46 protein-coding genes, 1 tRNA gene and 2 pseudogenes (1 of these 49 running past the window's edge) are annotated in these 57,671 nt (G+C 61.6%); 23 read left to right on the forward strand and 26 right to left on the reverse strand.

Features of this window, described 5'->3' with window-relative positions; genetic code table 11:
* Both HWY37_RS30845 and HWY37_RS30850 read right to left on the reverse strand, forming a co-directional pair.
* Positions 1-1,053 (reverse strand): peptidylprolyl isomerase (locus tag HWY37_RS30845; RefSeq protein WP_176090553.1); only part of this gene is annotated, 1,053 nt, incomplete at its 3' end.
* Positions 1,050-3,446 carry an LPS-assembly protein LptD gene (locus HWY37_RS30850; protein ID WP_176090554.1) on the reverse strand — a complete coding sequence of 799 codons (2,397 nt, stop codon included), beginning with the start codon at positions 3,444-3,446 and terminating at the stop codon, positions 1,050-1,052. The genes HWY37_RS30845 and HWY37_RS30850, both read right to left, overlap by 4 nt.
* 169 nt (positions 3,447-3,615) lie before the next feature.
* Here HWY37_RS30850 and HWY37_RS30855 point away from each other — a divergent pair, with 169 nt between their 5' ends.
* The 6 genes from HWY37_RS30855 (at position 3,616) to HWY37_RS30880 (ending at position 8,604) form a co-directional block, all read left to right on the forward strand.
* Positions 3,616-4,656, forward strand: coding sequence for an aminoglycoside phosphotransferase family protein (locus HWY37_RS30855; protein ID WP_176090555.1), 1,041 nt, complete (start codon positions 3,616-3,618; stop codon positions 4,654-4,656).
* Entirely contained in the window at positions 4,656-5,342 is a 687-nt protein-coding gene (murU, locus tag HWY37_RS30860) for an N-acetylmuramate alpha-1-phosphate uridylyltransferase MurU (RefSeq protein ID WP_176090556.1), read from the forward strand. The genes HWY37_RS30855 and murU overlap by 1 nt, the downstream gene beginning before the upstream one ends.
* A gap of 138 nt (positions 5,343-5,480) precedes the next feature.
* Positions 5,481-6,179: a DUF6776 family protein gene (locus HWY37_RS30865; protein ID WP_176090557.1), complete on the forward strand. Its 699-nt coding sequence runs from the start codon at positions 5,481-5,483 to the stop codon at positions 6,177-6,179.
* A 123-nt stretch (positions 6,180-6,302) separates the two neighbouring features.
* Positions 6,303-7,928 (forward strand): FAD-dependent monooxygenase, encoded by a 1,626-nt coding sequence (locus HWY37_RS30870; protein WP_176090558.1) that lies wholly within the window; start codon positions 6,303-6,305, stop codon positions 7,926-7,928.
* On the forward strand, positions 7,925-8,152 hold the full coding sequence (locus HWY37_RS30875; protein ID WP_176090559.1) for a hypothetical protein: 228 nt from the start codon (positions 7,925-7,927) through the stop codon (positions 8,150-8,152). The genes HWY37_RS30870 and HWY37_RS30875 overlap by 4 nt, the downstream gene beginning before the upstream one ends.
* Positions 8,149-8,604, forward strand: coding sequence for a MarR family winged helix-turn-helix transcriptional regulator (locus tag HWY37_RS30880; protein ID WP_176090560.1), 456 nt, complete (start codon positions 8,149-8,151; stop codon positions 8,602-8,604). Before HWY37_RS30875 ends, HWY37_RS30880 begins: the two co-directional genes overlap by 4 nt.
* A gap of 51 nt (positions 8,605-8,655) precedes the next feature.
* Here HWY37_RS30880 and HWY37_RS30885 read toward each other — a convergent pair whose 3' ends face one another.
* The 6 genes from HWY37_RS30885 to HWY37_RS30910 all read right to left on the reverse strand — a co-directional run bounded on the left by HWY37_RS30885 (position 8,656) and on the right by HWY37_RS30910 (position 14,524).
* On the reverse strand, positions 8,656-8,976 hold the full coding sequence (locus HWY37_RS30885; RefSeq protein ID WP_176090561.1) for a 4a-hydroxytetrahydrobiopterin dehydratase: 321 nt from the start codon (positions 8,974-8,976) through the stop codon (positions 8,656-8,658).
* Positions 8,977-9,045: 69 nt separating this feature from the next.
* Positions 9,046-9,696, reverse strand: coding sequence for a YiaD family glycine zipper/OmpA-like lipoprotein (locus tag HWY37_RS30890; protein ID WP_176090562.1), 651 nt, complete (start codon positions 9,694-9,696; stop codon positions 9,046-9,048).
* Positions 9,697-9,905: 209 nt separating this feature from the next.
* The gene (locus tag HWY37_RS30895; protein WP_246302457.1) at positions 9,906-11,219 is read right to left on the reverse strand and encodes an MFS transporter; all 1,314 of its coding nucleotides are present in this window, start codon (positions 11,217-11,219) and stop codon (positions 9,906-9,908) included.
* A gap of 49 nt (positions 11,220-11,268) precedes the next feature.
* Positions 11,269-12,447 (reverse strand): acetylornithine deacetylase, encoded by a 1,179-nt coding sequence (argE, locus tag HWY37_RS30900; RefSeq protein ID WP_175209666.1) that lies wholly within the window; start codon positions 12,445-12,447, stop codon positions 11,269-11,271.
* A gap of 36 nt (positions 12,448-12,483) precedes the next feature.
* Complete coding sequence (locus HWY37_RS30905; RefSeq protein WP_175209667.1) at positions 12,484-13,686, reverse strand: pyridoxal phosphate-dependent aminotransferase; 1,203 nt, start codon at positions 13,684-13,686, stop codon at positions 12,484-12,486.
* 43 nt (positions 13,687-13,729) lie between these two features.
* Positions 13,730-14,524: an HpcH/HpaI aldolase family protein gene (locus tag HWY37_RS30910; RefSeq protein ID WP_175209668.1), complete on the reverse strand. Its 795-nt coding sequence runs from the start codon at positions 14,522-14,524 to the stop codon at positions 13,730-13,732.
* Positions 14,525-14,690: 166 nt separating this feature from the next.
* Between HWY37_RS30910 and HWY37_RS30915 the strand changes: the two genes are divergently transcribed.
* The gene (locus HWY37_RS30915; RefSeq protein WP_118932644.1) at positions 14,691-15,170 is read left to right on the forward strand and encodes an Lrp/AsnC family transcriptional regulator; all 480 of its coding nucleotides are present in this window, start codon (positions 14,691-14,693) and stop codon (positions 15,168-15,170) included.
* A 36-nt stretch (positions 15,171-15,206) separates the two neighbouring features.
* Here the strand turns inward: HWY37_RS30915 and HWY37_RS30920 are convergent, their stop codons facing one another.
* Positions 15,207-15,863: an HAD family hydrolase gene (locus HWY37_RS30920; protein WP_175209669.1), complete on the reverse strand. Its 657-nt coding sequence runs from the start codon at positions 15,861-15,863 to the stop codon at positions 15,207-15,209.
* Between the two features lie 518 nt (positions 15,864-16,381).
* On the opposite strand from HWY37_RS30920, the gene HWY37_RS30925 reads away from it, so the two are divergent.
* The 4 genes from HWY37_RS30925 (at position 16,382) to HWY37_RS30940 (ending at position 22,306) form a co-directional block, all read left to right on the forward strand.
* Positions 16,382-16,672: a helix-turn-helix transcriptional regulator gene (locus HWY37_RS30925; RefSeq protein WP_176090607.1), complete on the forward strand. Its 291-nt coding sequence runs from the start codon at positions 16,382-16,384 to the stop codon at positions 16,670-16,672.
* A 550-nt stretch (positions 16,673-17,222) separates the two neighbouring features.
* Entirely contained in the window at positions 17,223-18,143 is a 921-nt protein-coding gene (locus HWY37_RS30930) for a DUF4007 family protein (RefSeq protein ID WP_176090563.1), read from the forward strand.
* Positions 18,136-21,471 (forward strand): ATP-binding protein, encoded by a 3,336-nt coding sequence (locus tag HWY37_RS30935; RefSeq protein ID WP_176090564.1) that lies wholly within the window; start codon positions 18,136-18,138, stop codon positions 21,469-21,471. The genes HWY37_RS30930 and HWY37_RS30935 overlap by 8 nt, the downstream gene beginning before the upstream one ends.
* Positions 21,464-22,306: a phosphoadenosine phosphosulfate reductase family protein gene (locus HWY37_RS30940; RefSeq protein ID WP_176090565.1), complete on the forward strand. Its 843-nt coding sequence runs from the start codon at positions 21,464-21,466 to the stop codon at positions 22,304-22,306. The genes HWY37_RS30935 and HWY37_RS30940 overlap by 8 nt, the downstream gene beginning before the upstream one ends.
* Positions 22,307-22,400: 94 nt before the next feature.
* On the opposite strand, the gene HWY37_RS30945 is transcribed toward HWY37_RS30940, so the two are convergent.
* From HWY37_RS30945 to HWY37_RS30965, 5 genes are read right to left on the reverse strand one after another with little or no spacing between them, the layout of a single operon-like run.
* Positions 22,401-22,793, reverse strand: coding sequence for a nucleoside 2-deoxyribosyltransferase domain-containing protein (locus tag HWY37_RS30945; protein WP_176090566.1), 393 nt, complete (start codon positions 22,791-22,793; stop codon positions 22,401-22,403).
* Positions 22,771-23,472, reverse strand: coding sequence for a hypothetical protein (locus tag HWY37_RS30950; protein WP_176090567.1), 702 nt, complete (start codon positions 23,470-23,472; stop codon positions 22,771-22,773). Before HWY37_RS30950 ends, HWY37_RS30945 begins: the two co-directional genes overlap by 23 nt.
* Positions 23,450-28,876: an FtsK/SpoIIIE domain-containing protein gene (locus HWY37_RS30955; RefSeq protein ID WP_176090568.1), complete on the reverse strand. Its 5,427-nt coding sequence runs from the start codon at positions 28,874-28,876 to the stop codon at positions 23,450-23,452. Before HWY37_RS30955 ends, HWY37_RS30950 begins: the two co-directional genes overlap by 23 nt.
* Positions 28,876-30,420 (reverse strand): hypothetical protein, encoded by a 1,545-nt coding sequence (locus HWY37_RS30960; RefSeq protein WP_176090569.1) that lies wholly within the window; start codon positions 30,418-30,420, stop codon positions 28,876-28,878. The genes HWY37_RS30955 and HWY37_RS30960 overlap by 1 nt, the downstream gene beginning before the upstream one ends.
* Positions 30,417-32,324: a hypothetical protein gene (locus HWY37_RS30965; RefSeq protein ID WP_217706415.1), complete on the reverse strand. Its 1,908-nt coding sequence runs from the start codon at positions 32,322-32,324 to the stop codon at positions 30,417-30,419. Before HWY37_RS30965 ends, HWY37_RS30960 begins: the two co-directional genes overlap by 4 nt.
* An 898-nt stretch (positions 32,325-33,222) precedes the next feature.
* On the opposite strand from HWY37_RS30965, the gene HWY37_RS30970 reads away from it, so the two are divergent.
* The 3 genes and pseudogenes from HWY37_RS30970 to HWY37_RS30975 form a co-directional block, all read left to right on the forward strand.
* Entirely contained in the window at positions 33,223-35,253 is a 2,031-nt protein-coding gene (locus tag HWY37_RS30970) for a hypothetical protein (RefSeq protein WP_176090570.1), read from the forward strand.
* A gap of 98 nt (positions 35,254-35,351) precedes the next feature.
* A pseudogene (locus tag HWY37_RS34815) lies at positions 35,352-35,552 on the forward strand (ATP-binding protein); the annotation flags it as partial.
* A 334-nt stretch (positions 35,553-35,886) separates the two neighbouring features.
* Positions 35,887-36,311: pseudogene (locus HWY37_RS30975) on the forward strand (transposase); the annotation flags it as partial.
* Between the two features lie 380 nt (positions 36,312-36,691).
* Here HWY37_RS30975 and HWY37_RS30980 read toward each other — a convergent pair.
* The gene (locus HWY37_RS30980; protein WP_281372310.1) at positions 36,692-37,165 is read right to left on the reverse strand and encodes a helix-turn-helix domain-containing protein; all 474 of its coding nucleotides are present in this window, start codon (positions 37,163-37,165) and stop codon (positions 36,692-36,694) included.
* Positions 37,166-38,027: 862 nt separating this feature from the next.
* On the opposite strand from HWY37_RS30980, the gene HWY37_RS34930 reads away from it, so the two are divergent.
* Positions 38,028-38,225 (forward strand): AbrB/MazE/SpoVT family DNA-binding domain-containing protein, encoded by a 198-nt coding sequence (locus HWY37_RS34930; protein ID WP_176090573.1) that lies wholly within the window; start codon positions 38,028-38,030, stop codon positions 38,223-38,225.
* A 679-nt stretch (positions 38,226-38,904) separates the two neighbouring features.
* Here the strand turns inward: HWY37_RS34930 and HWY37_RS30990 are convergent.
* The gene (locus tag HWY37_RS30990) at positions 38,905-39,906 is read right to left on the reverse strand and encodes a PDDEXK family nuclease (protein WP_176090574.1); all 1,002 of its coding nucleotides are present in this window, start codon (positions 39,904-39,906) and stop codon (positions 38,905-38,907) included.
* Between the two features lie 1,119 nt (positions 39,907-41,025).
* Between HWY37_RS30990 and trfA the strand changes: the two genes are divergently transcribed.
* Positions 41,026-41,877 carry a plasmid replication initiator TrfA gene (gene trfA / locus HWY37_RS30995; protein ID WP_176090575.1) on the forward strand — a complete coding sequence of 284 codons (852 nt, stop codon included), beginning with the start codon at positions 41,026-41,028 and terminating at the stop codon, positions 41,875-41,877.
* Between the two features lie 144 nt (positions 41,878-42,021).
* Here the strand turns inward: trfA and HWY37_RS31000 are convergent, their stop codons facing one another.
* The 3 genes from HWY37_RS31000 to HWY37_RS31010 form a co-directional block, all read right to left on the reverse strand.
* Positions 42,022-43,224 carry a tyrosine-type recombinase/integrase gene (locus HWY37_RS31000; protein ID WP_176090576.1) on the reverse strand — a complete coding sequence of 401 codons (1,203 nt, stop codon included), beginning with the start codon at positions 43,222-43,224 and terminating at the stop codon, positions 42,022-42,024.
* A gap of 249 nt (positions 43,225-43,473) precedes the next feature.
* A tRNA-Lys gene (locus tag HWY37_RS31005) sits at positions 43,474-43,549 on the reverse strand.
* Between the two features lie 153 nt (positions 43,550-43,702).
* Complete coding sequence (locus tag HWY37_RS31010; protein WP_175209670.1) at positions 43,703-44,449, reverse strand: SDR family NAD(P)-dependent oxidoreductase; 747 nt, start codon at positions 44,447-44,449, stop codon at positions 43,703-43,705.
* 115 nt (positions 44,450-44,564) lie between these two features.
* Here HWY37_RS31010 and HWY37_RS31015 point away from each other — a divergent pair, with 115 nt between their 5' ends.
* Both HWY37_RS31015 and HWY37_RS31020 read left to right on the forward strand, forming a co-directional pair.
* Positions 44,565-45,209 carry a TetR/AcrR family transcriptional regulator gene (locus HWY37_RS31015; protein ID WP_176090577.1) on the forward strand — a complete coding sequence of 215 codons (645 nt, stop codon included), beginning with the start codon at positions 44,565-44,567 and terminating at the stop codon, positions 45,207-45,209.
* A gap of 11 nt (positions 45,210-45,220) precedes the next feature.
* Positions 45,221-46,810: a GGDEF domain-containing protein gene (locus HWY37_RS31020; protein WP_176090578.1), complete on the forward strand. Its 1,590-nt coding sequence runs from the start codon at positions 45,221-45,223 to the stop codon at positions 46,808-46,810.
* Between the two features lie 3 nt (positions 46,811-46,813).
* Here the strand turns inward: HWY37_RS31020 and HWY37_RS31025 are convergent, their stop codons facing one another.
* Positions 46,814-48,916 (reverse strand): AsmA family protein, encoded by a 2,103-nt coding sequence (locus HWY37_RS31025; protein WP_176090579.1) that lies wholly within the window; start codon positions 48,914-48,916, stop codon positions 46,814-46,816.
* A gap of 347 nt (positions 48,917-49,263) precedes the next feature.
* On the opposite strand from HWY37_RS31025, the gene HWY37_RS31030 reads away from it, so the two are divergent.
* On the forward strand, positions 49,264-51,186 hold the full coding sequence (locus HWY37_RS31030) for an LTA synthase family protein (RefSeq protein ID WP_175209677.1): 1,923 nt from the start codon (positions 49,264-49,266) through the stop codon (positions 51,184-51,186).
* Between the two features lie 17 nt (positions 51,187-51,203).
* On the opposite strand, the gene HWY37_RS31035 is transcribed toward HWY37_RS31030, so the two are convergent.
* The gene (locus HWY37_RS31035) at positions 51,204-51,809 is read right to left on the reverse strand and encodes a DNA-3-methyladenine glycosylase I (protein ID WP_175209679.1); all 606 of its coding nucleotides are present in this window, start codon (positions 51,807-51,809) and stop codon (positions 51,204-51,206) included.
* Positions 51,810-52,047: 238 nt separating this feature from the next.
* On the opposite strand from HWY37_RS31035, the gene HWY37_RS31040 reads away from it, so the two are divergent.
* A complete protein-coding gene (locus HWY37_RS31040) occupies positions 52,048-52,509 on the forward strand; it encodes a YkgJ family cysteine cluster protein (RefSeq protein ID WP_175209681.1) in 462 nt (153 codons plus the stop codon).
* A 13-nt stretch (positions 52,510-52,522) separates the two neighbouring features.
* Here the strand turns inward: HWY37_RS31040 and HWY37_RS31045 are convergent, their stop codons facing one another.
* Together HWY37_RS31045 and HWY37_RS31050 are read right to left on the reverse strand one after the other, a co-directional pair.
* Positions 52,523-53,392, reverse strand: coding sequence for an alpha/beta hydrolase (locus HWY37_RS31045; protein WP_176090580.1), 870 nt, complete (start codon positions 53,390-53,392; stop codon positions 52,523-52,525).
* A gap of 186 nt (positions 53,393-53,578) precedes the next feature.
* Positions 53,579-54,361: a helix-turn-helix domain-containing protein gene (locus tag HWY37_RS31050; protein WP_175209685.1), complete on the reverse strand. Its 783-nt coding sequence runs from the start codon at positions 54,359-54,361 to the stop codon at positions 53,579-53,581.
* Between the two features lie 106 nt (positions 54,362-54,467).
* Here HWY37_RS31050 and HWY37_RS31055 point away from each other — a divergent pair, with 106 nt between their 5' ends.
* The 3 genes from HWY37_RS31055 to HWY37_RS31065 all read left to right on the forward strand — a co-directional run bounded on the left by HWY37_RS31055 (position 54,468) and on the right by HWY37_RS31065 (position 55,733).
* On the forward strand, positions 54,468-54,908 hold the full coding sequence (locus tag HWY37_RS31055) for a Fur family transcriptional regulator (RefSeq protein WP_175209687.1): 441 nt from the start codon (positions 54,468-54,470) through the stop codon (positions 54,906-54,908).
* Positions 54,905-55,324 (forward strand): hypothetical protein, encoded by a 420-nt coding sequence (locus HWY37_RS31060; protein ID WP_176090581.1) that lies wholly within the window; start codon positions 54,905-54,907, stop codon positions 55,322-55,324. The genes HWY37_RS31055 and HWY37_RS31060 overlap by 4 nt, the downstream gene beginning before the upstream one ends.
* Before the next feature lie 121 nt (positions 55,325-55,445).
* Positions 55,446-55,733 carry an MSHA biogenesis protein MshH gene (locus HWY37_RS31065; protein WP_175209691.1) on the forward strand — a complete coding sequence of 96 codons (288 nt, stop codon included), beginning with the start codon at positions 55,446-55,448 and terminating at the stop codon, positions 55,731-55,733.
* Between the two features lie 8 nt (positions 55,734-55,741).
* On the opposite strand, the gene HWY37_RS31070 is transcribed toward HWY37_RS31065, so the two are convergent.
* The 3 genes in view from HWY37_RS31070 to HWY37_RS31080 are tightly spaced (at most 8 nt apart) and all read right to left on the reverse strand, a layout consistent with a single transcriptional unit that may run on beyond the window.
* Positions 55,742-56,770 (reverse strand): fumarylacetoacetate hydrolase family protein, encoded by a 1,029-nt coding sequence (locus tag HWY37_RS31070; RefSeq protein WP_176090582.1) that lies wholly within the window; start codon positions 56,768-56,770, stop codon positions 55,742-55,744.
* The gene (locus HWY37_RS31075; RefSeq protein ID WP_176090583.1) at positions 56,767-57,306 is read right to left on the reverse strand and encodes a VOC family protein; all 540 of its coding nucleotides are present in this window, start codon (positions 57,304-57,306) and stop codon (positions 56,767-56,769) included. Before HWY37_RS31075 ends, HWY37_RS31070 begins: the two co-directional genes overlap by 4 nt.
* A gap of 8 nt (positions 57,307-57,314) precedes the next feature.
* Positions 57,315-57,671 carry the 3' end of a Bug family tripartite tricarboxylate transporter substrate binding protein gene (locus tag HWY37_RS31080; protein ID WP_176090584.1) on the reverse strand. 621 nt of this gene lie beyond the right edge of the window, so 357 of the gene's 978 nt are visible here — the last part of the coding sequence; its start codon lies off the right edge, out of view; its stop codon occupies positions 57,315-57,317.

Consider the following 57,671-nt stretch of genomic DNA (forward strand, 5'->3'; position numbering starts at 1 on the left):
AGGCGCCGGCGCGCGGGCCGTGCGGGCGGGCGCGGGCTGGGCCGTGCCGCGATCCATCACCTTGATGATGTGGAAGCCGTTGCCGCTCTGGATCAGGCCGCTGACCTGGCCCTTCTGCAGATTGCTGACGGCCTGCACGAACAGGTCGGGCCAGCCGTCCAGCGGACGCACACCCATGACGCCGCCCTGCAGCGCTTCCGGGCCATCGGACGCCGCGGCGGCCAGGCTGGCGAAATCGTCGCCGCGCTTGGCTTGCGCCAGCAGGCCTTCGGCCTTCTTGCGCAGCGCGGCCAACTGGTCGGGCGACGCGCCTTCCGGCACGCGCACCAGGATCTGGGCCAGGGCGTAAAGCATGGGGCCGGAGGGCGCGGCGGCCTGCTCCGGCGCGGGTTCCGGCTGGGCCTGCGGCTGCGGGGCCGCTTGCGGCGCGGCGCCGAACGCCGGGTTGCGGCGCTGGTCCTTCAGGAAGGCGTCGACTTCCGCGTCCGAGATGACGATGGTCGAGTCCACCGCGCGCTGGCGCAGGCGATCCGTGCGGATCTCTTCGCGCAGCGACTTGCGGTAGGCGTCCCAGTGCGTGCCGGATTTTTCGATTTCCTGGCGCAACTGCGCCACGGTGATCTTGTTGCGGCTGGCGATGGTCTGGATGGCCTGGTCGACTTGCGCGTCGTCCACGCGGATGCCCATCCGGTCGGCTTCGTGGCGCTGCACGCGCTCCATGATCAGGCGTTGCAGCACCTGATGCTGCAGAGTCTGGTCGTCCGGCACCTGGATGCCGCGCGACTTCAGTTCGCCCGTAATGCGCTGGGTCGCCTCGCGCAGCTCGCGCAGCGTGATCACGTCCTTGTCCACGATCGCGGCGATGCCGTCGACGAACTGTTCGCGCTGCGGCGCGGGCGCGGCGCTCTTCTGCGCGGGGGTGTTGGCCTTGGCGCCCGTATTCGCGCCCTTGCCGCCCTGCTCGGCCGCGTGGGCGACGGGCAAGCCGGCGCAAACGGCCAACAGCAGCGCATTGCCGGAGAGGCGGCGCAAAGAGTGCAACCTACGCATCATTCATACCTTTCAAATGTGGTCCCGGTCGGTACAGGCGGCGTGATGCGCGAGTAGCCGGGGATACTTCTGTTCAGCAGGTTCATCGGATCCGTGCCCAGGGCGCCCAGACCGGTCAGCTCAAGCTGGAAGAACAGTGCCGAGTTGGCGTCCGTGGCCGAAACCGCGTAGCGCTGGTAGACCATGCGGCCCACCCAGCAACAATCGCCCTTGTATTCCAGGCCGGCGATGGCCTGGGTCACGCGCGGACCATCCATCGTGTTGGCAATCGTGCTGGAGGGACCGGAACGCAAAGAGTAGTCCACCCGCCCGACGCCGTACCAGCGCTTGCTGAACGGCCATTGGACGGCCAAGCTGACCTGGTTCTGGCCTTGCGGCTGGTAGTAGACGCCAGGCTGAGGGTCGCGCTGATAGCGATAGGACAGGGCCACCGTGGTCAAACGTTGCGGAGACCAGCGCGCGCTGACCAGGCCGCGCGACCAGTTGTTGTCATAGGGGTTGTACTGTGCGGCGACCTCGGTGCTGAGCGTGTCGGTCAGGGCCGCACTGGCGCCCACCAGGAAATCAGAACGCACGTTCTCTCGCGGCGTTTCGCCGGGCAGCGTGACCTTCTGGTCCTCGAAATACAGCCGCTGTGCCACAGCCAGCGACAAGCGCTCGAAGCCGGTATTGGCGTCCAGCCAACGCGTCGTCAACGCCGCAGTCAGCTGGTTGGCGTTCGCGATTCGATCCCAGCCGCCGCTATAGATGTTTTCCTCGAACGCCTGCGAAAAGCTGAAATCGGCCAGGGATGTGTCGTAGACCGGCAGCTTGGACTGATTGCGGTACGGCACGTACAGGTAATACAGGCGCGGCTCCAGGGTCTGCGTGGAAGCCTTGCCGAACAACGTCGTGTCACGTTCGAAGATCAGGCCGGAATCCAGCGACATGATCGGCACCGTACGCGATTGCGACTGCGGATAACCGTAGGAAGTGCCCGCATTCGGGGTGCCCGCGTTGAGGCCCAGCCAGTCGGCGCCATACCAGTTGGTCTGGTACTGGGTGTAGTTCACCCCAGCCTTCGGAACGATGAACCAGCCGGGACGGACGATCGGATAGGAAACCGTCGGGTACGTCTGCAGGCGATCGCCTTGCGGGCCGGTGCGCACGCCCTCCATCAAGGGTTTTTTGAAGCGCACCGCGGTCGATGTCCAATCGACGTCGAATCCGCCCCAGTCGTAGCGCGCGCCACGCAGGAACAGTTCAGGTTCCTTGTCGTATGGCGGCGACAACGGCGCGTCTGGATCCTGCAGCGTCTGGTACTTATAGACCTGGGCGTAAGCGCTCCAGTAGTTGGAAGCCCAGCCCACTCGCGCGCGTTGCGGCAAATAGGTCGTGGAAGCCTGATTCAACCCCAGCTGGGAAATATCGCGGAAATAGTTATCGTCCGAAACCTTGGCGAAATCCCAATCCGCGTAGAACCCATGGGAAAACGTCTGCTGGTGGCGCCACCAGTACAACCAGCGATCAGTGCCGGTAATGTTGTCGTTGGGCAGGTAGGTGCCATTCATGTCACCCGCGTAGCCATTGCCGAGATAACGGAACTCGCCACCCAGCTGCAGACCGCGCTTGGAAAAATAGCGCGGCTGTATGGTCATGTCGTAGTTCGGCGCCAGGTTCAGGTAATACGGAATCGAAAAATCGAAACCGCCCTGACTGGTCGTGCCGTAAGTCGGCATCAGGAAGCCCGACTTGCGTTCCTTCTTGACCGGGAAGGTCATGTAGGGCGACGCCAGGATGGGCACGTCCTTGAAGTACAGCACGCCGCTGCGCGCCACGCCTTCGTTCTCGTCGAAGTCGATGTCGACGGTCTTGGCCTTGATGTACCAGGACGGCGTCTCGCACGAGCAGCCGCTATATGTCACCGTTTGCAGCCGCATCTGCGACCGGCTGAAGATGTCCGCGTGCTCGGCGACCGCGAAGCCGCCATTGGCGCCCATCCAGAAATTGGGTTTTTCGATCTCGCCCGAAGACTTGTCGACGTTGAACTTGGCGCTAGGCCCAACCACCAGGGTGCCGTCGCGCATCATGCGCGCGCTGCCCTGGACGTCGACTGCGCCCGTGTCCTTGCGGTAGTTGATGCGATCGCCCTTGATTACGCTGTCAATGCGGCGCACCTGCGCGTTGCCCGTCAGGGTCAGGTCGGAATCGGGATCGCCGTCTATGGTGTCCGCCTCCATGAAGGCGGGAATGCTGTCGTCCGGCAGGCGGTGGATCCGCAGGCCCGGCGACGTGCGCAACACGGGAGTCGCCGAGGTCGACGACGCGGCGGGGACGCTGCCCTGGCTACCTTGGGCCTGCACGGCTCCGGCGGCGACACTGACAGCAGAGAGGATCAACCATCGAACCTTGCGCACGAGTGAAAACAGCCCTTTATGACGATGGTGGGAACGCGACACCGGCACCCACGAAGGGCCAATGCTAACGGAAACGAGCCGGTATTATAGAGAAGCCGCGCCATAGGCCCAGACTTATGTGCTCGGAATACAAATTTCAGCAATTTTGCCTTTCTGACACGGATCTTCCTTGAAAAACGATCACGACCCCCGCCTGGAGCAGATCCGCAACTGGTTGGGCGGCCTGCCCGCCGCCCTGAATCTGGCCGTTGACACGCTGCGCCCGGCGTCCGCCGATGCCAGTTTCCGCCGCTACTTCAGGCTGGATGCCGGCGAGCGTACCCTGATAGTCATGGACGCCCCGCCCGCCCACGAAGACTGCCGCCCGTTTCTCCATGTGGACCGCCTGCTGGCGGATGTCGGCCTGAACGTGCCGGCCGTGCTGGCGCAGGATCTGGAGCAAGGCCTGCTGCTGCTGTCCGACCTGGGCGAACAGACCTATTACCAGCGCATCCAGGCCGGCTTGTCCGACGGCGAACTGCAGACGCTGTACCGCGAGGCGCTGGCCGCGCTGGTCCGCCTGCAAACGGCGTCCACCGCCGGCCTGGGCACCTACGACACGGCCCGCCTGGCCGACGAGCTCAAGCTGTTCCCCGAATGGTTCGTGCGCAAGCACCACGGCGTCGAGCTGGACGGCAAGACCGCGAACGCCCTGGACAAGATCTTCGCGCTGCTGTCGGCAAGCAACGGCGGCCAGGCCCAGGTGCTGGTGCACCGTGATTACCACTCGCCCAACCTGATGGTCTGCGACCGGCCGCAGTACGGCCCCAATCCCGGCATCATCGACTTCCAGGACGCGCTGGCCGGCCCCATCACCTACGACCTGGCCTCGCTGGTGACCGACGCCCGCACCACCTGGGAAGAGCCGCAGCAGCTGGACTGGGCCATCCGCTACTGGGAAATGGCGCGCGCCGCCGGCCTGCCGGTGGACGCGGATTTCGCCGAGTTCCACCGCGCCTATGAATGGATGGGGCTGCAGCGCAACCTGCGCATCCTGGGCGTGTTCGCCCGCCTCCACCACCGCGACGGCAAGGCCCACTATCAGGCCCACATGCCGCGCGTCAGCGGCTACGTCCGCCAGGTGGCCCAGCGCTACGGCGTTTTCGCGCCCCTGCTGCGCCTGCTGGACAAGCTCGAGAACCGCCAGGTCAGCGTCGGGTACACGTTCTGATGCGGGCCATGATCCTCGCGGCGGGCCGCGGCGAACGCATGCGCCCCCTGACCGACCGCCTGCCCAAGCCCCTGCTGTCCGTGGGCGGCCAGCCGCTGATCGTCTGGCATCTGCGGCGGCTGGCGGCCGCCGGCATCCGCGACATCGTCATCAACCATGCCTGGCTGGGCCACGAGATCGTGCGCGCGCTGGGCGACGGCGGCGCGTTCGGCGTGCGGATCCGTTATTCGGCGGAAGAAACCGCGCTGGAGACCGCCGGCGGCATCGCCCAGGCGCTGCCCCTGCTGGGCGACGAACCCTTCCTGGTCGTCAATGGCGACGTCTGGTGCGACTGGGACCCAGCCGCGGCCCCCGATCTGGCTCGCGGCCTGGCCGGCGGCGGCGCCTGGCTGCTGCTGGTCGACAATCCGCCCCAGCATCCGGCCGGCGATTTCCGCCTGGAGGCCGACGGCGGCATCCACGCCCAGGGCGAACCGCGTTTGACCTTTGCGGGCATCGGCGTCTACCATCCCTCGTTGTTCGCCGACGTCCCCCGGGGCGCGGCGGCGCCCCTGGCGCCCTTGCTGCGGCAGGCCATGGCCCGCGGCCTGGTGCGCGGCGCGCGCCACATGGGCAAATGGACGGATGTCGGCACGCCGCAGCGGCTGGCGGACCTGGACGCCGAACTCAACGGCATGGCCCGCTGAAGTCCACATATTTCACAATATCAAGGTGCGCAACCAGGATTTTCCGCGCACCCAACGGCCCCGGCTAACGGGGTATTCTCTAGCGCTTTGGCCCGCGCGCGGGCAGGCAAACATACAGGAAGTTTTCTAGGAATGGGGATGTTCGGAAGATCGCAACGGGCTGTGTTCAAGCCCTCCGTGTACCAGCCCGGCCAACGCACGCGCCGCATGCCGCGCTGGCTGGTCCTGCTGCTGGTGGGCATCGCCCTGGGCGCCGGCGGCGTGCTCTTCCTGCAGACCAACTACGGCCCGCAGCGCCTGACGGTGGAGCAGTCCGAGCAACTGCACAGCGAGCTCAGCACGGCCAACCTGGAACGCCAGCGCCTGCAAAGCCAGCTGGAAGAAGCCACCCAGCAGCGCGACGCCAACAAGTCCGGCCATGAAAAGCTGACCACCGACCTGGCCGATGCCCGCAGCAAGATCGACACGCTGAACAAGGAACTGGTGCTGTTCCAGGACGCCATGCCCGCCGACCCGCGCGGCGGCAACCTGGGCATCCGCTCCGCCACCTTCAAGCGCGCGCCCGGCCTGCTGGACTATCAGGTGCTGGTCATGCGCGAGGACCGCCAGGGCGCGCCGTTCAAGGGCACGCTGACCTTCTCCATCGACGGTACCTACCCGAATGGCCGCGCCGCCACCGTCACGCCCGAAGGCCCAGCCCTGAACGTGGACCGCTACGACTACGCGCTGGGCCAGCTGAAACTGCCCGACGGCTTCACCGCCAAGGTCGTGGTCCTGCGCGTGCTGGACGGCGCGCAAAAGCAGCAAGCCATGCGCATCTACTACGTGCGCAACTGACAGGCACGCAGCCGAGAAAACCCGCCCCGATCCGGCGGGTTTTTTTTCGCCCTGCGAATATGGTTGCGCACACAACCTTCCGGGAATATAGTTGCGTACACAACCAATATACAAGGAGACAGCATGCCTCTCCCCGCGCACGTTCCCGTCCTCATAGCCGGCGGCGGCCCCGTCGGCCTGACGCTGGCCGCCCTGCTGGCCGAATACGGCATCGCCTCCCTGACGCTGGAAGCCGACGACGACTATTGCAGCGGCAGCCGCGCCATCTGCATTTCGCGGCGCTCGCAGGAAATCATGGGCTGGGTCGGCGCCGACCGCCCGCTGACCGCCACCGGCCTGGCCTGGAGCGGCGGCCGCAGCTACTTCCGGGACCGCGAAGTCCTGCACTTCGAGATGCCGCAAGACCCGCTGCAACGCTATGCGCCCATGGTCAACATCCAGCAGTACGCGGTCGAGGAATACGCCCATCAGGCCATGCAGCGGCATCCGGACCTGGCTGCGTTGCGCTGGTCGGCGCGGCTTGCCGGCCTGCGCGCGGACGCCGGCGGCGTCACGGTCGAGGTGGATGCCGACGGCGGCCGCCAGACCGTGCGCGCCGACTGGCTGATCGCCTGCGACGGCGGCCGCAGCGCCGTGCGCGAAGCCATGGGCCTGAAGCTGGAAGGCATGCAATACGAAGGGCGCTACGTCATCGTCGACATCGAACAGGAATCCAGCCGCCCGGTGGAACGCCTGGCCTGGTTCGATCCGCCATCCAACCCCGGCTCCACCCTGCTCATGCACCGGCAGCCCGGCAATGTATGGCGGGTGGACTACCAGATCCGCGACGACGAAGACCCCGAAGAGGCCGTCAAGCCGGAGAACGTGCTGCCGCGCGTGCAAAGCCATCTGGACATGATCGGCGAGACCGCGCCCTGGAAGGCGCTGTGGATCTCCATCTACAACGCCAAATGCCTGACGCTGGACAGCTACCGCCACGGCCGCGTGCTGTTCGCCGGCGACGCCGCCCACCTGGTGCCGATCTTCGGCGTGCGCGGCCTGAACTCGGGCCTGGACGACGCCGGCAACCTGGCCTGGAAACTGGCCTGGGTGCTGAAGGGCCAGGCTCCCGACAGCCTGCTGGACAGCTACAGCTTCGAGCGCGTCCACGCCACCCGGCAGAACCTCGCCTATGGCGCCAAGAGCACCGAATTCATGGCCCCGCCGGACTTCGGTTTCCGCCTGATGCGCGAAGCCGCGCTGCGCCTGGCCCTGTCCGACGAGCGAGTGCGCCCGCTGATCAACCCGCGGCAGTCCGCGCCCATTTCGTACGACGCCTCCGCGCTGAACCTGGAGGACGGCGCGCCGCGGGCCGGCGCCGCCGCCGCGCCCGGCCAGCCCGCGCCCGAAGCGCTGCTGCAGGATGGCGATGCGCCGCTGCACCTCAGCGCCTGCTTCGGCGCCGGCTTCGTGGCGCTGGCGCTCGAACCCGGCGCCCGACTGGCCGCGGAACTGGAGGCGCTGGCCGCCGCCACCCATGATTCGCCCCATCCGCTGCGCCTGCTGCGAACCGGCGCCGGTGCGCTGGAGGACACACACGGACAACTGCGCCAGCGCTACGGAGCCGAACCCGGCACCGTCTACCTGCTGCGGCCGGACGGCTACGTGCTGGGCCGCTGGAGCACGCCCGCTGCCACCACCCTGATCGCCGCCCTCACGCCCTATTACCCCTTGATATCCCGGAGCGTCCGGAAGGAAGGCCAAGCATGAACAACGATGAACTGGACCAGGCCTATGCCGCCATGGCGCAGGCCCTGACGCGCGTCGGCGAACAACAGGCGCCGCTGTTCCTGTCGATCCTGAGCCTGTCGCTATTGGCCCGGCTGACGGACGCGCGCGATGCGGCCGCGCTGCTGGCGCAGGCGGAAACCGCCTGTCGCGCAGGAGGCCCTCTGGCACACTATCCCGCCCCCGCTCCCGCCCAGCCGACGTGAACCCGCCCGCCCTCGAACGATTCCTGACCTACCGCCTGCACGTGCTCAACAAGATCACGGACAGGGACACGAATCGCGCCTATCTGGCGGACTGCGGCATTCCGTTGGGCGAAGCGCGCTGCCTGGCGGCCATCGGCCGCTACGCGCCCTTGTCCGTCAACGACCTGGCGCGCGCCGCCAATCTGAACAAGGGCCAGGCCAGCCGCTCGGCGCAGGCGCTGGTGGAACGCGGCCTGGTCGCGAAAACCCTGTCCGCGTCTGATGGCCGCGGCGTGGTGCTGGCCCCCACCCCGGCGGGCCTGGAGCAATACCAGCGCGTCATCGACCTGATCGCCCGCCGCAACGAGGAAATCTTCGGCTGCCTGGACGCCGATGAGCAGCGCCTGCTGGGCGACATGCTGGACCGCGTCATCGGCCATCTGCAGCCGGACGCGGACGGCGCGGAAGACTAGCGCCGGGTCGGGCTGCAAAACGCGCAGCCCTAACCCTGGCGCTGGCCCGCCTCAGGCTTTGGGCGCGGTGGCGCCCAGCTGCGCCGCGGCCTCGTCCATGAACTGCGCCATGCGCACGTCCAGCTCGGTCACGCCGCCGGCGTCATGGGTGGTCAGCGTCACGTCCACGCGGTTGTAGACGTTGGTCCATTCGGGATGATGGTTCAGCTTTTCCGCGAACATGGCCACGCGCGCCATGAAGCCGAACGCCGCATTGAAATTGGGAAAGCGGAAGCGCTTCTCGATGGCGTCGCGCATCGCCACCGCCTGCCAGCCTGACAAGGCGGCCACGGCGGTATCGGTGCCGACGCGGGCGGGAGGAAACATGCTCATGACGGACTCCAAAAAAAAGAAGCGGCGGCGCGTCGCGCCAGCCGCTTCGGATACTGGGCTGGCCCAGGCTTACTGCTGCTGCACCGCGTACAGGTAGATCTCCACCCGGCGGTTCAGCGCGCGGCCTTCGGGGGTCGCATTGTCGCCGATGGGATCGTTCGGCCCGCGGCCCTCGACCGTCAGCCGGTTGGCGGCGACGCCCTGCTTGCCGAGGTAGTCGGTCACGCTCTTGGCCCGGTTGACCGATAGCGTCTGGTTGTGCGCCAGCGCGCCCGTGCTGTCCGTGTGGCCAACGACCTTGGCCCGCAGCTCGGGATGCTGGTTGAGCGAACGCGCCACGCTGTCCAACACCGGCAGCAAAGCGGGCTTGAGCTGCGTCTTGTCGGTGTCGAAGGAAACGCCGCTGGGAATGTTGACCTTCAGGCTGCCGTCCGGCATTTCGACCACGTCGATGCCGAGCGACGACGCGCCCGATTTCTGCACGTCTTCCTTGACGACCTTCCAGTTGTAGCCGACCAGGCCGCCCGCCACCGCGCCGATACCCGCGCCTATGGCGGCGCCCTTGCCGTTGCCGATCAAGGCGCCCAGGCCTGCGCCGATCGCGGCGCCGGCGCCCGTGCCCACGGCGGTATTGGTCTGCTGCTGCGTGGCGCAACCCGCCAGCAAAGCTCCCGATGCCGCGACCACGGCGATCCGGTTGAGTATTGTTCTTGAGTTCATGGAAACCTCCACTAATCCCGTCGGTGCGCCGGATGATTCCGGCCAAACCATGCTAGCAAGCGCGGGACGGGAGGCTGGCAACATTTTGTACTATCGGCAAAACCGCGGGGATAGCGCCATATTTGCGCCGGACCGGCAGTCCGGCCGCGGCGCAACAATGGGCAATATTCCAGCCGCCGGCCCCCGTCACGGAGGCCGGCGCCCTGAGGCTAGCGCTGCTGGAACGTGCGCCGCGCGACGTTCAGCGACACCAGGGCCATGAGCGCGATGGCCAGCAGGTAGTAGCTGGGCGACAGCTTGGAATCGGTGGTCGCGATCAGCCAGGTCAGGATGAACGGCGCGAAGCCGCCGAAGATCGTCACCGCGATGTTGTAGCCCAGTGACAGGCCGGTGGTGCGCACCTGCACCGGGAAGATGGCGGACATCAGCGCCGGCATGGGCGCGAAATAGGCGGTCGCCAACACGCCCAGGATGACCTGCACGATCATCAGGACGCCCACGCTCGGATACGACACCAGCAGGTAGAACAGCGGATAGCACAGCACCGCGGTCAACAGCGCCGCCGCCGTCATGATGCGTGCCGGACCGATGCGGTCCGCCAGCGAACCGATGAAGGGCGAGCCCACCGTCATGATGACGCCCGTGACCAGCGTCGCCAGAAAGCCGATGGTCGGCGGCAGGCCCAGCTGGCGGATCGAATACGTGGGCATGTACAGGGCCAGGTAGTTGCCCACCGAACCCAGCGCCACGAAGCCCACGGTCACCAGCAGGCGCAGCTTCTGGCCCGCGAACATGTCGCTCAGCGGCGAGGCCGACGCTTCCGCCGCGCTGAACTCGGGTGTTTCATCCATGTGATGGCGGATGTAGTAGCCCACCGGCGCGATCAGCAGGCCGAAGACGAAGGGAATGCGCCAGCCCCAGCTCTCCAGCTGCGCCTCGGTCAGCGAGGCATTGAGCACCGCACCGAACAGCGCCGCGAGCAGGATCGCCGCGCCCTGGCTGGCGACCTGCCAGCTCGCGTAATAGGCGCGGCGGTCCGGCGCATACTCGATCAGGAACGCCGTCGCGCTGCCGAACTCGCCGCCGGCCGAAAAGCCCTGGATCAGCCGCGCCAGCAGGATGATGACCGACGCCGCGACGCCGATCTGCGCGTGCGTGGGCACCAGCACGATGATCAGCGTGCCCAGCATCATCAGGAAGATGGACACCGTCAACGCCGCCTTGCGTCCGGCGCGGTCGGCATAGCTGCCCAGCACGATCGCGCCCAGCGGCCGCATCAGGAAGGACACGCCGAACGTAGCCAGCGCCAGCAGCAGCGAGGAGCTCTCGCTGGCGGACGGAAAGTAGAGTTTGGCGATGATCAGCGCGAACGTGCCGTACGCGATCATGTCGAACCATTCAAGCGCATTGCCAATGGAAGCCGCGATCACCGCGCGCCGCGCCTGGGCGCGCCGGTCGCCGGCTGGCGACGCCTTGTTGCGGGCGGCGGCCGCCCCATTCCATGTCTTCTCCGAATAAGCCATTTTTCCCTCTGTTTTTTTAAAAATTAACTATCGATCAACGCATCGTCAGTCAGGCCATCGCAAGATGGCCCGACAGCTTTTCCATGAACTGTTCGCACAGGCTGATCTGCGACAGCGCGACGTACTCGTCCGGCCGGTGCGCCTGCTGCAGGTTGCCCGGGCCGCAGATGACGGCGGTCATGCCGGCGCGCTGGAACAGGCCAGCCTCGGTGCAGTAGGCCACCTTCTCGGTGCCGCGCGCGCCGGTCAGCGCCTGCGCCAGCCGCGCGATCTCGGCGGTCGCCGCGGTATCGAAACCCGGCACCTCGGCCAGCGCTTCTAGTTCGATATCGGCTTGTGGATTCTCTGCCTTGATGCGGTCGCGCAGTTCGCCGGTGATGTAGCGGCGCAGGCCGCCGATCACGTCTGGCGCCAGCACGCCCGGGATGGTGCGGAATTCGAACTCGAACTGGCAGCGGTCCGGAATCGTGTTGACGGACAGGCCGCCCGAGATCGTGCCGGTGTTCGCGGTGGTGTACGGCACCTCGAAATCGTGATCGAAGGGCCCGTCCTGGCGATGGCCGTCCGCCATGTCGCGGATATGGCAGATCGCCCGCGCCGCATACTCGATCGCGTTGACGCCGCGCGGCGTCAACGATGAATGCGCGGCATGGCCGTGCACGGTGCAACGGTACAGATTGCTGCTCTTGTGCGCGGAGATGACGCGCATCTCGGTGGGTTCGCCCACGATGCAGCTGTCGGGCCGGATGTCCAGCTTCGCCAGCTCGCGCAGCATGGCATCCGCGCCCAGGCAGCCGACCTCCTCGTCATAGCTCAGCGCCAGATGCAGCGGCACGCGCAGCCGCCGCGACGTGAACGACGGCAGCATCGCCAGCGCCACGCCGATGAAGCCCTTCATGTCACAGGTGCCGCGGCCGTACAGGCGGCCGTCGCGCACTTCGGGCGCGAACGGATCGCTGCTCCAGGCCTGGCCATCCACCGGCACGACGTCGGTATGGCCGGACAGCACCACCCCGCCCTGCGTGCCGCCGTCATAGGCAGGCACGGTCACGAAGAGATTGGCCTTCTTGCCGTCGGCGTTGTAGATGAGCCTGGGCGCCAGCCCGGCCGCGGCCAGGTGGTCGCGCACCGTTTCGATCAGGCCCAGGTTGGACAGGCGGCTGGTGGTGTCAAAGCGCACCAGCCGTTCTATCCATTCCAGGGAGCGGGGAAGCTCGGATGTGTTCATGGGTCGTACCCCAGTGGTCAGGTTTGGCGCGGCCGTTCAGGCGGTCTTGCCCCGGCTCGCCGCCAGAAAACGCGCCAGTCTATCCACTCCCTCATCCAGACGGTCGTGCGCGCTGGCGTAGCACCAGCGCAGATAGCCCTCGCCCTCGGGCCCGAAAGCCGTTCCCGGCGCCAGGCCCAGCCCGCCGCGCACGACCAGGTCCTTGCAGAAGGCCAGGCTGTCGGACACGCCGTCGATGCGGAAAAAGGTGTACATCGCCCCCGGCGCCGCGCCGGCCAGTTCGACGCCCGGCACCTGCTCCAGCCGCGACGCCAGGTGGTCTCGCGCCAGCCGCAGCCGCGCCACGGTGCGCGCGATGACCGGCTCGCCCTGCTCCAGCGCGCACAGCGCGGCGGATTGCACGAAGCCTGGCGTGCAGGTGTTGCTGTACTCGATCAGCTTGCCGATTTCCGGCAGCAGGCCGCGCGGCACCACCACCCAGCCGACGCGCCAGCCCGTCATCAGCCAGGCCTTGGAAAACGAATTGCAGCTGACCACGCGGTCGTCCGGAGCGGCGATGTCCAGGAAGGTGGGGGCCACGGCGCCTTCGTAGTAATAGCGTTCGTAGACATCGTCGGCGATGATCCAGATGCCGTGCTTGCGGCAGTGCTCCAGCACGATGCGCTGCTGTTCCGCGCTCATCACCCAGCCCGTCGGATTGTTCGGCGAGTTCACCAGCAGCGCCCGCACGTCCGGCGTCAGCGCCGCCAGCAAGGCATCCAGGTCCAGGCGCCAGCCGCTCTCCGAGAACGACAGCGGCACGGTCGTCACGCTCGCCCCCAGCACCTTGGGCATTTCCACCAGGTTGGGCCACAGGGGTGTCACAGCCACCACGTGATCGCCCGCGCCCACGATGGCCTGCACCGCGGTCATCAGCGCCGACGTGCCCGAACTGGTCACCGCGATGTTGTCCACCTCGCGCCGGTCATGCAGGCCGCTGACGTAGGCCGCCAGGCGCTCGCGCAGCGCGGGCACGCCCAGGGTCTGCACATAGAACGTCTGCCCCGAGGCGATGTGGGCGATGGCCGCGTCGCGGAACGCGGGCGGGGTCTGCTCGTCGGGCTCGCCGAACCAGAACGGCAGCACATCGGCGCGGCCCATGCCTGCATTGGCGACCTCGCGGATCTGCGACGAACGCAAAGTCTGCACGCTGGCGCGCGCCGTCGAGCTGAAGCCGCCGGAAGATACTGCTGTATTCATGCCTGTTCCTGTCGTACCAGATGAAAGTGATCGCGCCGCCGGCTCAGCGGCATGCCGCGTCGAACTGCGCGCGCGCCTGGCGCGCGCCCCGGGCCAGCCAGGCCACATCGGAATGCAGGGCAATGAATTGCACGCCCAGCTTGCGGTAGCGCGCCGCTTCCTCGGGATCGTTGGCGAAGATGCCGACCGCCTTGCCCGCCGCCTTGCCGGCCGCGATCACGCGGTCGACGGCCTCGCGGACTTCGACGTGAGTCATGTCGCCCAAACGGCCGAGACTGGCCGCCAAGTCGGCCGTGCCCACGAACAGGCAGTCCGCTCCCGGCAGCGCGGCGATGGCTTCGACGTTGCGCACCGCCTGCGCCGACTCGATCTGCAGGATCGCGCAGGCCTGTTCATTGGCCAGCTTGACGTAGGTGGGGTCCTGTCCGTACATGCCCGCCCGCACCAGGCCGGCCACGCCGCGCACGCCGCCGTTACCTTCCGACGGGAAACGCATCGAGGCGATGGCGCGGCGAGCGTCCTCGGCCGTGTCGATGTTCGGGAAGATGACCGTCCGGGCGCCGCAATCCATGGCGCGCTTGACCAGCGCCGCATCGTTCACCGTCACCCGCACGACCGGATACGCGGTGGCGCCATGCGCGCGCGCCGAGTCGATCGCTTGCAGTTGCGCCGTCAGGCTCGCCACATCATTGGGCGCATGCTCCATGTCCACGACCAGCCAGTCGAAGCCGCAATGCGCAATCGCCTCGGCCACTGCCGGGCTCGCCAGGGTCAGCCAGCACCCCTCGGTAGGCTCCAGGGCCAGCAGCGCCTTGCGTACCGGATTCGAATCTCTCATGTCTGCTCCATATGTGATCAAACGGGGAGCATTCCTGGTGCCGACGCCCCCTCTAACAGCCAAACAAAGATACCGGAGCGGATCGGCGAAGATTTCCGATTTTTCGACGCGAATGTGTAATATTTTGGATTGAAATTAGCGAAACTCTCTACTCATTGGAAGAATCGTGCAAAGCAAGAATTTCGACCCCACCGACCTGCAAATCCTGGCCGCCCTGCAGGCCGACGGACGCCTGTCCAGCGCCGACCTGGCCGAGCGCGTATCGCTCACGCCCTCCCCCTGCTGGCGGCGCGTCAAGCGCCTGGAAGACGAAGGCGTAATCCGGGGTTACCGGGCCGAGGTCGACGTCAAGAAGCTCGGCTTCGGCGTGACGGCGTTCGTCTGGATTTCCCTGGACATGAAGGGCGCTGAACACGTCAAGGCGTTCGAGGACGCCGTCAGGCAGGTACCGGAAGTGCTCTCCTGCCACTGCGTCTCGGGCCGCTACGACCACCAGTTGACGGTCATCGCCCGCGACCTCGACGCCTTCGGCGATCTGGCGCGCTACGTGCTGGGCGCGCTGCCGGGCGTGAAGGAGGTCTACACCTCGTTCGTGCTGAAGGAGGTCAAGGGGCTGGGGGATGCGATTTCCTTGCCAGCCGCTTGAGGCGGGGACTGGCGGGTTGCGCGGCGGGGCTTGCCGTCAGGCGGCGTTGAATCGCTCCAGCCACGGCAACGCCGCTTCCAGCCGCGGGGACTCCAGCTCCGGCCGCGCCGCGCCTTCCGGCAGAACCAGTCCCACCCGGTTGTGCCAATACGTGCGCAGGCCCACCTTGCTGGTGCCGAACATGTCGTAGCCCGAGCCTGCGATGAACGCGGCCTGCGAAGGCAGCACCTGCAACTGCGCCAATGCCAGCTCATAGGGCCGCGGGTCGGGTTTGTAGAAACCCGCCTCCTCCGACGTCACCACCACATCCCAATCCACGCCCAGCAGATTGGCGGCACGCCGCCCCAGGCGGGCAGAACAGTTGGTGACCACGGCCAGACGGCAATGCGGCCGCAGGGCCTGCAGCAATTCGCGAGCGCCATCCCACGCGGGCAGCTCGTCCCAGCCCGCCTCCAGCGCGTCCGGCGCCGACGCGGGCAAACCGACCGCGGACGCGGCCTCCTGCACCAGGCGCTCATACGGTTGATAGGCGCCGCAACCATAGGTGCGCCGCAAGTATTCCGCGCGCCACGCCCGCCCGGCGGCCTCGGAACCGGCGGCGCGATTCCATACCGTCCAGGAATCGAGCAAGGCGGTAAGCAGGTCGAACAGCACGGCCTGGGGATAGGCGGGTATGGCAGCGGGACTGGACATGCGTGGCTCTCTCGGTTGGAAACGAGTCCACTATAGAGACCATCGAGGCCGCTGTGATTCAGCGGACGTTTACCCAGTGTTAAGGCGCGGCTTAAGCAAACTGGCGAGGTTGTCGGCGTTACGGGTTCATGTCCCGGACGGGTCCATGTTTTCTGCGAAATGTGTTCCCGCCGACCGGAAAAACAAAAGGCCGTTGACGATCATCGTCAACGGCCTTTGAAATTCTGGTGGGCTGTGAGTGGCTCGAACACTCGACCTACGGATTAAGAGTCCGTTTTAAGGGTGTTTTGCCAGGGGCAGACCAACATGAATATCTAGAAAAATCATGAGCTTAGCTTACCAGAGCTTACCGCGACCTAACGCACTTTACTGCGGTCAGTGCGTTAAAAGTGCGGTCAACCTCGATGGCGCCGACGCGGATTGTACGACTTAGCGGAGGGTACTGATAGGCGGCCATGACTACCCTTCCCTGTCTATACTTTTTGCTGGCATGTGCCAGTGCCTTCGCGAAAGTAAAGATGGAAAAGCTTTTAACCTCCGATCAGCTGGCCGCCGTCCTGGGCTTGTCTGTGCAGACCTTGTACAACCGGCGTACTCGCGGAGAACCGCTACCGCCCTGCGTTAAAGTGGGCAGACTTCTGCGCTATGAACAAGCGGAGGTGCATGCTTGGCTGGCATCTCAGCGCGAAGCGCAGCATGTCCGAAAAGTGGTACTCGCCACACCTGAGCAAACAGCCCCGCCACAGGTTGCACGCCGACGTGGACGGCCGACCAAGGCTGAACAAATTCGACGACGGCAGCTGGCATAGCACGACTAGACGTCTCGCTGCCAAGTAGTTACAGCTCTGTCCTCGTTCTCCGAACTAGTCAGTCATTGGGCTACGCGTGTTTACCCATTGAAAGGCCCCCTCTCCCTGCGGCCGACCGAGTTGGGGACGCCGCCTTACTAGTTTTGATCTGGGGCCGTCCGCACCTGATCGAGGGGTGTCCCGGCTATGCGACGCCGCCAATCTGCCCCTTTTTACCAGCCGCAACCAAGCTGGCTTCGCGAAAAGATCGCTAATAGTTCTTCCACCCGCCAATTTGCACCTCGTAATGTCGATGCCGCTCCTAATCTCGCCGTGGCGACCAACGACAACTCCATCCCTGACGAGTTCGGCTCCCCTGCCTGCTAAATATCTGCGCTCTTTTGGTGGGTTACCGGCAGCAGGGCAGCACTCAGTGGCTTGCCAGGAATCCCCACTCAGGCAGTGCACAAGGTCGAAGATTGCCACCGACAACCTACTGTGGTTATATACAGTCTAGCTATCATGGACGAACTGGTGGAAACCACCAGTTCAAGGTAGACTTGTAAGAACCATGACAAATTCCACGTCTCTTCCCCCGCGCGGGACATCCGTTCATTTCTCAGGCCACGAAACGTTTCCTTTGCGGCAAATGTGGCTGAAAAAACTATTCGAGCAGGCCGACGGGGGTCGAATTAAGAAATCTGCATTAACAGACGCTAAGGCGATCGCAGAATTCGGGGTTGGAAAAAACATGGTGGCATCGATCCGCCATTGGGCCTTGGCTTGCGGCGTTATGGTCGAGGACGGGGACAGCTTTCGGATTCGAAATATAGCAAAGGAAATATTGATGGATGGGGGACTAGACCCCTATGCAGAAAGCCCGTCGACATCGTGGCTCGCTCACTGGCAATTGGCCGGTTATGGAGCTCGGTCCACAACTTGGTATTGGCTGTTTAACCGCGTAACAGCACCGACTTTCACCCGCATCGAGCTTGAAGAGCCGTTAGCTCTCTATGCGCGCCAACGCGACCCGAAGCATAGGCTGTCAAGCTCCACTATCTCACGCGATTTGGAGACTTGTCTTCGAAGCTACGCGCCGCGCGTCGCCGGAGGGTCCCCTGAAGATTTCGCCGAGCCCCTCTTAGGCGAGTTGGGGCTGCTGCAAGAGGTTCACAAGGGGCAATACGCTTTCCGTCGTGGCCCCAAAACCTCTTTGCACGACGGAGTTTTTGCCTATGCGCTTGTTGACTATTGGAATCGCACCGCAGCAGGGCAAAGCTCATTAGCCTTCGAAACGATTGCCTATGGAGAAGGGGCGCCTGGGCGCGTTTTTAAACTTGACGAGGAATCGATCGCTCAACGTTTGATTTCTCTCTCGGACTTTACAAAACGAAAGCTCGAATGGACGGACTCAGCTGGCCTACGCCAAGTCCATCGCAAGGAACTTTCGAAGAACGATATTAAAGATTTGATTAGGCGGGCCTATGACTAACGAAAAACAACAGGCTCTTTCAGACATCGTCCAGATTTCCCGTCAATATCAGCGATCGATTCGCGTCGATGCTGACATCGGCCGCGCGGACGCATTCTCCGGATATATCTGCCATGCAACCGCAGCAGCGGTACTGGATGGCATGTCCAAGCAAATCACCAATACCAATCAGCGCTGCTTCACTTGGACGGGACCTTTTGGAGGCGGCAAAAGCTCTCTAGCAGTCACGCTGGCAAGCGCCCTACACCCCGACAAGAGCCTCCGCGACAAAGCCCGTCGGGCGCTTCAACTCGGTTCGCACCCCTCTTTCGATCAAGCGTTCCCCGTCCGGAAAGGGTGGTTAATCGTTCCGGCCGTTGGTCGCCGTGGAAGCATCATCACGGAGCTTCATGCGTCCCTTCGCCGCGCACAAGGCAAGAACGTCGATAGTCGCAGCAAGCCTAACGCTCAAACGCTGATCACTGATCTCCTTGAGGAAGCCAAGAGCCGTCCGCATGATGGCACTCTGGTAATTATTGACGAGATGGGTAAGTTCTTGGAAGCATCTGCTCTGGGCTCCGGAGACGATGTGTACTTCTTCCAAGAACTCGCTGAAGCAGCCGCGCGATCCGAAGGAAGACTCGTAGTGATTGGGGTACTCCACCAATCCTTTGCCCAATATGCGACTCGCTTGGGGATCGATACCCGTGACGACTGGGCCAAAGTTCAAGGTCGATACGTCGACTTGCCATTCGTAGCCGCAAGCGACGAAGTTGTCGAGCTAATCGGTCGTGCAATCGAATCAGAAAATCGCCCGCCTTGGATGCGAGAAGCATCAGAGAAAATAGCCGAAGCCATTCGCTCACGTCGCCCTGCCGTCGGGAAAAACTTTGCTGCCAGCCTAGAACTCTGCTGGCCGCTGCACCCTGCCATGGCCGCCCTGTTAGGTCCGATCTCCAAGCGACAGTTCGGTCAGAACGAGCGCAGTACCTTTGGTTTCCTCTCGTCGGTAGAGCCGCATGGCTTCCGATCCTATCTGAACTCGACGCTCAAAAGTGAAGCAACCTGGTATCGCCCGAGCGATTACTGGGACTACCTCCGCTCCAACCTGGAGCCGGCGATTCTTGCCTCGCCCGATGGGCACCGATGGTCGCAAGCCGTCGAGGCAGTAGAACGTGCCGAAGCAAAAACTGGCGACGCCTTGCTTGTTGCGATGCTCAAGAGCATCGCGGTAATAGATCTATTCCGTAATGGGTCCGGTTTAGCGGCCGAGGAAGCTGTAATCCAGTCGCTCTTCTACCCCCGACCGCTTTCCGAGATCCAAGCGGCGCTGAAAAAGCTCAGTACGCTCAAGGTGGCGCTCTTCAAGAGCTATACTGGCGCCTGGTCGGTGTTCGAAGGCAGCGACTTCGACATTGATGCCGCCATAGCCCAAGCACTGGCGGCATCGCCTGGCATAGATTACTCACGACTGTCCCAACTCATGGGGCTTCATCCCGTCGTGGCCAAACGTCATTATCACGAAACGGGCTCGATGCGCTGGATGGAGCTATCACTGTGCAGCATCGAACACGCCGAGAAGATAGCCGCAAGCTTTCAGCCAAAGAAAGGTGAGTTTGGAACCTTCATCCTGGCACTTCCTGACAAGGGCATGAGCCTTAGGGCTGCCAGCCTTCGAGCGGCGGCATGCTCGACGGTCCGACCGTGGCCGGTGATTGTAGGCATCCCCACCAATAATGTTCGCATTGCTGATCTTTCAGCGGAGCTAGTGGCTCTCGAGCAGGTTAAGGATCGCGACGAGCTTTCTGGAGATCCTGTCGCTCGCCGAGAGGTCCACGCACGTCTCGCCGCAACTCGGGCTGATCTAGAGGATCAACTACAGGCTGCGGTGTCTCGTGCAAAGTGGCATAAAGGTGAGCATCAGATTGTTGAACCTGGAGAAAAGCTCTCTCCAGAAGCCTCCATGCTGGCCGATGAATTGTTCTGCCGTTCTGCCCCGGTTTGGAGCGAGCTGGTCAACCGCGACAGCATTTCCAGCAACAGCGTGAAGGCTCGGCGGGATCTGCTACACGCGATGATTAGCGCGGAGGGTCAGGAAGCATTGGGGTTTGAAGGTTTTCCTGCTGAGCGTGGCCTCTACGAGACGTTACTCCGGCACACAGAGCTACATCGCCTAGACAGTTCTGGCGCGTGGAGATGTCTGCCGCCCGGCGATGGATTTGCCACAAAGTTCGAACCACTATGGGACGCCACACGCGCTCTTTTCTCTAACGCTGATATGCGTGTCGGCGCTCACGAGATCTATACGTTGTGGAGTGGGCCTCCATTCGGCATGAAGCGGGGCATCCAGCCCGTAATACTCACAGCATTTCTGCTGGCACACAAAGCCAACATCGCCGTCTACAAAGACGGAATGTTTGTACCGAGGCTTACCGACTTCGAAATCGACGAATGCCTGCAAGATCCTGACCGTTTTTCGCTGCGCTGGGTGGCCATCGACGAAGACAAGAACCGAATCCTCAATGGCATCTCGACCCTTTTGGCTGAGATTGGTGAAACAGCTGGCGCCGCCGACCCGCTTGAAGCTGCTCGGGGCCTTGTTGCTATGGTCTTCAATCTGCCTGAATGGGCTCGACGGACCTCCAGGTTGGGGCAAACCGCTAAAGACCTGCGCGACATGCTCTTGAAGGCTAGCGATCCCCACAAGGTCTTGTTCGTTGATCTTGCATCATTATTGGGTGCTACTGATGGCGACACCTACGTAGCCGCCCTACGCGCGCCCTTGCAAGAGCTCTCACATGCGTACGGCAAGATGTTGGCAGAAGTCGCGACAAAGATGTTCGATGCTCTCGACGCCAGCCGAGATGACCTGAAAGCACTGAGAGAACGAGCACAATCTGTTGCGGGCATCTCAGGCGATCTGCAATTGGACGGATTTGCGACCCGCCTGGCCAACTTCGACGGATCGAGAGCTTCGTTGGAAGGAATCCTTAGCCTCGCAGCCGAACGGCCCCCTCGTGACTGGGTAGATCGGCACATTGACGCAGCAATTCTGGAACTGACTAAGCTTGCTCGCCGCTTCCGAGAAGCAGAGGCATTCGTGGCTGTCCAGGGACGCAAGGCACACAGCGAAGCCATTGCTGTCGTCATCGGAACTGGCGCTAGCACTCGGGCGGTGTCTCGTTCATTCGCGATCTCGGACCGGTATCGTGAAACCGTGGAGAGAAAGGCCGGCGAGATTACTTCAATGCTCGAAGGCGAAGGCCTAGAAGCCGACGTTTTGCTAGCCATTCTTGCAAAAGTCGGTATGAAACTGGCTTCGGTGAATAGCGGGGACGCCAATGGCTGAAAAACACGTTTTAGGAATTTCTGGTGGAAAGGATAGCGCAGCACTGGCGATCTATATGCGCGAGCACCACCCGGAACTCGACATCGACTACTTCTTCACCGATACCGGCGAAGAGCTACCAGAAGTCTACGAGTTTCTTGGAAAACTTGAAGGCCGACTTGGCAAGCCGATCCTTCGCCTGAATCCAGGCCGAGACTTTCGTTTCTGGCTACGCCAATACAACCATTTCCTTCCAAATCCAAACACTCGGTGGTGCACCCGGAAACTAAAGCTCGCTCCATTTGAGAACTGGGTAAGGCCGATGCTAGCTGCTGGTGACACTGTAACGTCCTATGTGGCCATCCGTGCCGATGAGGACTACCGGGAGGGATACTCAGCGAAAGCTGACAACCTATTCGTAAAGCTTCCCTTCCGCGAGGCCGGCATCGACAAGGCCGGAGTCATCGACATCTTGGAGAATTCCGGCGTCGGCTACCCCAAGTATTACGAATGGAGATCGCGCAGCGGATGCACCTTCTGCTTCTTCCAGCAGAAGATCGAATGGGTACGCCTGCGAGAGCGGCATCCCGAAACATATGAGGCCGCCAAGGCCCTTGAAAAGGACGCCTTGGAGCACGGATCTCCCTTCACCTGGTCCAAGGGCGAATCGCTCTCCGACATGGAACAGCCAGAACGCGTCGCGGAAATTCAAGCCGAATACGGCATCCGCCGCGCGCGCATGCTCAAAGCCATTCCCATCAATCCGCTGCGACCTGTGAAGGCCAGCCCGGACGATATCGACGACATCTACGGAGTCGACGAGGGCAACGGCTCCTGCGCCGTTTGCCACAAATGACGAACCGGCGACGGCATCGAGCCCTGAGCGCAGACGGCCATCCCTGGATTCAAGTGTTCACTCCACGCGTTGTAGTAAGGCATCGGCATTCTCCTCAGTCGATCGACAACAGGTGATCAAGAGCTTCGTCCAGCGTCGGAAAAACGCGCTCTGAGCACTGGCGAACCATCTCGAAGTAGCGGCTCACAGACGGATCTTCCACCTGGTCGACCACAAAAATCCGCTTGCCCAAGGCCTTCGCGAATCCGACTTCTAATGCCAGGGAATAGCCCCCTGGATTGGAGGCCTCCATGTTAGCCAACACGATGTCGGACTCACGCACAGCTTCCAGGTCCCATCGCGTGTACTCGACGGGGTCTTGAATGTTGTGCGCGCTCGGGTCGAGCAGCTCAAACGAATTAGTCAAACGAGCAGCCACCAGAACTTGCCAGTGCGATCGAAAGCCGCCGGCAAGGTAGATTTTTCTAAGCGGTTGCTTTGCCAGCATTGACGTCCTTCTTGACTTTCAGTTCGGCTGCGGCGATTGCAAACGGGGTGACTTTTGCTCTCGAAAAAAATACCTCTCCACGCTTGAGCAGAGCCCAGGCCAGGCCAAGCATGAGGGCTACCTGAACGCCCCAAGGCGGCGGGTAGTCGTAAGCAAACAGCAGATTGGGCCAGAACACTGAGCAAACAGCGAAGTCGAGCGCGATGATCGTCAAAGCCATGCCAACGCCATTGCACAGAAGAGCAATGAACATGAACCGCCGCCCCATTGAACCTGCCTCTGAAGAAACCGAAAGCGCGACGCTGCAAAGGTCGTTGTAGTCCCACTCCTTCTCGCCGCCTCCAGCCTGCTGAGCTTTTACCAATTCCGCGAACCACTCGTAGGACTGCCGCTTCTTCGCTTCGGCTTCGTCGAATGCCTTGACCAGTCCGAGTTTGGTGAGCGGCATCTTCAAGACCTGCTCGTAAAGGGCAAGCAGCGCATGCCCGAGCGCGAACAGGATGCCTGCGAAGGTCAAAGCCGCCGAGGTCGTGTCGCCCAGCTTGAAGATCGATTGGAGCTGGACCGGACCAACGTGTACAAGCGCCAAGCCGAAGGCCAATACTGCGCCGGGCACCCACGCCCCGATCAGATCGTTGAAGAACTTGGAGATCGTGTCAATTACTGCCTCGACCTTCATTCGGCGCCTCCCTTGCCCCGTTGTCAACCGCGATGGCTGCCACAGCGGCCTCGATCTCCTGATCTGACAGGAACGGAGCTTGCGCGAAGACAAGACCTTGCTCGCCATTGAGTTTCGCGGCCAGATGCCCTCTGCCCAGCAGCAGCTCGGCACCCGGTCGATCCAGCGCGATCTTGGATGTCGCTTCGCTGGAAACTTTCAAGATCAGCCGATTTCCTAGGTTCTCGCGAAGCTGCATCGGCATCACGTCCTTGTCAGGGCGCTGAGCCGCGAAGATCAGATGGATGCCGGCCGCGCGGGCCTTCACGCCCAAGCGCTGCACTGCCGCTCCAACCGCGCTCTTATAGGCGTCATCTAGCATCCAATCCGCGAACTCGTCATGAACCAGGAAGACCATCGGCAACCGCTCTTCGGCTGACACCTTGGAGTTGAAAGTCGGCAAGTCACGAGCTCTTGCTTTCGCGAACGCACGGTAGCGACCCTCCATCTCCTGGACCAATGCCTCCAGTACCTCGCCAGCCTTTTCCTTAGTCGTGACAATCTCGTCACGCATGTGCGGTAAGTCCGCCAATGGGGCATAGTCGACGCCCATCTTGGGATCGATCAGGATGAGCTGCGCCAGATCTTTGGAGTTTGTAGCAGCGATGTCCAACAGCAAGGCCTGTATCAGCACTGACTTGCCACTACCCGTCGCACCAGCCACCAGAGAATGGGGCTCGTGGGATGAAAGCCCCCCGAACTCGGCGCCGAGGTTCAAATACAACAGCGCCCCATTGATCTCCTGAACACCCAAAAGAAAGGACGTGTTGACGCCTGCAACGTTGCGGTTGAGCTCACGACGCGCCCACAGTTCCCAGAGTGACACAGCCTGGCGTTTGGAACCGGCGACTGTCACTACAATCTCACCGGGTTTGGGTTGGACGGTCACGAGATTGATCGCATGTGTGGTCAGGAGCTGGGTGCGCTTGTTCTCGATGTCCTCGACTCGCAGCCGATCAGAGCCAGCCAACCGCACTAGACAGCCATTGGGCGTCAGCCGCGTCCCCAATACCGCCGCTTGGAGTCCGTAGCTGTTGAGCGCAGCCTTGAGTTTCTTGGTAGTTTCCTGAGCCCACTCATCCCGCTCCGAATCGGACTGACCAACGCCAACCGCCTTGGAGGCAACCAGTGCAGCAAAAGCGGAATCGACCTTTACGATCGAGGCGGGCGCTGGACTTTGAACGGCAGGGGCAGTTTCAGCTGTGGATGAGATCGGCTCAGGAGCCAAAAGCTCTTGCGCCGAAGTAACGACATCCTCTGAAGCCTGAGAACCACCCTCTTTTGCAACAGGCTCCTCACCTGCGCTACTGGCAAGCTGCCCCATGGCCGCAAGCCATGGAACTCGTGCTGCGGGCCTCTTGAACGTATGGTCTGACCATGGCTCGTGAGCACCCAGAATTAATCTCGCATCCAGGCTACCCGAACCTTTGGCATAAGCTTCAACGAGCCTCTTGAGCTCGGCTCTGTCAAAAACCTCCTGCCAAGCTCTAACTCCATTCTCGTCCAAGAGGAGTTCTTGCTCGGAGGCCGATCCCGCACCTGCGTCAGATGTGTGAACGTAAACCTGAGAATAACCGCGTAACGAAATCTCCACGTCGCCTTCACGCAACTTCGAACGCGCACGCTCCATCAAACCAGTCATCCCCGGAGGGATATCGGCATCAATCAGCATGTCAGCCAAGCGCGCGAGCCAGACATCACGATCAAGACGTCCCGGATCGCCAAAAAGCGCCTCTCGAAACAAGCCCAGAGTCGTCAGCAATTGGTCCCTTGAGCTGCGTCGTGCCACTGCTAGCCCATCAGCTCCAACATATTTGGACTCCACGATCGAGATGACAACCCGAACCCCTTCGTCCTTCTCCTCAACATTGAGAGCAAGGATGTCCGCAATCCGACTCTCTGGCTGCGAAAGCCAGCTCGCGTAGTCGTCAAGTAAGAAATAGGCGGTTAAAGCAGGGCCTCCGCCAGCGAGCGCCTTGAATTCCTCTGACAACAGATGGCGGCTGAGCACCAAGCCAATCATCTCGCCTGCTGACACACCTCGTTTGGCCGCACGCAGCACGATATCACCAGAGACCGACAGGGCGTCTCGCTTTGCTTTATCCGCGACCTCGCTGACCTCGTCTGCCGTAAGTTGGAGCTTGAGTTCGTCAAGCCGACGCCGTACCAGCACACCAAGCAAACGCAACTCTGACGTGGAACTCACAATCATATTGCGGCCATTGGTCGAGCCGCGGCGATACCTAACGACGGTAATATTGTTGTGCTGGAGTTGGCGCTTGTCTAGAAGCTCGTCATATGTCGCGACCCATTCTGCGAGATCGTGCGCATCCTTGATCAGCGCGGTTAGATTCGGGCTTTGCAGTGAAATGCGTCTGGCAGGCAAAAAGCGCTTGTCGGGAACGGCATCGGTCTGGTTGCACACGGCCGCCACGGCGGTCACATAAGCCCAACCCGACGCCGTTTGCCAGGGGCAGGTCAAAAATGTAGTCGACTTCAGCTCATCTTCACCCGATACGCTTCGATAGGACCACCGCGAAGGCGCATGCTCCAAGCTCGGGCGATCGTTAGTCCAAGCAACCGACAACCACTCCTCCTTGGCCGAGCGGGCAACGACATCGTGCAAGAAGGCAACGTCGAAGGCCTTAAATCCCAGAGCGCTTTCGCTGGGAGTAGCAGCGATCGGCGTAACGGAGATGCGCAACTTCGAGATAAAGTTATCGCTAGTTTCGCTGACGACCGGAAGATCAGGATCATCACCGGCTTTATTCACGAGCTCGCCGTAGACACTACGGAGTTTAGCTTGATCAGTGTGCCGAACGGACACGCTGCATTGGAGCTTCCTATCCTCCTGAATCGAAGAAAGCTCGCGCACCGTGGCCAGTGGTAACTCGGCAGCATCGGCGTTATAGAGGACGACACTAAGGTTAGATGCCTCGTGTGGTTGCAGACCGACGTATCTCTCCAAGAGCTCCCGCGCTTGCTTAGCCGCAGCCGTCGGATCCACATCGGTCATGACATCTTCGTCGCCCCGGATCGGGGTTTCCAGGAGACTGTAGCCATTGACCGTGCTGCTCGCGCTGACCAACTTAGGGGCGCCACCATTAGTGAGAACGGCTATTTCCGGATAGAACGGATGCGCAATCTCATCGGACAGCTCACGCATGAAGATCTCGCGGTCACCATAGAGAATGCTACCGCTGGAGAGCAAATGGGTGGCAAATCCCGCCACGCGACGGGATTTCACCGCCAGCGCCTTCATACGCTCGGGGTGCCAAGGCGGAACAATCAGCGCTGGGTTATCCCCAACCACTCGAGCCGTGCCAATTGACAAGATTTCGGACACCAATCGCGAACGGCAAACATCGCCACGGGCCTGAGCCATAAGCGTGTTCAGCAACACACTGAAGGACTCAGCTTGACGCATGACGGCCTCGCCATGCAACCCAGTGAATACGAAGTCCTCCATCGCTTTGATGTAATCCTCCTCGAAGGTGTCCCATGCCCCCCGGATTTCATTCCGTTGCGCAGGTGTTAGCCGGCCTTCTTCCGCAAGATCTTTGATACGGGTCTTGATGTCTTGGCGGAAGCTACGGAGCTTATTGACCGCAGGAACCAGAGAGCCAGCATCGGTGGAGTACGTAGCTTCTAATGTCCCCGTATCGAGCAGCGACACACTTTGTACGCCCCCCTTCTTGCTTACCAACCGACGCGGAACTTCCGTGCAACCTACCGCTCCTTTCTCTAATAGGCGGTGCATATCCGCAACCATCGATAGTCCTATCGACGTTGGCTTGTAGCTCCACAGGAGTTGCGTCTTACTGATCTTGGTCTCATTGCCACTGACCACTTTCAGCAGCTCAACATCGAACTTGATCTGCAAGGCCTGGCGCGAGAGCGAGGCGTTAGTTTTGAATTTCTTGTTGCGACTCTCAGCGATCTCTCGCTCTTTAGCGATAAATTTCTCGAAGTCAAACAGAGGATCAGGAAGATCGGCCGCAGTCATGCGTGTAACCTTCCAGTCCACCTTCGACCCCATTAGATCCCGCAGCCCACGATACATTGCAGAGAAGAAGCAGCCGGCGTCGTGGTTGAAGCGTTCACGCCACTCTGTCCTCCCCTTGTTGACTGTAAATCGGAGTATCCGCTCACCATCAACTTCCTCCAAGCCCGCATGCAAGTTATTCACAACCCGCGCAAATCCATCGAAGAAATCGGTGCACTCGATAGGCTTGCCGAACAGCGCCTTTTCCCAGCGGGCAAGTAGTTTAGTGTCGCGCTCCAAGTGTCGACGATGCGTAGCGAAGAACTCTTCGTCTTCCGGCGTAAACTCAGCACGCCGCTCGCGCGACTTCAAATCATCAAGAAGCTTTCGGCCCTCTGGCTCCAGGGCATCTTCTTCATCACAATCGTGATCGAAAAAACGTAGCGTCGTCTCGGCCAAGCCTTGCTGCTTCTCCTTTGGCTTGTCAAAGGCCAAATAAACCCCATCGGACTCCCATTCGAATTGAGCCAAGGATGCCGCAGCCTCTTGGTCACCTGCCGGCGCCGAGACGAAAGCCTCCAATGCTTGGCGGGCACCATCGAATATCTCAGCAGCATTAGCTTCAATGCGTTCGCGCAGTTCCTCGGCGTCAAGCGGCTGACCATTCTGACGTAGCTTCTTGAGTAGCGGCGCACGCTGTGTGAAAAGTTTTGCGAAGGCCTTTTGCCATGGGCCGCGTGTCGTCCCGAACGTCCGTGCGTTTGAGAAATACCCGCTATCCCTGGGCAACTCCACCTTGCACAGCGCATAACCAACCGCATCTCGGATCGGAAGACCTCGAGTAGCGATAGCTTCGACAATCTCTGAACAAAACTCGCCCAATTGAACAAGTGACAGTTCCGAAGAATTGAGCAAGCCACCGAGTGCAGCACTAAAAATCGTGCGATCGTCCACCACAGGTGAAAGGCCGCCAACCTGCAAGGCAGCATCCACCCAAGACTGTGGGTCGGCTCGCATCTCCTTTGCACCGATTGTCGTGACATGCGTAAGAGTGTCAGAAAGATTATGCTCGCTACCACTAGCGGTAAGGATGGCGTCCTTTTCAGTGATAGCATGGTTGCGCACGTAGCCGGCGTTTTCCGAGACGAGAAACTCGGCCGGCAGCCCCTGACCTTCGACCAATGCCTCAGGAATCATCATATCCACACGAGCCAAGGTATCTGGATTCGCGAGGACTGCTCTTACCACTGCCGCGATTTGACTAGGCGAGAGCTTATAGAGCCGAAAAAGTGCTGCGGAATCTCCTGGCTGGCCAGGGTTCGAAGTGCGTTCGGCGAGAATGTCTGCACCGACACGTCCGATAATGCGATCGGTCAACATCAGGCATTTCCCTTAAACGCAAACGGATTTTCAACAAACGAACAAGAGTCAGACAACCGTCTAACTAAACCTAGACCTTCGAGCCTTGCCTCCAGATTGTCTCGGTTCTCACTCAGCTCCTCCTGATCGACTTGCTTCGCATTGATGAGGCGTCCGCCCTCAGCATCCCCGATCACCAAGCCATAGCGCTGCTTAGCCTTTGCCAAAAACTCGTCAAACTGCATACTGTCGTCGACGATGGTCACGACTATCGATTTCAACAGGCGATCATTGGGTGCATAACGCGTACGCCGAGAAAGCCGACGCGAACCTAGGCCGATTGCCCGTGACCATGCTGCATGAATTCTGCCCACGTGTTGCTCATGACGAGCAAGTGCCCGCTCGACTAGGGTATCCACAAGAGCGTCTGGGCTCTTCCCTGAACTATGCTCGTCATCACTGTCGACCGCAGGCCATTGGAAGCGATCACGCATGAGCTTTACACGCTCGGCGTCAGGAAAGTCGCTTGATGTGGCTGCCACCCAAGCATCCTCCAGCCGGATAGACTCGACGTGAGCGCGCACCGCCTTGGCAGGTAGACCTTGGTTGTACTGGTAGCTGTCACCTGAAAGAGCACGGACCTTGGTGCGCTCCTTAGAGACAATCTCGCAAACAAATTCGACAGGCTCGTCATCACCCGAAATACGCTTAGCCCTTTCAAGAAAGTAGAGCAGCATATTTAAGCCCGAGATCGTAATCAGATGCTCCAGCGCGTCATAGATCGGCATATCCCTGTCAAGGACAGCCAACCAGTCTTCACATATCAGATCGAAGCGAGCGTTAGAAACTTCGGGAAGGTAGCCTGACTGCCTGGCATCATCTGCACGCTGTTCAGGCCCTTGAAGAGCCTTAACCAGCCGGTTCAACGGCGCCTCACGATCGAAGAGACGCTTGGAAAGGATATCCCCAAGTTCCGCGCCACGCTTGGCACGTGTCAGCATAAGGTAAAGAAGCTCACCAGTACGCGCGAAAAAGCGCCGGTCATTACTCATCTTTCTCTTGGAGTCGATCTGCAAATCTTCATACAGAGCGTCTGGACCGAAGGGGAAGACGAACTTTGAACTCCAACGCTTATTGCTCCGTGACTCAAACGAAGATGCCCTCAGAAGCTCAATGGCCTTCGCAAGATCATCGAAACTGGAAAACGATTGGCGCAAGTAAACCATGTCGTCGTCGCCATTGTCCGTTTTCCCCTGATCAAATTTTTCGAACCACTGCCGCCATTTTTCATCGTCAGGGAGAGCGCTATCAGAAATGGATTCCACGTAAGGATTATTGAACAGCAGTCCGCGTAGACGAATCTGCCGTTGCGGCCGAAACTTGAATGTGCCATCCAACCCATCATGTGGGCGAAGTGGTTTGTCCAAGTTGGATCCCAAGGCACCAAGAAACTCGAGAACCGTTAAATGTGGAAGCTGTTCATCATAAAGACGATGCCCCCATATATTTTCGTCAACACAAAAGTCGACACTACGGATTTCTGGTCGCTTGTAGATTTCACTCATACCACGGCCTTTACAATCACTGGGTGGGCTGAACCCCGTCCAAACGCATCAATATCGATGAAATTCAACGTCAAGGCTGTAGCCGTTCCGCCTATCTCATCGTCATCGCCATCAAACTTCGTCTTGCGCACGACTTCAGCTTTGCGCAACAGCTTTGCCTTGAATGCTAAGAGGTCTTCAAGACATTCGTTGGAAAAGCTAGCCGGTAGCGCACCTTCCGCAACGCGCGAGAGAAACTCATGCCGGATAGGCGTGAGATCGAAAGTCACGGCATGACCTGATCCGGGCAAAAGAGATACGTCAAGCTGTGGGCGTCCAGTCTCTTCGTCAAGCCTGATAGCCATGCCAACCCCGCCTTGACGCCGAGAGGGAGTCTCGTGGTCACATAGAACGCTTACACGGCTCTGAGTAAAGCCTCCAGAACTCGCAATGAAGATACGATCGACATTTTCCAAAAGCAGTCCAGTAAGTACGCGGTTAAGCCCTTTAGCAATGCGCCCTCGTGTTGTCTCGCTGATAGCGGATTTAGCTTTGATCGAGTGGATGATACTCAGATAGTCTCCGGCAAAGCGGAAGGCCGTCATGGACCACCGAGCATAGCCAGGCTCCTCCTCAGGCAGAGTGAAATACAGCCTACGCCGCTGTGCTTCCAAGAGCTCTACAAACTCGGCTGCCCCGTCTTCAATCCGCGTGGTTTCGTAGCCTTCTAAATACGAGTCTTGAGCAGCAAGGAATTCGATTGTTGCCCCGTAAATCGGATCGATAGCCACAAGCCGCTCAAAATCATCGAGCAGCTTCGGATCATCCCGACCATAGACCAACAACCCATCAGCAGCATTCGTCGTTTCCTCGCCAACGCCAAAACTCGCCATGGCTTTAAACACAGGGCGGCCAGACACCCGACGTCTGGGAAGATTCGCTCCAAATGCGTTTGCATAGATACTTGCCTTGCCCATGCCGCCTCGTTCTTGGATGTTCGGCACGTCAGCACATGTCATCAAATTCTCTTTGGCTATCTTGGCGTCGGAGTAACCCAAAATCATGTTCGAGCACAAGGCCAACAGATCTCTAACTGGCAAATGAAAACCGTTGAATCGCGCAATCTCTAGCAAGTCTCCGAGGCGCCCCGCAAGCTGCCCTCCGTCAGACTCGCCTAGCAAACGGCGACGATTCTCATCGATCGGACAGATCTTCCCGGCATGGTTCAAGGCACAACCTGAGCAATTGGCCCATTCCGAATGACCGGCTACCGCTTTGGCAACCTCGTCCAGCGTCTTACGGCTAGTCGCGCGACTAAGGTCAAATACTGCGAGTCGGTCGGGAGGAAGCCCCGATTGCAAAAAGCATTCTTGAAGAGGTTTTCGAAGAGGGTGTACGCGATCCTGTCGTCTCTCTAGATCGCGCAAACGGTCTAAAAGTTGACCGTGGTTAGCCGCCAGGATCACAACTTCAGAGTTGTCCTCGCCGAGCACTGATCTCTCCAATCGCAAGAGAGGAAGATCGCTTTCAGCCCCGTTAAACTCGGAGAGATCCTTGATGAAGACGGCTAGACGCCCATCGGCTAACCGATGCTCTTTGACATTGCCTTTTTCTGACCAAACTTTGGCGTCACCTCCGACGTGCATCCAAAGCGACCGACAATGATAGGTCTTTCCATCACCAGCAGTTCCAGCGATCAACATTGAGCCGCCGGCCATAGACTCGATATGCGAGACCATTGCTTCGAGCAGGGGGGTTGCCAACTGAATTGGCTGAACCTTAGCCTTCTTGAGTGCGCCGGAAACATACTCATCAAACATCGTCAGATTGTTTGGAGTGGGACCATAGCTACGCAGAAAGCGGACCCAAGAGCTTGAAGGAAATGCATCCCTTTCTGCACGAACTTTAGGGGTAGTATCAGTCACGCCTACTCTCCATCACGGTGTCCAACGCGCCGATCCGCTTTAACACCGATCCAATAACTTTTGGTAGGGAATTGTAGGATTTTAACTTCTATTTGATCTCGTGTATTCGCCGACGAGGTAAACAACCTCGTGAACGACAACTGCTTCACGAGTGTTGCATCTGCACTTCAGGCGGAATCGGCCAATCCGCAGCCATCGCCCCTCCACACACCTATGGAGGTGGCGCGTGGACGGCGCACCCAGAATAGCCACCACAAGCGCACGAGGGGGAACTCCTGCGCCCGAGACGACACGCGTTTACCCCCACCGCGCTGCTAGGCAACGAGGCGACGATTGCAGGCTGCCGGCAGCCATGGGGCCGCCTCGCATAGAAGTAGATTGAAAACCGATGCGATGTTGGTGCCACAGGCGGTATCCAACTCTATGGCTGACCAATCCGGCAGTGATGAGGAAACCGGATCTTGCTATCGATCTGCTGCCCCGCCTCCAACTCTGGCGTCGCAGCAGACTTGCTCCTAATCTCCCGAACTCGACAGGCATGCCCTGTGTTCGCGCTATACACACGGCGAGGCATTGCTGCCCGCCCTTCCTCGGACCGGAACGAACCTGCATCCTGACCTCCCACCAACTTTAAAGGAGGGCCGCCGAAGACGACTCCCTACGACATCCCACTGGCCACGCGCTATACCTAATCTCGGCGAGTGAATGTGGCTTCAAGCCACCCGTCACGTCCCCTATCAACCACCTGAAACGGAAGAACTGAAATCCCGGAAAATAGGTCAAAATAACGAATCAAATATAGTAGTCGTTTTGACTACAAGTCTATTTGGCATAAAAGAATCATTTTATATTCAGCATGTTATTGTACCCATCGTTCTCAGATAACTACTGCGACGCGATGGAAGAAAAACAGCATAGAGCACAGGGCATTTTTCAATTAGGCAACTATTCGTCGTACGCAGTGAGCTACCAAACCCAGCTCGCCTCGCGCGTCACACCGAGTTTCGCTCCTCCCGTTTCGCCTTTATCCGAAGACGAAATGGACCTCACATACAACCAACTCCTCGAACACCATAAAACCCGCCTGACCCAAGAACGAGAATCCTTTTCCGAGCAGGTACTGCGCAACCACACCTCCGCCCTGAAGGCCTACCTGGTGTTCTGCGGCAAGGACCTGAGTCAGCGCGTCAGCCGCGAGTTCACCGCCGACTTCCTCAAGCGCATGCAAGAGTTCGCTCAGCTGATTTCCGGCGGCAATCGCAAGACGGCTGCCGATAAGCTAAGCATGCTCAGGGCCATTAAGAAGACCGTGGACACCCTGCATCGCAAGGCCCAGTTGGCACCCGTGTCAGGCATTTCGATGTTCCACAAAGAGCTGCGCCTGGCCGTCGCCAGCAGCGGACAAGCGCCGGAAGAGATCGCGAAGGCGATCGGTGCCGCACCCCTGACGCTGCCACGTTGGATGGGTGGCGCGAACCCCGTGAAGAAGGGGATGCCGACACTACGTCGCCTGGAGCGTCACCTGGGGCTCGAACGCGGTTTCCTCGAAAGTAAGCTGGAATACCCCCGCAAGGAGACACGCGTCGCAATGGTGGTGGCTGGCGACCGGTACATCGAACGCATGCGCTCCTTGGTCAAAGACCCCTTCTATCTGCCCCGCAGCGAATTCAGCTGCGAACTGAAGGCTGAGTGGTTCGCGCTTTTGCGCTACAAGACCGCCGAGCACCCGGTTGGCCTGCGTCGGTCACCTCGCGGACGCTGGCGCGTGCTTGCCAAGGATCAAGTGGGGCGGGAGATCTCGAGTGAGCAGTTCTGCTGCGTCACGGAGGGGTACTACAGCCCCAGCGCTTCCCGCAACTTTCAGATCGTTCGCGCGTTCCTCGGGTTTCTGAGCAAACCGAAAGAAGGAAACACCGCCGTAGCAGGGCTGGGACTGCCCGTGGACAAGGTGCAAACACTTGCCCACTTGGTGATCCCTGAGAACCTAGAGGCATACCTCCAGTTCATGAAGGCACGCTCTGGCCACACCATACACAACGGGCACATCAATGTGGCTGGCGCCGTCTGCAACCTGACGAACCCGGGAGACGGATACCTGTGGCAGCACCCTCAGCTTCTGGAGAAGGTGCAGGAATTCGCTCGCGACCGGACATGGCAGCAACTGTGCGATGAGACGCACAGCCTGTGCAAATCATGGCAACAAGCCGGGAAAGGCAAAAAATCGCGCGACCCCAAAGCACCCTTGCTTCACTTGCTCAGCCTTGACGATCCGTTGGTGCCGTTCAAACGGGCAATCAAGCAACTGGACATCGCTGCCGCGAACTGCGCACCGGGTTCGGCGTTTCAGGCTACGTACAAGCGAGATGCTCTGCTCGTTGCTATTTCCCTGTCCAACCCGCTTCGGCACCGTACGCTGACCATCATGAAGTACATCAAGCCGGGAGAGTTCTCCGCATATGCCTCGAACCTTTATCAAGCTGAGGACAGCACGTGGCGCCTGCGCTTCTGGAAAGGGGACTTCAAGAACGACGGATCAAAAGATGATGACTACGACGCGCCACTTCCCAAAGCCCTGGCCTCCCGGATCGAGGAGTACCTGGACGTATACCGACCCGTTTTGATTCGGCGCAATCTAGGCGCCCCTTGGGTGTTTCCCAACCTCCACGGCAATATGCACAAGGACGTCGGACAGTTGATGGCTGGCGTGGCTCAGAATTACATCCCGGAGGTCTCACGCCTGCGGATGCACGCTGTGCGACACATCGTAGCGACTGACTTCCTGAATAGGAACCCCGGGCATTACACGGTGGTCGCAGCCCTGTTGCATGACAAGCTGGAAACCGTGCTGAAGCACTACGCGCATCGCAAGAGCGAATCAGCATTCAACCTACACGAAGAACATATGAGGTCCTTCTTCGTTGAGGATTGATACCAAATTTTCCTATGCGTCCACCCTCACGCTACGTCGGCAGAATGGCACACTGTTGGCACAGCATCGACCGTCAATTAAAAGGGCCCACGCTAAGCTTGGGCCTAAACGAGCGCTTGAAGGCGCTCAAGCTGCACGGTATGGCTGAAGCGCTCACCGACCTCGTGCAGCAAGACTCTCCGGCATACCAGAGCGGCTCTCCCATCTTGAGCCAGCTTCTACGGGCCGAGCTTACCGAGCGGAAGGTGCGATCTATTGCCTATCAGATGAAGGTGGCCAAGTTCCCAGCATATCGAGAACCAGCTCCTGACTTGAAGTAATGATTGCTATGCAAACAAGGACGCTCACAGAAGGTCTGCTAGGCGGTAGTTTTCAGACATATTGGACAGTAATCGCGCACTTTTCAGACAAAACAAGCAGTAAGTGACTACTTTTCAGACGTGTTTACCCGGTTTCGCAGGGTGATCGAGTGGTTTTCAGACATCAGGGCGTACCCACCTCTGCGGTCGAAGTACCTTTGGAGGCGCCGATCAGAACCCTCTGCTCTTTTGTTGGAGCGGGACCTGCGATGAGCAACGTAGGCGATCGTAGGGGTAGCTCAAGGCAAACCTGGAGCTGAGACCAACTGTTCGGGCCTGGGTGGCCGACATGACCTACATGCGCACGAAACGTCGCTGGCTTTATCTGGCCGCCGTGATGGACCTGTACTTGCGCAAGGTCGTCGGCTGGGTGATGGCGCCCACCATGCATGCGGAGCTAGTCTACGCGGCCTTACGCATCACCATCGCGCTGCGCCAACCCGCGCCCAGCTTGATTGGGCATGCCGACCGTGGCCGCCGGTACGCCAGCCAGGCTCACCGCGATCTGCTGGCTCGCCCCGGCCTGCTCACCAGCATGAGTCGCAAGGGAACTGCCGGGATAACGCCGGGATGGGAGGTTTCTTCCTAAACTTGAAGTTGGAGCGGATCTGGCAACGGAACTACGCCAATCCCGCTGAGGCCGTCACCGATATCAACCACTACATTGTCGGCTCTTTCAACACCTATCGCCTCAATTCTGTATCAGACCGAGGACGGCACGTGGCGTCTTCGCTTTTGGAGGGTAGGCTTCAAGAACGATGGGTTTAAAGATGAGGACTACGACGCCCCGCTACCCAAAGCAATAGGCCCAAGGGAACCCAGGGCATTCACGGTCGTGGCAGCATGTTGCACGACAAGCTGGAAACGCTGCTGAAACACTATGCCCACCGTAAGAGCGAATCGGCATTCGATCTGAATGAGGAGCATATGAAGCCCTTCTTTGCCAAAGATTGATGCGCCAGTATCCCCGGCAGCCTCATGATAGTTAGCTGAGACACAGAGGAGCAAGACGGGCCTGAACCGATAGTCATGCAAAAACCCCCACTGCTACATAGCGTGGGGGCCAAGTTCAACGCAAATCAATCCTGAAGCTTGATCCTCCGCGTCAACCACCAATCTCCCATCGGCCGGAGGAAGTCCTCAAGCTGAGCGCGCTGATGCAGCAGAACAATAAGTACCTTCATTGGAACAGGCAGGCGTTCGAGGTCCGTGAGATCAACCCCTGCCTCTGCCGCTGATGGACTGCTGCTAATCGAAGCCAGCCCTCTCGAAATCCCCTCTTCGAAGGTCGGGATGTCCTCGATGAAGTCGGCCAACTCCAGCCGACCTGCGAGCACGAAGGCCCCGATCGGCGGCATACCGAGATACGTCGCGAACCGCCGCAAATGCTGATCGCTAACTGCATCCATCGCCTTGTCACCGTTCAACAACTGAGACAGGTAGCTCTGACTGACCCCGACGTGAGCGGCCAGCTGCGAAACAGTATGCGAACGTTCGCGCATGGCAACTCGCAAAGCGTGTCGGAGCCGAAGGCCCTTATTTCCTTTCTCCATAATTCTTGCCTAATAGAACGGGCACATGCCCACAGGCGTATAGCTAGATGTGGCGCACGATGAGGCATTGCCGTCAGCGCAATCCCATTGCCCCCAGCAATAAAGACCCCATGCCAAGTAGAGACCAGTAGGCTGGAGCATATTTTCTCGGCCCCCAGATGATCTACTTTCACCCCAACGCTCTTGACACCTCTGACCTAGGTGACCCGGCAAAGCGACTCCTTCACACAATGATGGCCATCGGAATCGAGCTAGGCGAGAGCGACCATCATCGCGTGGAGGCTGAGGAACTTCTGCGACGAGCAGATCTGCCACGAGAAAGTCGATCGCTAATGCGGGACCTGCTCATCGAATGCACGAAAGCCTTGGGTTTGCTTGAGCCGGATGACGACAGCGACGACGACGCGCTAGAGGCAAGCTGCCCTGTCTTCCAATATGTCGCCCAAGACCATAATGAAGTGATCTACCGAATGTGTCGGCCCATCTATGGACTGTCGGCGTCAGAACTGCAACGCCTGCTTCCTCTACATCCGCACAAGTTTGTTCCGCTTCTTCCGACACGTGTAGCAAACGAAAGTGTGTCATTCAACTCTCATGCCGAATCCGCCCAAGGCTGGCCAGGCAGCAAGGAGATGATCAAGACCTCAAACTCCAGACCTATATCCCTGGCAAACGCAGGAGGCGATAACTCTGATCAACCTATCGACCTGAACGAGGTAGTTCGAACGCTCTGGCGACTCGCTCACGAGGATGGGGACTTAGGCGCGGAATACTGGAACTCAGTCATTAACCTCCTCAGATCAGCAAACTCCATGCGCTCGGAACTGCTGGAGCTTCGGCGACGTGAGAATGCATCTAAGGCATGACGGATGAGCAGACCTCAGCGAAGCTGAGCACCAAAGGCAGGGTGACGATCCCCGGCGCCATCCGCGAGAAGCTGTCTCTCAGGCCTGGCGACAGACTCCAATTCGAACTACGTGTAAATGGCTCGTTGGAAGCTCGTGTTGCCGGAGGAAACAGCGAAGTGCCGGCTGGCCGCACGGATGGCGGGCACGAATGATCTCCGCAGCTTCCCCCGAATGGCCTGCCTCCGCTTCAAGTGCGGGAGCATGTCGTCAGTATTGCTCCCCCTCACTCTTCGACACGGGCTTACCCTATGCCTCGCCCCAACATCCTTGCCCTCGACTTAGAAGGCACATTAATTTCTAACGCCGCCAGCCAAATCCCTCGACCTGGGCTCAACGAGTTCCTGATTCATTGCCGTGAGATGTTCCCGAGGATCGTGATGTACACGACGGTAAGCGAATGGAGGTTTCGCCCAATCGCAGAACTTCTCGTTGATGAAGGCCTGGCACCCGGCTAGTTTGCACAAATTGAATACGTGCGGTGGAAAGGGGCCACCAAGGACTTGGCAAGGATCCGTGGTGCAACGGTTCAACAGTGCCTTCTAGTCGATGACTTCGAAGGATATGTCCATTCCGGGCAGCAATTTCAGTGGGTGAGAATCGACTGTTTCGAACATCCCTATGAGCCGGCTGACCAGGGGCTCGCACGTACACTACTGGATCTACGCCAGCGACTGGGTTGAGCCTTCTAAATGGTCAACTACGGGGTAGAGCTGCCGCACTGAAACAGGAGATTCGCTCTTCCGCCTGCTGCCAGAAGGACGTCTCGTGTCAGGCGGGAATCCCAACCCACCGCTCGTTGGAAAAGAGCCCTTCCAAGAACATGCCGCGGCTTCAGAACGGGATCTCATCGGAAAATGGATCCACAGTCTTGGGCAAGGGCAGAGCGTCTTTTGGCAAAGGCAAATTCGCTACGATGAACAGGTTGAGGATGTCATCTCGATCCATGAACATCACTTGCGACCGCTTACTGGCGTCCAGTTTGTTGCCGAGCCAGTTTCGCGCTGCCTTGGTGATCGTCCCGCCAGCAACAATAAAGGCGTGATCGACCAGTACACGCCTACTTAGCTCTGAGTCAAAAATTTCGTGGCCCAACATCATCGAGACTTGGTTCAGGATCTCGGCTACGTTAGCCGACCCATCCTTCCCCACTCCTGCTGAATCCAGTTTTCCCTTTTTTGCCTGTATGCCGAAGTACAAGACGTGTAGTGTCGGCAGCGTGTACTTCATCCATATATCTTTACCGTACTCAAGCGCCTTGTCCTGATGACCAGCTGCTGTGATTCGATGAAAGCCGAGCTGACGGAATAGCGGCAGCAATATCTCTTCGATTAGCTCGTCCTCAGAGCACTTATCAAGGTAAGCGGTCAACTGCGCCCGACGCTCCAGCTCAATGGGCGTCATCGGACGGTGCGGATTGGCTAATTGCGCGATAGTGTTGGTAGCCGTGTGACGAAGCTGCGCAGTGCCCTGCTCATCAAAGAATGCCTCCCACCCCTCACGCGCAAGGACAACGTTAAGCGTCACGAGTGCATTCTTCCGCTCCGGATCTCCGCTCTGCGCATCGTCCTTATCAAGCAAGGAGCGGATGATCTTAATGAACGCGTCTGGCGGCACCGTCGGCCCAGGTTGGGGCAGTGCTAAGACCTCCTCTAATCGACTGGCGACCCAGGGAGATCTAGAGGAGCCATCGTGCGCATAGTCAAGGTCACAGTCTTGGAAGAATTCGGTCAGGTACATGCTTGAGCGATACCTGAAGAAATTGACTTTTTCTGGCTCGCCATTGCCGCAGATGAGGTCGGCTAGGGCACGCAGGTTTCGGCTCTTCCATTTCATAGCTAGTCTGGTAGCTCCATGAGTGCTTTTCAGCTAAGACGATACCGCACCTGAGGGGCTCCAGCCCGGAACTTGCTTTCGTTGGGTTGAACTGGATATGTGGGGAGGGGCCGGGAGCTGGGACGGGCGTCACGCTCGATGAAAGATACTCGACGCAAATGCCGAATGCCCGCGGCTCCAACTTCAAACTGGACGACTTCCAGTGGGTTCGTGGGAGTGGCTCCTGATCCATTCTCGAATGCTCAGCTCGTTCCCAGAACGACTAGGCGGGGAAACAGCTAAGACATCCGCGCCGGAGCAGCATCGGGGATAGACTACGTTACTCAAAGCCCCGTATGAATACCGAAATGGATCGCATGACTGCACAGGTGCCCCGAGAGACATGGGATCCAAAAGCAAAGCCCACGCATTGCGTGGGCCCAAGGAAAGTCATCGGAACGGCGCCCGCAAAATGCGATCTGCAAATTGCGCCTCACTTTGAGGCACCCCGCTCAACTGGACAGCGATGCTGAGTGACTCCAGTTCTGCTCCCAAGCCTCGCCCGTAATGTCACCCCGGCCGGACTTATCGTCGAATTCAGCGATAGGAAAGTTTATCAAACACGCGCCAAGCCGCATAGTCAGCGACGCCCAATCTCAATAGACTGCGCTACCACCCCACCCATCTGGTAAGCCAGTGTTTTCGCACAGCTAACCAGGGGTGCGAGCATCCCATCTCGAAGCCTAGCAACGTACCTTGCACGACAGGACAGAGCTCGCATGACGCGAATCTTCCATTCAGGGGAGATGGATCTTTTAGTTAAAGAACTCTTTTAGTTAGGAGCTCCAAGGAAGGCGGCTGACTCTCAAAAACAGGCCTGAATCACAAGGAGATTTTCCATGCAGATCGGGCAGCCCCGCCCGCCTGACGCAATCTGCCCCCCCTGCTTAGGCACTCTGCCCTCCCTCCCATTACCTCTGCTCGTTTGCGTGCTGACCCGCCTCTGAGCCAATCCGATTCCCCCGGCGGCATCTCTGTTGCCACTCCCAGTCAAAAAACCCGGATTTCTGTAGGTCAGGCAAGCGGCATGCCCCCCTTGCGAAGCTATACATACTCAATGAAACTCTTAGTGCGCGAGTCATGAGTAATAAACCCGATCACCCCCGGGCGCAGGATGTTTGGCTAACTCCACACTTGAGACCAGGAAATGTTCGGGCTGCGATCCCAAACGTTCTGGCCCGTTCAGCGATATTTGCAGGCCAGCCTGCGAATTTGAAGAATCGGCGAGCGTTCACTGAGAACTCACTCCTGCAATCGGTCCGAGGCTATCAAATCTTTCAGCAAGGCGGCATGCAGCTAACTCAAGCTGAAGCGACCTTGTGGATGGAACTGCTCAGAATTGCCTTGCTGGCCACCCAAGAACCAAATGCATCTCGCATTCCGATTGACATTTCTGCCAACGGCCTGCTGAAGCGGCTGGATAAGGCCTGCGACAGAAAGAACCGTCAGGCCCTGCGGACGAGTTTGCAAGGTTTGGCCGCTGCGCGTGTGAGCGTCGTGCACGACAGCGGATTCAGATGGGAGAGCAATCTGGTCAACCTTGATGAAGCGGTCAATGGGTCATCCACACGCATCGTTTTGAGCGTTGATATCAACCTGCTCTCTGCGTACACAGCAGGTTATACGCTCGTCAATTTGGATCAACGACGCAAGCTGAGAGATTCAGCGCTGGGGCTTTGGCTACACACGTTCTACTCGACACATAGAATTCCGCTACCGCTCGCCTCAGCCACACTGCAACGGCTTTCGGGGTGCGAGAACATGAGAGCCGCTGCCTGGGCGCATAAGCTGAAACTCGCTTTGGAAGCTTTGACAGATGCCACTGGTTGGAAATGCCAGTTTGATCTATCTAAGGGCACGATGATCCACGTTGAAAGGCCGGCCTTCGTGTCGAAACGAGACCGGCAACGCCCTCTCTACGAAGAGATCTGAATCGCCATCGCGGCGGCTGTGTTGCCCTCTAGGCGAGGGCCGATAACGCTGGGAGCTCTCTAATGGCGCGGTAGACAGCTCTCAATTCCGCGATCAAAGCCCAAGCTAGATCTGCCTGGGCTTTGATCATCGCCAAACAGTCGGTCAGGCGGCTTGCACTGTCCGCGTTGACACCGTGCCCCGTCGAGCAAACTCGACCCGGATTACGTTGCCGCATGTCGCGACGGCAACATGGTCGAGCAGTTCGGACGAACCGTCGTAGGAGTCGGAGGAAGGAGCGGCGACCATGACATGTTTGCCCGACGAGGCTTCTGGCTCGTAACTCCCTCCACTGCGCGCAGCCTCCACAGCCCTCACCCTTGCGGCCAATTCGCTAGGCGAAGGGTTGTAATAGCGCATGGCCATCTGCAAGGTCTTCCAACCCATGATCTTGGCCAGCTCCTGAGGCATCATGTGCGGGGCCAAGCGAGTCGCGGCTTCGTGACGAAGGTCGTGAAAGTGCAAGTCGACCAGGCCAGCAGCCACGCAAGCTGCCTTGAAATCGCAATCGAGCTTGCCGGTCTCGTGATAGCCCTTGAGGACCTTCTCTGTCGAACGAGGAAGACTCTCAAGGACGCGTACAGCCTCGAGATTCAAGCCCACTGACCGCTTGCTGCCATTGCGGGCCTTTGTCAGGTTCATGACGCCGCCTTTCAGATCAACCTGTGACCACTCAAGAGTCAGAAGCTCACCGGCACGCAAACCCGTGGCCAGCGAGAGTCGAATGCATGCTTCCAGCCAGACTGGTTGCCGAACGCGCTTGTCGCTTACCCTCGAGAGGAGCCGGGCCTCTTCATCCCCACGAAGCCTACGCTCACGGCCTTCGGGCGCCGATGGCCGCCTCACGTCCTTCAAAGGATTGTCGAGTGGCCAGTTCCACTCCTTCTTGCCAATCGTGTACAGATGCGAGAGCAGCGCCAGCTCGAGCCGCACCGTGTTAGCACTGCCTACTTGTGCGGTTCGCTCATTGCGGTACTTGGCAAAGTCAGAGGACTGAAGAGTGCTCAGCTCACGCTTGGCCAGCGGATGCTTCTTCAGAAGTCGAATTCGATTGCGTTCGTTGCGCTGCCCGCCCACGGCCTTGGTCGGGACGACTTCTTCCATGTAGCGGTCCAAGGCGTCGCCGAGGGTCAGTTTCGCGACGGGGCGCAGGTCTCTGAATTTCCCCTCGTCCATTTGCCCCTCGTGCTTTCGCACCCACCGTTCGGCGTCGTCTTTGGTCAAGAACGTCTGGGTTTGCCGCGGGAAGCCTTTACGACGAATGTCTGCCTGGTACTGGTAGTCACCGCGCTTTTGAATGTTAGCCATGCTGCTTATCTCACAATTTGAGGATTGAGGTATAAGCGCCAACGCGGGAGGGCCCTTGCTTCGCGGGGCTCCGTTTCGCCGAAAACTACCAGCAAATGGAGGTAGAAATTTTTTCTGTAACAGCGCTCGAAGATAGCTGCCTTAGTCCGCCAAAACACCGAAGTGCGTTAGAAGTGCGGTCAAAATTCCCAGAAAGCAAAAAGCCCACCGTTTCCGGTGGGCTAAGCGCTTGATACTACTAGAGAATTCTGGTGGGCTGTGAGTGGCTCGAACACTCGACCTACGGATTAAGAGTCCGCTGCTCTACCAACTGAGCTAACAGCCCTGCGACTTCACTCACTTCGGACCGCTTTGCTGCGCGTTTCTTAGACCGCCGCCGCTGCGTTTCGTTATGTGTGTAGTGCGAAGAAACAAGATTATATGTAGCTTTTTTGGTTTGTGCAAGTCGACTCGAAAAAAAGTTCTGAGCCCGCCTTCATCAGGCCGCGTAGCCCCCATCCACCGACAGGTTCGCGCCCGTGACGTAGCGCCCTTCCGGCCCGGCCAGGAAGGCCACCATGCCCGCGATGTCTTGGGGTGCGCCATAGTGCGGCAGGGACAGCACGGCCACCAGGTCCGCGGCATGCGCGCCATCGGCGGGATTCATGTCGGTGTCGATCGGCCCCGGATGAACCACGTTGGCGGTGATGCCGCGCGCGCCCAGGTCGCGCGCCAGGCCCTGCGTCAGGCCGATCAGCGCGGACTTGCTGGCGGCGTACAGCGCGACGCCGGCCCGGCCGGCACGGCCGGCCAGGCAGCTGCCGATATTGATGATGCGGCCGCCGTCGGGCATGGCGGCCTGCGCCGCCTGGATGGCGACGAAAGGCGCGCGCACGTTGATGTCCATGGTGCGCTCGTAGTCGTCGAGGCTGGTCTCGCCGATCGCGCCGGTCAGGAAAATGCCGGCGTTGTTGACCAGCACGTCGATCGGTCCCAGTTCCCCGACGGCCTGTTCGACCGCGCGCCGGACGGCTGCCGCGTCCGCGGCATCGGCCTGGATGGCGCGCGCGCGGCGGCCGTCCTCGGATAGTTCGCGCGCAAGCGCCTGCGCCGCGGCCTCGGACGAGGCGCTCACGTAGGTGAAGGCCACGTCGGCGCCGTCGGCCGCCAGGCGGCGCACGATGGCGGCTCCGATGCCGCGGCTGCCGCCGGTCACGAAGGCCACTTTTCCAGTCAGATTCTGCATTGCCACACCCATATTTGTAGTGATCAGTACAAATATATTCGCCGAGCCTCAAGCGCCTCGTCAACTATTTTTTTATCAATCACCACAAAAATTGCTGGCGGGTAAAATCACGTCCATGGCAGAACGTGGTCGCCCCAGGAACTTCGACCGGGCCCAGGCATTGCGCAAGGCCATGGACGTCTTCTGGTCGAAGGGATATGACGGAGCATCGCTGACCGACCTCACGGCGGCGATGGGTATCAATTCGCCCAGCCTCTACGGCGCGTTCGGCTCAAAGGAAGGACTATTCCGCGAAGCGGTCGAGCTCTATCGCGAAACCGAGGGCGGATCGGCGCGGCGCGCGCTGCAGGATGCACCCACCGCCCGCGAGGCCATCCAATCCATGCTGCTGGCATCCGCGGAACGCTTCACCGCCCCCGGCACGCCGTCTGGCTGCATGATCGTGCTGGGCGCGCCGGCAGGCTGCTCAAACCAGGCCGGCGTAGGCGACTTCCTGGGCGACAACCGGCGCGAAATGCAGAGCCGCATCCTGGCCCGCCTCAACGCCGGCGCCTCGCACGGCGAACTGCCGGCGGGCGCCGACCTCAAGAGCCTGGCCGCCTTCTACACCACCGTGCTGCACGGCATGTCGATCCAGGCGCGCGACGGCGCCAGCCGCAAGACCCTGCAGGCCGTGGCCAGGCAGGCGATGTGCGCCTGGGATGCGCTGACCGGGAGTCCGCCTCCCTCCGGCCAGCCGGCAAGCCGGGCCCGCGCCTGACGGATACCGCCATGTTCCGACTCGATCTGCGGCGTCTCATCCTGTGGATCAGCCTGCTGTCGGTCCTGCTCGCGCTGCTTGGCAGCCTGCATGCCAGCTACTTGGTGCAACGAGACCTTCTGCTGCGCACCGCCCTGGAACTCAACCAGGCCTATGCTTCCAAGCTGGCTTCCGTGACCGACGTATTCCTGACAGACCTGAGAAACTATCTGTCGTACAGCGCGGAAATGCTGGCCGACATGGACGTGCATCCCGAACACATGGTGGCCGAGACGCAGCGGCAGGAACGGCAGCTCGGCCAGTTCAATTCCACGTTTGTCGTGTCGCCGCAAGGCAAGGTATTGGCGGCATCGACATCGGATCGCGCACTGCTGGGCCAGCAGTTGGACAGCGAGGCCGTCACGCGGGCACAGACGACCTTGCGCCCGACGGTCAGCGCCCCGTTCATGGACCTCAAGAGCCGCTGGCTGATCCTGTACACCCACCCCATTTTCTCGGCCGACGCCCGCTATCTGGGATTTCTCGGCGGCACGCTCTACCTGCATGAGCACAACATGCTGGATCATCTGCTGAGCCAGCACTTCTACCGCGGCGACTCATCCCTCTACGTCGTCGATCGCAACGGCATCCTGATCTATCACCCGGACCCCGCCCGGCTGGGACAGCCCGTCTCCAAATCCGGCGTATTCGCCCCCGCGCTGCGAGGCGAAACCGGTGAAATGCGCTTCTCCGACGACGACGGCCACGAGTTGCTGACGGGCTATGCGCCTGTGCCCAGCATGGGCTGGAGCATCATCGCGCAACGCCACGTCGACGCTGCCTTGCAGCCCCTGGGCGATCTGCTTCTGACCACGGTTCTCCATACCTTGCCACTGCTGCTGCTTTCAGTCGCCTCCATCTGGCTGCTGTCGCGCTGGATCGCCCGGCCGCTGGGCGAACTGGCCGGCATCGCCAAGCACATGCAGGACGCGGATTCGGCGGACCGCATCCGTGGCGTGCGCTCCTGGTACTTTGAAGCCGCGCAACTCAAACGCGCGCTGCTGGCGGGCCTGTCCTCGATTCACCACAAGATCCGCGACCTGCGCCGCGAAACCACTACGGACACCTTGACGGGCCTCTTGAACCGGCGGGGACTGGACGAGGCGCTGGGGCTGCTGCAAGCCGAGAAACAGCCGGTGGCAGCGGTGGTCATCGACATCGACCACTTCAAGCACATCAATGACCGCTACGGCCACGCGGAAGGAGACCGCGCGCTGCAGTCCCTGGCAAAGCTGATGAGCGAGGGTTCGCGCAACGGCGACACCGTGGCGCGCGCCGGCGGCGAGGAGTTCGTCATGCTGCTGCCCGGCGCGCCCCTGGAAGCGGCCATCGCGCTGGTGGAGCGGCTGCGCCAGCGCATTGCCACGGAGCCGGGCACCGTTGCCACGCCCCTCACCATTTCGGCGGGCGTGGCAGCCTACCCCGCGCATGGCGCGACGCTGGACGCCGTCCTGCAACGCGCCGACCAGGCGCTCTATTACGCCAAGAACCACGGCCGCAATGCCGTCTGCGTCGCGGACGACGACGCCCAGGGCGGAGCGCGCCGGGCGTCGCCGGCCTGAGCCCTACTTGCCTTTCGCCGAAGCGGGCGGCGGCGCCTTGGGCGGCACCCGCATCTGCTTGAGCAAAGGACCGCAGGCATTGTCGTCGGTGGTGCTGGGCGCGATCAGCGCCAGCAAGCCCGCCGCCGGCGTCAACAGCACGCCCAGGGCCACCATGCCGGCGCCGCGCGCCGCCAGCGGCAGCACATGCACACCCACGTCCGGCGAGCCGAAGGTGCCGCGCACGTATAAGGGCGACCGCAGCGAGAAGATGCGGAAGCCCTTGCTGCTGGGGGTGATGTCCATGTCCAGCTTCTCGTTCTTGAAGTCGGCCGTGCCGGTGATGCTGATCAGCGCATTCTCGGTATCGAACACGAACACGCGCGGCGTCATGACGCCGCTCTTCATGCCCAGGTCGGCCGCGCCGCAATTGATCTTCACCTCGTCGTCGCCGAACAGCTTGGACATGACGTAATTGCCGACGTTGAGCCCCGCGATTTCCATCAGGCCGCGGCTGATCACGCCGTCATTGACCAGCATCTTCACATCGCCCGTGGCGCTGCCCAGCAGCGCCGCGACCGAATTCCCCGTGCCGCTGATGGCCAGGTCGCCATTCAGTTCACCCAGCGTCTTCTGCATGGAAGGGGTCGCGGGAAACAGCTGCTTGAGCCGCAGGCGCCGCGCGCTCAGGTCGACGCGTCCGGTCAGGGCCTCGCCGGAGCCATCCAGATGGATCTTGGAATTGATGCTGCCTCCAGCCATGCCGAAGCGCAGCGGCTCCAGACCCAGCTTGCCATCCTGCAGCACCAGATGCACCGACAGGTCCGACAGCGGCAGCTTGCTGTCGTGCACGATGCGGCCCGCGTCCAGCGAAACGTCGGCGTCCATGTCGCGCCAGCGGTCCGTGCGGAAAGCCTGCGTGGGTAGCACCTTGCCGCCCTTGGGCTTGGCCGGCGCGTCCTTGGACTTGTCCGCCTCGGCGCCGGCGGCCTTGCCCGAAGGCACGCCGATCAGCGGCCCCAGATCCGCCATGCGCAGTTGCTTGGACGACAGCTTGCCCGTCAGCTTGGGCCGGGGCATGCCCAGGGCGAAGGCGATATCGCCGTGCAGGTCGCTGCTGCCCACCTTGCCGTTGAAGTTCTTGTATTCGAACACCGCCCCGCCGGGATTGCGCAGCTTGGCCACCAGGTGGCCGTCGGTGGAGTACGGCGGCGTGTCCGGCAGCGTCACGCCGGTCAGCGGATACAGCTGCGCCATGGACGCGCCGGACAGCTTCAGCCGCAGGTCCAGGGCGCCCAGATTGACGGGATCGGTCAGGGTGCCGGCGATCGCGGCGCGCGTGCCGCCTATGGTCACGTCCGCCTGCACCGGGAATGGCTGCTTGGCGTCCTGCAAGGCCAGCATGCCGCCGACCTTGCCTTCGCCCTTGGTGGCCAGGCCCTTGTACTTGCCGTCCACCTTCCAGCCGAACACGTAGTCGCGCGGCGCGGGCGCGGCGCCGTCCTGCGCCGTGCCATCCTCTTCCTCCGCGAAGGCGGCGCCCGCCACGTCCGCGAACGGCACCGGCTTGCCCAGCGGATCCACCAGCACGGTCAGGTCCGCCTTCAGGATTTCATCGACCAGTCCCACCCGCCCCTTGTCGAAGCCGATTTCGTTGATGTCCAGCACCCAGGGAGAAGGCTCGCCGGTCTCGGGCAAGGTGAACTCCCAGTTGGCGCGGCCGTCGGCCAGCCGCTCCAGGTCGGCGGCGGGTTCGGTCAGCTGGATGCGGCGGATGACGACGCGCTGGCGCAGCAGCGGCAGGGGCGCGAGGCTGAATTCGCCGCGCTTGAGCGTCGCGAACTGAGGGGCCTTGGCCCAGGGCGCATTGCCCACCGAGATGTCGTTGGCGATGACGTGCGGCCATGGCACCCAGGCGCGCCAGCCGCCCTCGTCGGGCTCGCGCTCCCATTTGATGCTGAGATCGCCATTGATGGCGAAGGGGCGTCCGATGGCGGCGCTGGCCCGTTCATTGATCAGGGGCTTGACGCGGTTCCAGTCGAAGGTGGCGATCACCACTATCAGTATCGCCACGAGGAGCGCCAGTCCCCCTACAATCCCGATCGCTATTTTTCTTGTGCGCGTCATGGTTATTATCCTTGGCAATGCAGCCGGCGCACCGCTGCCGGCCTTCGTTACCTCCAAGGGTATCGCGGCCCGCGCCGCCGGCCAGGCTTTCCGGCCCCATAATGTGTGCGGATTTTTCCTGGTCTGGCTGTCCCGGAGGCACCGCGAGGCGCGTGCCGCCCGGCGTTTGCGCAGCATGGCGCGTGCCCGGCCCCGCGCCAGTTCGTTACAAAACGAAATGGCTGCGGAGTCCGAAATGTGACCCGCTGGCGGGCGCTTACTGAATTTTCGACGCTGGCGCTGCTCAAATGCCGGGACGATAGACCCCGGTCCCACCGGACCGGGCAGCAGAACAACCTGGAGGCCCGATGCGGCATTCGACCTTGATTTTCGTGGTGGCGGCATTTGCGCTGCTGACGCTCAGCCGCCTGATACTGGCGGCCTGGCAGTCCAAGCGGGTGCGCGATGCCGGGGGGCTGATCCCCCTGCTGCTCGGCGGCCTGCGCATCGACGCGCACCAGATCGCCGTGCTGGCCGCGCTGCCCGCCGTGCTGTCGCCCCTGCTGGGACACTTCCAGTGGGCCGCGACGCTGGCCGGCTACTGGTACCTGGTCTCTTTCATCCTGCTGGCCTTCCTGGAAGTCGCCACCCCGCCCTTCATCCTGGAATACGACTCCCGCCCCAACCGGCTGTTCGTCGAATACCTGAAGCACCCGCGCGAAGTCTCCGGCATGCTCTGGCGCGGCTACAAAGGCGCGCTGGTGGGCGGCCTGGCCGTGGTGGCGCTCATCGGCTGGGGCGCCTATGGCCTGTTCGGCCACGCCCAGCCCGACGCGCAGCTGAGCTGGTGGCAGATGCCGCTGGCCAGCCTCGCGATCCTGGCCGTCGTCATCCTGGCCATACGCGGCACGCTGGGCCACCGCCCGATCAACCCGTCCTCGGTCGCCTACAGCTCGGACGGCATGCTCAACACGCTGGCGCTGAACTCGCTCTACAACGTCTTCTATGCCGTCTACAGCATGAAGAACGAAAAGTCCGCCTCGGCGGTGTACGGCGGCATGGACGAGGACGAAATGCACAGCCGGGTCCTGGCGCAGGCCGGCCTGCCCAACCCGCCGGCCAACGCCGACTATCCCAGCCTGCACCGCCAGCCGGCCACCCGCAAGACCAAGCGGCCGCTGAACCTGGTGATCATCCTGGAAGAAAGCCTGGGCGCGCAGTATTGCGCCGGCCTGGGCGGCGCCGACCTGACCCCGGAACTGGACGCCCTGTCGCGCGACGCCTGGACCTTCACCCGCGCCTACGCCACCGGCACGCGCTCGGTGCGCGGGCTGGAAGCGGTGACCACCGGATTCCTGCCCACGCCGGCCCAGGCCGTGCTGAAGCTGCCGCGTTCGCAGCGCGGCTTCTTCTCGCTGGCCGACCTGCTCGGACGCCATGGCTACCATTCGCGCTTCATCTATGGCGGTGAATCGCACTTCGACAACATGAAGGGCTTCTTCCTGGGCAACGGCTTCAAGCAGATCGTGGACCGCCCCGACTTCGTCGACCCCGCCTTCGTCGGCACCTGGGGCGCCTCAGACGAGGACATGTTCAATCAGCTGGACCGGCTGCTGCGCGAAGACGGCGACCAGCCCACCTTCACGCTGGCCTTCAGCGTGTCCAACCATTCGCCCTGGGAGTACCCGGCGGGCCGCATCCAGACCGACGGCAACCCGGCCACCGTGGAGAACACCGTGCGCTACGCCGACTGGGCGCTGGGCCGCTTCTTCGAACGCGCCAAGGCCTCGCCCTACTGGGAAAACACGGTCTTCCTGATCGCGGCGGACCACGATTCGCGCGTCTTCGGCGCCAGCCTGGTGCCGGTGCGCCACTTCCACATTCCGGCCGTGATCCTCGGCGCCGGCATCGAGCCGCGGCGCGATGACCGCCTGATCAGCCAGATCGACCTGGCGCCGACCCTGCTGTCGCTGATCGGCGTGGACACCGAACACCCGATGCTGGGCCATGACTTGACCCGCAGCACGCCGGGCCGGGCCATCATGCAATACGACAACACCTACGGCTATCTGAAGGAAGATGAACTGCTGGTGATGGCGCCGAACAAGACGCCGGTGCAATACCGCTACACGGCCCCCGAGGAATACGCGCCAGTGCCGCTGAACCCGGAACTGGCCGCCGAAGCGCTGGCGCACGCGCTGTGGCCCAGCTGGGCTTACCGCGAAGGCCGCTACAGCCTGCCGGGACAAGCCGCCGAACAGCCCGTGGCGGGCGAAAAAACCGCTGCCTGAAGACCCGCCCGCGGCCGCTACGCAGGCCGCTTGAACGCCTTGCGGGCCTTCTCGCTGGCGCCGTGGCAATGGCAATCGGGGCTGTGGTCGTTGACCATGCCCACCGACTGCATGAAGGCATACACGGTGGTCGGCCCGACGAACTTCCAGCCCAGCTTCTTCAAGGCCTTGGACAGCGCCTCGGATTGCGCCGAGGTGGACGCGCCGCGGGTCGACGGCGCCCCCGCCGGCGCTTCGAAGCGCCACAGGAATGCACCCAGCGAGCCCTCGCGCTCGATCATTTCCAGCGCGCGGGCGGCATTGTTGATCACGGCCTCGATCTTGCCGCGATGGCGCACGATGCCGGCGTCGGCCAGCAGCGCCTGCACCTGCTTTTCGCCAAAGCGCGCCACCTTGGCGGGCTCGAAGTTGGCGAAGCCGAGGCGGAAGGCCTCGCGCTTGGACAGGATGGTGCGCCAGCTCAATCCCGACTGGAAGCCTTCCAGGCACAGCTGTTCGAACAGCGCGCGGTCGTCGCCTTCGGGGTAGCCCCACTCGTTGTCGTGGTAGGCCATGTACTCGGCGGAAGTGTCCACCCAGCCGCAGCGGACCAGGCCGTCGGGGGATTCGGTTTTGGCGTTCAAGGCAGGCTCCTGGCCGCTATCGGGCTACCGATGCTACCGCAGCAACGTCCCCGATAAAAGGCCATGCATGGACAAAAAAATCATGGCGGCGGCCGATCATATCCAGCTAATATTTCCACCCCTGATCCCGCGCCGGCCCTGTCCGCGCGTGTCCCAGCGCCGTACCGGGGGCTCGCGTCACGCGGCCCGTTCTACGAGTTTGCCGGGGCCCGGACAGGTTTTCAGCCTTCCGCGCCCCATGTCCCTGCTAGAGTCCTCTCTCATCTCCTTCGTGTCGCCCGCCGTCCTGGCAGGCGATGACCCGGCCTCCAATCCCTGTCTGGACTGCGGGGCATGCTGCGCGCATTTCCGGGTGTCGTTCTATTGCGGCGAGCTGGCCGGCGAAAACGGCGGCCACGTGCCCGTGGAGCTGGTCACGCAGATGAGCCCGCTGCGCGCCTGCATGAAGGGCACGGAAACCGGCGGCGGCCGCTGCATCTCGCTGCGCGGCGAGCTCGGCCAGCCCGGCATCCATTGCGCCATCTACGAAAACCGCCCCACGCCCTGTCGGGAGTTCGACATCTGGATGCCCGACGGCTCGCCGAATCCGGATTGCCAGCGTCTGCGGCTGGCGCTGGGCCTGGCCCCGGTGCCGCCCCGGCCGGACGCCGAGAACGACCCGCAAGGCCCGATGCACCCCAACCAGCCCGCCGCGGCCTGAAGCGCGGGCGGAATCAGCCCGCGCAGGAGTGCCCGGCCTGCGCCAGCATTGCCGGCGCGGGGCTGGCGTCGCCGGCAGCCGCCGGAACGCGTTTGCGCACGCGCATGCGCACGGTTTCCGGATCCTTGCCCAGAAAGCCCAGCACGTTGCGCATGACCCGCTCGCGTTCGTGATCCACGCAAATCATGTGATAGCTGTCCTGCAGCATCACGAGCGTCGCCCCCGGGATATGCCGCTCCAGGTACCGGGCGGAACGCGGACTGGTCAGCTCGTCTTCCTCCGCGTGCATGATCAGCGTGGGGCAGCGCATGCGCTCCAGCCCGCGCCGGATCATGCCGCGCAGCCGGTCCACCTGCCGCACGCAAGCCAGCGGCACCCACTGGTAGTGGAAGCCATCGCCCCGCGCGAAACCCGCCTTGATGAAGGCGCGCACCAGCTCGCTCTTGACGCCGTAGGGGTCCTCTTCCCGCACCCGTATGCGCCGCGGCACGCCCGGCAGGCGGTACGCCAGATAGCGCAGGGCGCGATACCAGGGCATGCTCCAGCCATCCAGGAAAACCGGCGCGGACAGCGACACCAGCGCGCCGCGCGTGTGCGATTCGCGCTTGCACAGTTCCACCGCCAGCAAGGCGCCCAGGCACATGCCGATGACGTGCAGCACCTCGTACTGCGCGCAAAGCTCGCGATAGCGCTGCGTGACCACCGCCATCCAGTCCTCGACCCGCACGTCCAGCAGGTCTTCGGGACATCCGGCATGGCCAGGCAAGGTCACGCCGTGGGGTTCGATCCCGGCGCGCGCCAGCACCTTGTGCATGGAGCCCATGTCGAATTCAGTGCCGCCCAGCCCGTGGATGAGCAAGGCGCCGACGCGTTGCTGGCTCACGGCGCACTCCTGGCCGGCGGCAACGCAGAGAAAAGCTGGTCATTCATGAAACACCCCTGAAGCATGGCGGGCAGGACGACAAAGCCTGCCCGACCTTGCCGTCATACTAGGCAAGAGGTGTCCGGGAAGATCGGCAAAACTGTCGGAGAACCGTGAAGATCCGTAAAGCCCGCCGCGCGGGCGGCGCTACTCGCGTTCCGCCAGGTAGCGGGTGGGCGTCACGCCGAACGCGGCGCGGAAGCTGCCGATGAAGGCACTGGTGCTTTCGTAGCCCACCGACAGGCTGGCCTCGGTGACGGAACCCCCGCGGCACAGCAGTTCCAGGGCCCGCAGCAAGCGGGCCTGCTGGCGCCACTGCCCCAGCGTGACGCCGGTCTCCTGGCGGAATCGGCGCATCAGCGTGCGCGAGGACATGTTCAGGCGCTGCGCCCACTCGTCGATGCCGGCGGTATCGTCGGGCCGGTCCAGCAGCGTATTCGCCAGGTCCTGCAGGCGCGGATCGGCAGGCATGGGCAACGGCACGGGCTCATGCTCGCGCTGCTTGAGCTCTTCCAGCAACACGTCGAACAGCTGCTCCTGGTAGGCGGGAGACAGGACGGTATTCGGCTGGACCGAGGTGAAACGGTCCATCAGCGCCTCGACCAGCCTGGACGCGGGCCAGGAGCGGCAACGGTCGGGCAGGCGTGCGCAGGCATCGCGGCGCACGTACAGGAACGACCCGCGCGCCTCGCCGAACCAGCGCGCGCCATGCTGCACGCCGGGCGGAATCCAGCCCAGGCTACCCGGCATCACGGTCCAGACCTGCGCGCCCGCCTGCACCACCACCAGCCCCGCGTGCACCAGCACCAGCATGCCCTCGTCATGGACATGCGAGGGCACGGCAATACCTTTGGATTCGCGCCGCCCCTGGACGCTGAACGGGGTCAGCAGGACATCCGGCGAGGCGGGCGCAACGGCCACGTGAAGCATGGTTGGCAGGTTTGAGCTACAGGTTGACGGTTTCAGGAGAGCGGCTCCAGTTGGAAATGTACATCATTCTCACTTGGACATCAGCCCCCCGAATGGAGAAACCCACATGGACCACTCAAGGCTGCGCCATGCCGGCATCAAGGCCACCTTTCCGCGCATGAAGATCCTGGACCTCTTCTACCAGCATGCAGGACTGCACATGAGCGCGGCGGACATCTACCGCAACCTGGTCTCGGACAGCAGCAATATCGGCCTGGCCACGGTTTATCGCGTCATCACGCAACTTGAAGGCGCCGGCCTGCTCAAACGTACTCAGCTCGACGCCCACACCACGGTGTATGAGCTCAACGACAAAGGACACCACGATCACCTGGTCTGCACCGACTGCGGACGGATCCTGGAATCCAGCGACCCCGCCGTGGGCCAGCTGGTCCGGAAGATCGCCAAGCGCAGCGGCTTCCTGCTGGACTCCTACAGCCTGGTGCTTTACGGCCACTGCGGCTGCACCCGGGCCACCCCCGCCCTTCCTCACGGAGAATTCGAATGAACCACGACCAATTTTTCTTCCACGACCTTTCCCAGTTTCCCATCGTCACCGCCCGGCATGGCGGCGCGCCGGACGGCTACGCGGCCAGCTGGATACGCGAAATGGAAATGCTGGTGGACAACCCCCAGACCTTCGTCATGGTGGTACCCGACATGCGGCAGGAGGCCGGCCAGGCGGACCGCAAGGCGATGATCGAATGGCAGACCGCCAACATGCCGCGCCTGAAGGCCCGTTGCCGGGCCTTCATCGCCGTGGAGGGCAATGCCGACGCGCTGGACAAGATCCGCAAGCGCGGCGAAAAGATGACGCGCGCGTTCGGCATGCCTTTCCTGGCCGTGGCCACCGCCGGCCAGGCGGCGCAGTGCGCCCGCGAGCTGCTGGGCCAGTCCGGCCCGGGAGGCTTCGTCGTGGACTAGAACCAGGGGGCCCATCCTTGCGGCCGGCTTAAGAGTTGGGGCGGCTGCGCCGTTGTCCATGGCATGGCGCGGACACTTCCGGTGTCCGCGTTCCCGCCTACCCCTGGACGAGCCGCCCTGCATGAACCGCGCATACGCCTGCCTGTTTTGCCAATCGACGCTTGCGCAAGGCGCCCCGCTGCTCGAAAAGAACGGCTCGACCATCTGCAAGGCCTGTGTCGACAGCTTCTCGGTCCTGTTCGCCGAACGCGCCTGGACCATGGCGGCAACCCTGCAGGAACAGCTGGACGTGCTGCTGGAGGAAAGCCAGCGCGCCCTGGCGCACAGCGAAACGCTGTCCGAACGCGCCCGCAGCTGCGGTCTGAGCCTGCATGACCTTTCGGCCATGCCGGGCCGCACCCTGTCCTGACCAGACGCTCACTCCGCGCTGCGGTCTCTTCCCGCGATCTCCACGCGCTGGTCGATGGCGCCGAAAGGCAGGCTGCCATCCGCCTCCCGCGCGCAGATGCGAACCCGGTCGCCGTGGCGGAGATAAGGCGGCAGCCGTGCTTCGGGCATACCGTCGAGCTGGGCGCGGACCCGGGCCTCGGTGATGCAGGCGCTGCCCGAGGCCGGGTCGGCGTTGCTGATGGTCCCCGCCCCCACGATGCTGCCCGCCGCCAGGCTGCGCGTCCTGGCCAGGTGCGCGAGGATCTGCGCAAAATTGAAGACCACTTCGCTATTGGCATGAGGCTCGCCGAAGCGCTCGCCGTTGATCTCGATGCGCACGGGCAGACCCAGCATGCTGTTCTTCCAGGCGCTCCCCAACGCGTCCGGCGTCACCGCGATGGGCGCGAAGCTGGTGGCCGGCTTGCTCTGGTAGAAGCCGAAACCCTTTGCCAGTTCGCCCGGAATCAAACCCCGCAGCGAAACGTCGTTCAGCAGCACCACCAGGGCGATCAGCCCGGCGGCCTGCGCCGCGTCGGTGCCCATGGGCACGTCCTTCGTAATCACGGCGACTTCGGCTTCCAGATCGATCAGATGAGCCTCGTCCACCGCCACGACGGGCTCCTCTGGCCCCAGCATCACGTCCGAACCGCCCTGATACACCAGCGGCTCGTCCTCGTAGCGCGGCGGTATGGGCTCCTTGCGCCACTGGTAGATCAGCCGCGCATGGTTGCGGTAGACCGACGCGTCCGCCCATTGATAGGCCCGCGGCAGCGGCGCCATGCACAGCCCCGCGTCGAACGCGTCGGCCCCGGTCCACTCCGCGGCATCCAGCTCCCGGCTGCGGTCGGCCAGCTGCGGCGCCAGCGCATCCCATTCGTCCAGCAAGGACTGCAGCGTCGGCGCATCGCTCCCCGCGGGCGTCCAGCGCTGGCCCGACGCGCTGACCAGCATCAACTCTCCGTCGCGCGTGCCGTTCCTGCGCGTCGCCAGGCGCAGTGACAAAGAGGCTCCCGTCATGCCAGGCTCCCCTGCGCCGCCAAGACGCGCTTGTCCGCGGTCCAGCGGTCCAGCTCTGCGCGCGCCTCGCGCGCGTAGCCCTCCACCACTTCCGGCGCGGCCACTTCCACCGTCAGTTCCAGCCGCAGACCATTGGGATCGAAGAAGTAAATGGACTCGATGTAGCTGTCGTGGTCGGTCACGCCCACCACCTCCACGCCGTGCGCTTCGAGCCTGACCTTCATGGCCAGCAGGTCCTCGACTTGCGGCACCCGCAGGGCGATGTGATTGACCCATCCGGGCGTGTTCGGCGACGGCAGCGCCGCGGTCTGGTCGCCCAGGTCGAAGAACGCGATGCAGGAGCCGTCGCGCATGCGAAAGAAGATGTGCACGTAAGGGCAGAATTCCCCGGTGCTGGGCACGGAGTCCTTCTTGATGACGTGCACCAGCGGCAGGCCCAGCAGGTCTTCATAAAAGCGCCGGGTCTCCTCGGCATCCCGGCAACGCCAGGCGAAATGGTGCAGTCCCTCGACGGGACGGGCAGCGGTATGGTCCATGGGATTCCTCAATCGAGCGAGATCTTGTTGGCGCGGATGACTTCGCCCCAGCGCGCCGACTCGGCGCGCGCCAGCGTCCTGAATTCCTCGGGCGTGCCGGGCAAGGGTTCGAAGCCGAATTCGGCGAAGCGCTTGAGCACTGCGGGATTTCCAAGCGCGGCGTTCAGTTCCTGGTTCAATCGCGCGACCACCGGAGCAGGCAATCCGGCGGGGCCGAGCATGCCCTGGAAGGCGAACACCTCGGCATCGGGTACGCCTAGCTCCGCCAGCGTCGGCACATCCGGCAGCAACGGCGAACGGGTCTGCGATCCGATCGCCAGCGGCCTGACCTTGCCGGCCTTGATGATGGACGCGCCCGAAGCCAG

Source organism: Achromobacter anxifer (assembly GCF_903652925.1).
Lineage (GTDB): Bacteria > Pseudomonadota > Gammaproteobacteria > Burkholderiales > Burkholderiaceae_B > Achromobacter > Achromobacter anxifer.

Excerpts from the sequence above, each read along its gene's own strand:
- HWY37_RS30930 (WP_176090563.1), top strand. The coding sequence starts at position 17,223 with ATGACAAATTCCACGTCTCTTCCCCCGCGCGGGACATCCGTTCATTTC.
- HWY37_RS31020 (WP_176090578.1), top strand. The coding sequence starts at position 45,221 with ATGTTCCGACTCGATCTGCGGCGTCTCATCCTGTGGATCAGCCTGCTG.
- HWY37_RS30955 (WP_176090568.1), bottom strand. The coding sequence starts at position 28,876 with ATGTTGACCGATCGCATTATCGGACGTGTCGGTGCAGACATTCTCGCC.
- HWY37_RS30925 (WP_176090607.1), top strand. The coding sequence starts at position 16,382 with ATGGAAAAGCTTTTAACCTCCGATCAGCTGGCCGCCGTCCTGGGCTTG.
- HWY37_RS30890 (WP_176090562.1), bottom strand. The coding sequence starts at position 9,696 with ATGAACTCAAGAACAATACTCAACCGGATCGCCGTGGTCGCGGCATCG.
- HWY37_RS31040 (WP_175209681.1), top strand. The coding sequence starts at position 52,048 with ATGTCCCTGCTAGAGTCCTCTCTCATCTCCTTCGTGTCGCCCGCCGTC.
- HWY37_RS30910 (WP_175209668.1), bottom strand. The coding sequence starts at position 14,524 with ATGAGAGATTCGAATCCGGTACGCAAGGCGCTGCTGGCCCTGGAGCCT.
- HWY37_RS31050 (WP_175209685.1), bottom strand. The coding sequence starts at position 54,361 with ATGCTTCACGTGGCCGTTGCGCCCGCCTCGCCGGATGTCCTGCTGACC.
- HWY37_RS30935 (WP_176090564.1), top strand. The coding sequence starts at position 18,136 with ATGACTAACGAAAAACAACAGGCTCTTTCAGACATCGTCCAGATTTCC.
- HWY37_RS30945 (WP_176090566.1), bottom strand. The coding sequence starts at position 22,793 with ATGCTGGCAAAGCAACCGCTTAGAAAAATCTACCTTGCCGGCGGCTTT.
- trfA (WP_176090575.1), top strand. The coding sequence starts at position 41,026 with ATGAGTAATAAACCCGATCACCCCCGGGCGCAGGATGTTTGGCTAACT.
- HWY37_RS30950 (WP_176090567.1), bottom strand. The coding sequence starts at position 23,472 with ATGAAGGTCGAGGCAGTAATTGACACGATCTCCAAGTTCTTCAACGAT.
- HWY37_RS31000 (WP_176090576.1), bottom strand. The coding sequence starts at position 43,224 with ATGGCTAACATTCAAAAGCGCGGTGACTACCAGTACCAGGCAGACATT.
- HWY37_RS31065 (WP_175209691.1), top strand. The coding sequence starts at position 55,446 with ATGAACCGCGCATACGCCTGCCTGTTTTGCCAATCGACGCTTGCGCAA.
- HWY37_RS30905 (WP_175209667.1), bottom strand. The coding sequence starts at position 13,686 with ATGAATACAGCAGTATCTTCCGGCGGCTTCAGCTCGACGGCGCGCGCC.
- HWY37_RS30895 (WP_246302457.1), bottom strand. The coding sequence starts at position 11,219 with ATGGCTTATTCGGAGAAGACATGGAATGGGGCGGCCGCCGCCCGCAAC.
- HWY37_RS30885 (WP_176090561.1), bottom strand. The coding sequence starts at position 8,976 with ATGAGCATGTTTCCTCCCGCCCGCGTCGGCACCGATACCGCCGTGGCC.
- HWY37_RS31025 (WP_176090579.1), bottom strand. The coding sequence starts at position 48,916 with ATGACGCGCACAAGAAAAATAGCGATCGGGATTGTAGGGGGACTGGCG.
- HWY37_RS31055 (WP_175209687.1), top strand. The coding sequence starts at position 54,468 with ATGGACCACTCAAGGCTGCGCCATGCCGGCATCAAGGCCACCTTTCCG.
- HWY37_RS30940 (WP_176090565.1), top strand. The coding sequence starts at position 21,464 with ATGGCTGAAAAACACGTTTTAGGAATTTCTGGTGGAAAGGATAGCGCA.
- HWY37_RS31075 (WP_176090583.1), bottom strand. The coding sequence starts at position 57,306 with ATGGACCATACCGCTGCCCGTCCCGTCGAGGGACTGCACCATTTCGCC.
- HWY37_RS31010 (WP_175209670.1), bottom strand. The coding sequence starts at position 44,449 with ATGCAGAATCTGACTGGAAAAGTGGCCTTCGTGACCGGCGGCAGCCGC.
- HWY37_RS30870 (WP_176090558.1), top strand. The coding sequence starts at position 6,303 with ATGCCTCTCCCCGCGCACGTTCCCGTCCTCATAGCCGGCGGCGGCCCC.
- HWY37_RS30875 (WP_176090559.1), top strand. The coding sequence starts at position 7,925 with ATGAACAACGATGAACTGGACCAGGCCTATGCCGCCATGGCGCAGGCC.
- HWY37_RS31015 (WP_176090577.1), top strand. The coding sequence starts at position 44,565 with ATGGCAGAACGTGGTCGCCCCAGGAACTTCGACCGGGCCCAGGCATTG.
- HWY37_RS30980 (WP_281372310.1), bottom strand. The coding sequence starts at position 37,165 with ATGGAGAAAGGAAATAAGGGCCTTCGGCTCCGACACGCTTTGCGAGTT.
- HWY37_RS30920 (WP_175209669.1), bottom strand. The coding sequence starts at position 15,863 with ATGTCCAGTCCCGCTGCCATACCCGCCTATCCCCAGGCCGTGCTGTTC.
- argE (WP_175209666.1), bottom strand. The coding sequence starts at position 12,447 with ATGAACACATCCGAGCTTCCCCGCTCCCTGGAATGGATAGAACGGCTG.
- HWY37_RS31070 (WP_176090582.1), bottom strand. The coding sequence starts at position 56,770 with ATGACGGGAGCCTCTTTGTCACTGCGCCTGGCGACGCGCAGGAACGGC.
- HWY37_RS31060 (WP_176090581.1), top strand. The coding sequence starts at position 54,905 with ATGAACCACGACCAATTTTTCTTCCACGACCTTTCCCAGTTTCCCATC.
- HWY37_RS30960 (WP_176090569.1), bottom strand. The coding sequence starts at position 30,420 with ATGAGTGAAATCTACAAGCGACCAGAAATCCGTAGTGTCGACTTTTGT.
- murU (WP_176090556.1), top strand. The coding sequence starts at position 4,656 with ATGCGGGCCATGATCCTCGCGGCGGGCCGCGGCGAACGCATGCGCCCC.
- HWY37_RS31030 (WP_175209677.1), top strand. The coding sequence starts at position 49,264 with ATGCGGCATTCGACCTTGATTTTCGTGGTGGCGGCATTTGCGCTGCTG.
- HWY37_RS30970 (WP_176090570.1), top strand. The coding sequence starts at position 33,223 with ATGGAAGAAAAACAGCATAGAGCACAGGGCATTTTTCAATTAGGCAAC.
- HWY37_RS34930 (WP_176090573.1), top strand. The coding sequence starts at position 38,028 with ATGACGGATGAGCAGACCTCAGCGAAGCTGAGCACCAAAGGCAGGGTG.
- HWY37_RS30990 (WP_176090574.1), bottom strand. The coding sequence starts at position 39,906 with ATGAAATGGAAGAGCCGAAACCTGCGTGCCCTAGCCGACCTCATCTGC.
- HWY37_RS30865 (WP_176090557.1), top strand. The coding sequence starts at position 5,481 with ATGTTCGGAAGATCGCAACGGGCTGTGTTCAAGCCCTCCGTGTACCAG.